This window comes from Paraburkholderia sediminicola, from assembly GCF_046027355.1.
Classification (GTDB): Bacteria; Pseudomonadota; Gammaproteobacteria; order Burkholderiales; family Burkholderiaceae; genus Paraburkholderia; species Paraburkholderia sediminicola_B.
Window position 1 is genome coordinate 1 of record NZ_JAQQEK010000040.1, and the last position, 56,756, is coordinate 56,756.

The following is a 56,756-nucleotide window of genomic DNA, read 5'->3' on the forward strand; positions in this document are numbered from 1 at the left end:
AGTGCCGCCCCGCACAGGGGCAACACTAATAGACCACAAAGAATTCAAGGAAAGGCCAACACCCCAAAGAACACAACCAAAGCGCCGCGCAGGCAAAAAGCTCATCAATCCGGCAACTCCGCCGCCCCCATCCTCCGCGCAATCACCCGCGACCGCTGCGCCAGATACGCCGACCCCCGATGCTCATCAAAATACTTAGGCTGCGGCAGCATAACGGCCAATCGAGCCGACTGCGCAGCAGTCAACTTACTCGCCGACGTCTTGTAATAATAATGGGCCGCCGCCTCAGCCCCATAAACCCCATTCCCCCACTCAACGGAGTTGAGATAAATCTCAAAGATCCGCTCCTTATCCATCAAGGTCTCAAGCATCCAGGTAATGATGAGCTCCTGTCCCTTCCGGATATAACTCTTCTCCCGCGACAAAAACAGGTTCCGCGCCAACTGCTGAGTAATAGTAGAACCGCCGCGAACAATCTTGCCCTTAGCCTTATTCCGCTCCCATGCCTGCAAAATAGCGTCGGTCTCGTAACCATTGTTGTTAACAAAATTCGCATCCTCAGAAGCAATGATCGCCCGCTTCAGATTCCGCGAAATCTGGTCATACGGCACCCACGTATGCTGCACTGAAAGATCCGGCCGATCCTGCGACAACCGCCGCGCATCCGAACGCATAAACGAGGTAGTCCGCGGATTGACGTAATTCCAAACCGCGATCTGCGCGAAGTAAAACGCCTGCGTCGCCAGCCACGCAATCGCTACCACGGCGCCCAGATAGAACAGCCACCGCGCCGGTCCTGGCCGGCTCACGCGCCGCGTTGCTGTCATCGTGCGTTGAATCCTCGTGTCAATGGGCGCGGCACAGTAATACGCCGCCTTACGTGTGCGACGGCGCCGTCAACAGCGCGCGCAATTCAGCCAGCACCGGCGCACCGTCAGGCCGCACACCGCGCCACACGTAAAACGATTCAGCCGCCTGCTCGACCAGCATGCCGAGTCCATCGGCGCCACGCGCGCCCAGCTTCCTCGCGTGCTCCATGAAGACGGTCGGATGCGCGCCGTACATCATGTCGTAGGCGAGCGTGCCGCTGCCGAACGCGCGGTCGTCGCACTCGGGGAGCGATGCGTCCAGGCTCCCCGCCGTCGCGTTGACGATCACATCGTAAGTGCCCGCTTCGATCGCCCGCGCGCTACCGCCGCTCAGACGACACGCGGCGTCGCGCGCGGCCTGCGCAAACTGGTCGACGAGCGCCTCAGCCTTCTCCGCCGTGCGATTGACGATGGTCAGCGTATGCGGCGCGCGATCAAGCATCGGCAGAACCACGCCACGCGCGGCGCCGCCGGCGCCCAACAACAAAATGCGCGCGCCCTTCAACGACACGCCGAGATTTACCTCGATGTCGCGCACCAGACCGAAGCCATCCGTGTTGTCGCCATAAATACCGTTCGCATCGATACGCAACGTGTTCACCGCGCCCGCCGCCGCCGCGCGCGGCGACAACGTGTCAGCAAACGCATGCGCGTCGAGCTTGAACGGCACGGTCACGTTCAGCCCGCGCCCGCCTGCATCGATAAACGCCCGCACGTGCGGCACGAAGGCTTCCACCGGCGCGAGCAGGTGGCCATACTCCACAGGCTCGCCGGTCTGCGCGGCAAAACGTCCATGAATGAACGGCGATTTGCTGTGGCCGACCGGGTTGCCGATGACCGCATAGCGATCGCGTGAATCCTGAGTGCTCATCGTCCCGGCTCCGCAATGTGCTGATGCGTGGCGGCATCGCCAGCGCCATCGCCGTTTTCGGCGTCGGTTTGCGCAGCCGTGTCGTTGCCGTCGAGTTCGGCTTCGGCCTGCGCCTCGGCTTCGCCTTCGGCGCTCTCGTCCGGGGCGTCGATGATTTCTTCTTCGCCCTCGTCCGCTTCTTCAGCCTCGCTGCCGCTCGTTACGGTCGGCGCGTCGAGCACGTGCAGGAGACGCACGGACGCTTCGACAGTCAACTCATCGATCGACATCACTTCCATCTGCAAACGCGTGCCGCGCGCGTGCACGCCGAGGCCCGGCACATGCAGCAGCAACGGAATCTCTTCCAGACGCACCAGATCGCCCTTCACCACCGACGCCACCACCTGCTTCCTGTTCTCCTGCTTCAGCCAGCGCAGGCACCAGAAGTACTCCATGCGACGCTGATGATCGGCATACGCAGTGTAGGTATCGTCGAAACCTTGCACGACGGCGAACAGATCGGCGTCTTTCGGCTTGAACGGCGCGGCCAGTTTCGCGGTCACGCCATGCTGCACGCAGGCGATCAACTGCCACTGGTTGACCAGGTCGACATAACGACGCAGCGGCGACGTGCTCCACGCGTACTGCGTGACACCGAGGCCTTCGTGCGGCGCGGCGTTGGTCTGCATGCGCGTGCGCTTGGGGCCGGTCGGCGCGCCGAATGCGCGCTGCGTCCGATAGATGCCCGGCACGCCATGATCGTGCAGAAACGCGCCCCACGACGAGTTCGCGAGAATCGCCAGCTCGGCGACGATCGTGTCGAGCGGCGAACCGCGCCGACGCGGCGTGATCGTGATGTGCTCGCCTTCCACATAGAAGTTGAAGTCGGTATTGCGCTGCACTTCGCGGCGCAGACCGTAACCGGCGCGCGCGGCCTGGCGCTTTTCGAACAGCGCCTGCGCGAACGGCCACAGCACGGCGATGTCTTCCTTATGCGGATAGTCGCCGGTGCCATCGGCGAGCGCCTCTTCGGTCACCAGCTCGTCGAGTGTGTTGTGGCGCAGGTTGTTCTTCACGAACACGCGCTCGGCGCGCGTTTCGCTCGCGACGATCTCCTGCGTCTCGCGATTGACGATCACATACAACGACAGCGCGGGGCGCAAGCCGCCTTCGGCCAGCGTGAACGCTTCGACGATGCTGTCCGGCAGCATCGTAATCTTGTCGCCCGGCATGTACACGGTCGACAGACGCGTGCGCGCGATCGCATCGACCTCGTCGCCACGCTGAATGCCGAGCGCCGGTGCAGCGATGTGCACGCCGATCCGCACGCGGCCGTCGGCCAGATGCTCGACGGAGAAAGCATCGTCGATTTCAGTGGTGGTGATGTCGTCGATCGAGAACGCCTGCACGTCCGCTTCCGGCAGATCTTCCGGCAAGGTGCCGACGGTGACCGGCGGAAAGCCGGTGCCGTGCGGGAAAAACTCAGAGAGGAATTTCGCCTCATGCAACGCGCGCGCCGACGGAATGGCCCCGTTTTCCAGCATCAGACGCGCCTGCGAAATACCGCGCGCCGCCGCGGCGCCTTCGAGCGCCTTGTATTCGATCGTGTTCTTGTCCGGCTTGGTCAACAGCCCCAGCGCCTTGCTGCCGGTGAAGGCTTCCGGCAGGCGGCCGGCTTTCAGCTCGTCTTCATAGCCGGCCTGCACCAGCGCCTGCTGACGCTTGCGCTCGAGCCCGGCGAGCGCCATCTTCAATTGCTCCTGCGGCGCGCGCTGATACATGCCGCGGCCCTTGCGGCGGAAGTACACCGGCGAACCGTGCATGCGCAGCACCAGCGCGGCGCGCTCGATCGAGCCGAAGCGCTCGCCGAAGTACTCGGCGCCGAGCGTCGCGAACGGGAATTCGTCGTCAGGCGCGCACTCCCACAGGAAGTCTAGGTCGATCTCCTGCGCGGCGGCGTCGGCCTGCTGCATCAACTCGGCCGCACTCGGCTTTTCGAATTCGATCAGCACATCTTTCGCGCGCACCTTGGCGCGCCGGCCGCCCGGCAACTCGACCTGAAAAGCATCGCCCTGGCGCGACAGCACGCTGCCTGCCTTGAAACTGCCCGATTCCTCGAAGAAAACGTTCACTCAATACTCTCGTTCTGACTTGCATCTGCCGGCGCGCCCGATCCTGCTTTGCGATCGGTCATTGCGTGCGCGGCACGGCAACGTGTTCGTGGTAGTGGATCCGCGGCGCGATACGCGCGCGCCGGCGGCATGAATCATGATGCGCGGCAATCGCCCCGCTGCTGGAACGCCCGGCTTTACGCGACTTTACGCGGCTTCGCGCGGCGCCGGCGGCTCGACGTCTTCCGCGTCGCAAAAGGCCAGCACGTCGTCGACGTATTGCGCGAACTCGCTGATCGCATGGTCACTCCCTTCGATCAGCGTAGTGCGTGCGCCAGGATAGTGCGCGAGCATTTCGCGGTAGTCGAGCACTTCGTCGCCGGTGGCGGCCATCAAATAATAGCGTTCGGGCCGCGTGATCGACGAGACGCCGAGCGCGCGCAGTTCATCCAGATGATGCGGCTCGACGACGATGCTCCCGCCGCCGTGCCATAACGGCTGCTCGCCGAGATAGGCGCTCAGATCGCGCTGTGGCACGACCGCCGGGTTCAGCAACACCGCCGGCCAGCCATGCTTTTCCGCCAGATGGGTCGCGAAATAGCCGCCAAGCGAACTGCCGATCAGCGTGACGTTTTCCGGCTGGGCGGCGGCCACCAGCGATTCGGCGAGCGCCACCGTCTCGAACGGCGAGACCGGCAGCATCGGACAGCACCATTCGTCGCTGCGGCCGAGCTCGACGAGCCGTGCCGCCAGCACGCGCGCCTTGAACGAATTGGGAGACGAGCGGAACCCGTGCAGATAAAGGATCACGAAGCGCCTCGCGCGGAAAGGGCGTCGAGCAGTTTCTGATGCACGCCGCCGAAGCCGCCGTTGCTCATCACCAGAATCTGATCGCCGGGGCGCGCTGCGTGGACTACCGCTTTGACCAGCGCGTCGAGATTGTCGAAAGCCTGCGCTTTGCCGCCGAGCGGCGCGAGCGCCTCGCCGAGATTCCAGCCGAGCGCATCGCGGCCGGTCGGCGCGCCGTAGCCGAACACGAGGTCGGCGTCGGCGAGACTGGCCGGCAATTGCGCTTTCATCACGCCGAGCTTCATGGTGTTCGAGCGCGGTTCCAGCACGGCGAGAATCCGCGTGTTGTCGCGGCCCACCCGGGCGCGCAGGCCGGCCACGGTCGTGTCGATGGCGGTCGGATGATGCGCGAAGTCGTCGTAAACGGTCACGCCGTCGACGCTGCCGCGCACTTCCATGCGCCGCTTGACATTGCGAAAGCTCGCCAGCGACCGGGCGGCCTGCGCCGGCGGCACGCCGACATGGCGCGCGGCGGCGATCGCGGCCAGCGCGTTCATGCGGTTGTGCTCGCCTTGCACCTGCCACTCGACCACACCGACGCGCTCGCTGTTGTGATAAACGGCAAAACGCTCGTCGACCGGCACGCCGTCTTCCGCCGGCAAGGTTTGCCAGCCGCCCTGCACGCCGAAACGCTCCACCTCGCTCCAGCAGCCGCGCGTCAGCACGCGCTCGAGCGCGTCTTCACGGCCGTTCGTCACCACGCGGCCAATACCCGGCACAGTGCGGATCAAATGATGGAACTGCGTTTCGATCGCGGCCAGATCCGGGAAAATGTCGGCGTGATCGAATTCGAGGTTGTTCAGAACCGCGGTCTTGGGCCGGTAGTGAACGAACTTCGAGCGCTTGTCGAAGAAGGCCGTGTCGTACTCGTCGGCTTCGATCACGAAGAAGCTCGAATCGGTCAGCCGCGCGGACACGCCGAAATTCAGCGGCACGCCGCCGATCAGAAAGCCCGGATTGAGTCCGGCGTCTTCGAGCAGCCAGGTCAGCATCGAGCTGGTGGTCGTCTTGCCGTGCGTGCCGGCCACCGCCAGCACCCATTTGCCGTTCAGCACATGCTCGCCGAGCCATTGCGGGCCGGAGGTGTACGGCAGGCCGCGGTCGAGAATGGCTTCCATCAGCGGGTTGCCGCGCGAGACCACGTTGCCGATCACGAACAGGTCCGCGTTCAGGCCGTTCAACTGGTCCGCGTCGTAACCTTCTATCAGGCCAATGCCTTGCGCCTCGAGCTGGGTGCTCATGGGCGGATAGACGCCGGCGTCGCAACCCGTCACGGTGTGGCCCGCGCCGCGCGCGAGGACCGCGAGACCGCCCATGAACGTGCCGCAGATACCGAGGATGTGGATGTGCATAAGCCTGTCGTGCCGCGCGGGCGTTTTTCCTGGAAGGGCCCCCTAACCTGCCGCTTCGCGCCAGGCCCCCTGAGGGGGCAAGAAAACCGGGCGCGGCCCGGCGTTTTCCTGTGAGGGATGGGAGCGCAGAAGAGCGCCGAAACGACCGTCTGCAAAGGTCGCTATTGTAACCGACGCCTTTCGATCGCCCTATGCGCGCTCGCCCCCGCCGCCTCGCCCGGCGCGCGGCGCGACCCGCCAGGAAAGGCCGTCATCAATCTCTAGTATGATCGAGGGATGGTCCGCAAATCTCATTTCGATCCGCAGCGCGTGCGCGAGGAAATCGCCATCGCGGCTGCCCGCATGATCGCCGAAGACGGTCTGGATTACGCCACGGCGAAGCGCAAAGCCGCCCGGCAAGTGGTCGGCGAGAGCCGTGTTGCCGGCGAATGGCTGCCGGATAATGACCAGATCGAAGAAGAAATCCGCGAATATCAATCGCTGTTCCAGGGCGACAGCCAGCCCGTGCTGCTGCGGCGGCTGCGCCGTATCGCGGTCGAATGGATGGAGCGGCTCGCGCCGTTCAATCCGTATCTGACGGGCGCGGTGCTCGGTGGCACCGCCGGCGAACACTCGGATATTCACCTTCAGGCGTTCTGCGACAACCCGAAAGAAGTCGCGATCTACTTTCTGAACGCGAATATCCAGTACGACGTCTCGGAAACGCGGCATTTCGCCGGCCGCGGCTATGTCGAGACGCTCAGTTTCCTGTGGCGTCCCACGAACGAAGGGCGCGACGCTGAACCGGTCGGCGTGCACGTGGCGCTCTACGAAACGGATGACCTGCGCGGCGCAGTACGCGCCGATGCGCGCGGGCGCACGGCGCGCGCGAATCTGCAGGCCGTTCAGACGCTGCTCGACGGCAGCGACGTCGCTCCTTCAACCAACTAGACTGACCAAGATGAATACGAGACGGATTCTGGCGGGCGCGCTTGTCGCCGTTGTAGCTGCGGGCGGCGGTGTGTTGGCGAACCACTGGCTAAATGGCGGCGCTGAAGAAGTCGCCCACGCCTCGCAGCCAGCCTCACACGAAAGCGCGGTCGCGCAACTCTGGACCGCTCCGGTCACGACGGTCGACGGCAAGCCGCAAACGCTAAGTTTGCTTAAGGGACACCCGATCGTCGTCAACTTCTGGGCCTCGTGGTGCGGGCCTTGCGTCGAGGAAATGCCGGCTTTGTCGCAGCTTCAGCGCGATTACGCGAAAAAAGGCATCCAGTTCGTCGGACTTGGCGTGGATTCGGAGAAGAACGTTCAGGCGTTCCTGCAGAAGGTGAAAGTGGCGTACCCGGTGTACGTGACCGGCTTCGGCGGCGCTGACCTCGCGCGCGCCTTCGGCAATACTGCGGGCGGACTGCCGTTTACTGTCGTAATCGACGCAAAAGGCAACATTCGCTCGACAAAATTAGGCCAAATCGACCCGCAGGCGCTGAAACAGACGCTCGACGCGCTCTAAATTTCACATTCTTCTGACACCCAATTACCTGCCGAACGCGGAAAAATACGAGCAAATCGCACGGATTTGAGAGAAGATGGGCGCCCGGCGCGGCGGCGAAACGCCGCCGCCATCAATCAGTACGCGCGCGAAACTAGACAAGTTTCTCTAATCAGCGCTAAAGTGCGCCCAATTCCACGGAAAAAGAAGCGACCATGACGCGACTGCTGGTACTGCACGGACCCAACCTCAACCTTCTCGGCACCCGGGAACCCGAGGTCTACGGTCGCGTGACCTTGCCGCAGATCGATCAGGCGCTGGCGGACCGCGCAGCGGACGCAGGCGTCGAACTCGCGTCGTTCCAGAGCAATCACGAAGGCGCTCTGGTAGACCGCATCCAATCCGCGCGGACTGAAAAAACCGATTTCATACTGATCAATCCCGCCGCGTACACGCACACCAGCGTGGCCATTCGGGACGCACTGGCGGGGGTCGGCATCCCGTTCGTCGAGATTCATCTGTCGAACGTGCATCGTCGCGAACCGTTCCGGCATCACTCGTATTTCTCCGACCAGGCTGAGGGCGTGATTTGCGGCCTCGGCTGGAAGGGATATCTGTACGCGCTCGAATTCGCGCTCGACCGGCTGTCCGCCGGCTCGTCGCGCGGCTGATTCCAAACACGTCTAATTTGCGCCGGCTGCGTACGCGCCGGCACTTTACGCATTAAAGGGGCTTCCTGATGGATCTACGTAAACTGAAAACTCTGATCGACCTCGTCTCGGAGTCCGGTATTTCCGAACTCGAAGTGACCGAGGGCGAAGGCAAGGTCCGCATCGTCAAGAATGCGCCGCCGGTTTACGTGCAACCGTCCGCCTCGTACGCGCCGCAATACGCGCAGCCGGCACCGGCAATTGGTAGCGAAGCGCCGGCCGCTGCGGCAGCCACACCGGCGACGCCCGCCGCCGTCGCGCCGCAAGGCCATGTGGTGACCTCGCCGATGGTCGGCACCTTCTACCGCGCGCCGTCCCCGGGCGCCGATCCGTTCGTCCAGGTGGGCGACACGGTCAAGGAAGGCCAGACGATCTGCATCATCGAAGCGATGAAGCTGCTCAACGAAATCGAGTCGGACAAGTCCGGCGTGGTGAAGGAAATCCTCGTCGAAAACGGTCAGGCGGTCGAGTACGGCCAACCGCTGTTCGTGGTCGGCTGACGCGGCACGTTTTACGCATGCCGCCCGCGCGCCGTTGTTCCCGGGCGCGCGACCGATCCTCTGAGGCAGCCGGCGTTGTGATCAACCCGGCGCCCATTGATGAGTCGAAAACCCGCTATGTTTGAAAAAATCCTCATTGCCAATCGTGGCGAGATCGCGCTTCGTATCCAGCGCGCCTGCCGCGAACTCGGCGTCAAGACGGTCGTCGTTTATTCCGAAGCCGACAAGGAAGCCAAGTACGTGAAGCTCGCCGACGAGGCCGTCTGTATCGGCCCGGCGCCTTCGAACCTGAGCTATCTGAACATGCCCGCGCTGATCAGCGCGGCGGAAGTCACCGACGCCGAAGCGATTCACCCCGGCTACGGCTTCCTCTCGGAAAACGCCGACTTCGCCGAACGTGTCGAACAGTCCGGCTTCACCTTCATCGGCCCGCGCCCGGAAACGATCCGGATGATGGGCGACAAGGTCACGGCCAAGCAGACCATGATCAAAACCGGCGTGCCTTGCGTGCCGGGTTCGGAAGGCGCGTTGCCGGAAGATCCGAAAGAGATCGTGAAGATTGCCCGTCAGGTCGGCTATCCGGTCATCATCAAGGCCGCCGGCGGCGGCGGTGGCCGTGGCATGCGCGTGGTGCACACGGAAGCGGCGCTGGTCAACGCGGTCAACATGACGCGCGAAGAAGCCGGCCGTGCGTTCGGCAACCCGCAGGTCTACATGGAGAAATTCCTGGAGAACCCGCGGCACATCGAAATTCAGATACTGGCCGATTCGTTCAAGAACGCGGTCTGGCTGGGCGAGCGTGATTGCTCGATGCAGCGCCGTCACCAGAAAGTGATCGAAGAAGCGCCGGCGCCGGGTATCGCGCGCCGTCTGATCGACCGCATCGGCGATCGTTGCGCGGACGCCTGCAAGAAGATGGGCTATCTGGGCGCGGGCACGTTCGAGTTCCTGTACGAAAACGGCGAGTTCTACTTCATCGAAATGAACACGCGCGTGCAGGTCGAACATCCGGTGACGGAGCTGATCACGGGCGTCGACATCGTGCAGGAACAGATTCGCATTGCGGCCGGCGAAAAGCTCGCCTTCCGTCAACGCGACATCGTGTTCAAGGGTCACGCGATCGAATGCCGGATCAACGCTGAAGATCCGTTCAAGTTCATTCCGTCGCCGGGACGTTTGACGTCGTGGCACATGCCGGGCGGCCCCGGCATCCGCGTCGACTCGCACGCCTACAATGGCTATTTCGTGCCGCCGAACTATGATTCGATGATCGGCAAGCTGATCGCTTACGGCGCCACGCGCGAACAGGCGATCAAGCGCATGCGCATCGCGTTGTCGGAGATGGTGGTGGAAGGCATTCAGACCAACATCCCGTTGCACCGCGAACTGATGCTGGACGCGAAATTCGTCGAAGGCGGCACCAGCATTCATTACCTCGAAAACCGGTTGGCCGCGAAGCTGCAGGCCGCGCCGGAAGAAGCGTAACTCATGAGCTACCGGGAACTGATCGCCGAGCTGGCACGCGAGCACGCGGAGGAATTTTCCGACGCGCTGCTCGAGTTGGGTGCGTTGTCCGTGTCGGTCGAAGATGCGGACGCCGACACGCCCGACGAGCAGCCGCTGTTCGGCGAGCCCGGTCTCACGCCGGATCGCACGGCGTGGCAGCGTTCGCGCGTGATCGCGCTGCTCGCGCCGGAACACGAGCCGGCGGTACTGCTTACCGCCGCGGCCAATGAAATCGGGTTGGAGGCGGCGCCGTCGTTCACCGTGCGTGAAGTCGAGGATCAGGATTGGGTGCGGCTCACGCAGTCGCAGTTCGATCCGATCAAGATCGGCGAGCGCATCTGGGTCGTGCCGTCATGGCACGATGCGCCGGACCCCGAAGCACTGGTGCTGGAACTGGATCCGGGACTCGCCTTCGGCACCGGCAGCCATCCCACCACGCGGCTTTGCATGGAATGGCTGGAGCAGTCGGTGCAGCCCGAGCAATCGGTTCTCGACTACGGCTGCGGCTCCGGCATTCTCGCGATCCTCGCGAAAAAGTGCGGTGCGAATCCGGTGTACGGCATCGACATCGATCCGCAAGCGGTCGAATCGGCACGTCACAACAGCGAGCGCAATCGCGCGGAAGTCACCTACGATTTGCCCGACGAATGCCCCACCGGCGAGTTCGATATCGTGGTCGCCAATATCCTGTCCAACCCGCTCAAGCTGATGGCCTCGATGCTCTCCTCGAAGGTCAAACCGGGTGGCAAGATCGCGCTGTCCGGCATTCTGGCGCGGCAAGCGGACGAAGTCGCGCAGGTCTACTCACGGTGGATCGACATCAGCGTATGGCGCGAACACGAGGGTTGGGTATGTCTGTCGGGAACGCGTCGCGAAAGCCATTAGAATAAGGCGTATTGTCCAACCAACGGCCTTCCGGCTTATCGGCTCAATATGCTCCTGGCAACACGTTGCCCCTTCTGCGAAACCGTCTTCCGCCTGCAAACGGAACAACTTGCGCTGCGCCGCGGCCTGGTGCGCTGCGGGCATTGCCACGAAGTATTCGACGCGTCGAGCAGCCTGTTCGACATCAGTGAAGGCGGTGACTTTTCCACCGCCAAACCGGTCGCCGCTGCCGCCGCGATCGAGGCGCTCTCGGGCGTGCGCCCCAAGGGCCCCGACTTCAGCGCCGAAGCATGGGATCCGTGGGCGGCGGCACCCGACGCCGCCATCGACAACCGTCTGCGCCATAACGCCAGCAATGTGCCGCTCGCACCGGTCGCCACCGGCGCAGGCGTCGCGGTCACACCGCGCCACGCTACCGAGCCCGAACTGCCGCCCGGCGCATCCACCGCACCGCGTCCGCCCGACGACGAACCACTGCTGGCGGACGCGCCGCTCGATCCGTTCGCCTATCACCTCGATCCGCCCGAGGAAGAAGCGCCACGTGTGTGGCACAAGACCGAGCGCGCTTCCGACGCGCCGATGGACGACGCGCCGCTCGAAGAGCCGGTTCTGGACGAACCGGCTACCTTGTATGGCATTCCTGACAATGAGCCGCGTTTCGGCGCGGCCGGCGTAGGCGCGGCTGTGGGCGCAGGCGCGGCCGGCTTTGCTGCTGCCGGCCCGGCCGCCACCACTGGCCCGGTCTCCGCCAGCGGCGAGCCCTTCTCCGTGCAGCCAGTCAACGACGGCGCCGATCCCTTCCCCGTGGTGCGCGAAACCCGCCCGGCCGAACCGCGGCGCATGGGCTGGATCATCGCCGGTTCGGTGGTGGCGGCGCTATTGATCATCGCGCTGCTCGCGCAACTCGCCTGGTGGCAACGCGAAACGGTGATGGTGTATTTCCCGCGCTCGCAGACGCTCTACGCGAAGGCCTGCCTGACGCTCGGCTGCCAGGTCACGCCGCCGCACGACATCGACGGGTTGCAGGTCGAACCGTCCGATCTGCGGCAGATCGACGGCCCGCACAAGCTCGAACTGAAGATGCCGCTGCGCAACCGCTTCAATATCGCGCTCGCCTATCCGGCCATCGAACTCACGCTGCTCGACGATCAGAACAACGTCGCGGTACGCCGCGTGCTGTGGCCGCAAGACTACGTCCCGCCCGGCACACAGATCGCGGCCGGCCTGCCGGCGCATACGACCCAGACCATGATCGTGCATCTCGACACGGGCAATGCGGTCGCTTCAAATTTCCGCGTACAGATTTTTTATCCGTAGCGCATCCTCGCGCGCCTGGCGCTGGCCGGGCGCGTTCACCGTCAATCCTGACGAATTTTCGGAGCACGACAACATGAGTCAAGTCACGCTGGGTGGCAACCCGATCGAAGTAGCCGGCACGTTCCCGTCGATGGGCCAGGCCGCTCCCGCTTTCTCGCTGGTCGGCAAGGATCTGAAGCCGGTGTCGCTCGCCGATTTCGCCGGCAAGCGCAAAGTGCTGAACATTGTCCCGAGCCTCGACACGCCGACCTGCGCCACCTCGACCCGCAAGTTCAACGAAGCCGCGGCCAAGCTGACCAACACGGCCGTGATCGTCGTGTCGGGCGACCTGCCGTTCGCCGCGTCGCGCTTCTGCACGACCGAAGGCATCGAGAACGTCGTCACGGCGTCCACGTTCCGCGGCCACGAGTTCGCGCAGGCCTACGGCGTCGACGTGACGAGCGGCCCGCTGACCGGCCTGACGGCACGCGCCGTGGTAGTCGTCGACGAGAACGACAAGGTCGTTCACGCTGAACTGGTCGGCGAAATCAAGAACGAACCGAACTACGACGCAGCCCTCGCCGCGCTGAAGTAACACCTTCGCGCACGAACCCGGCGCCGCGCTTCATGCGCGGCGCTGTCACGTCGTCGCGCTCATTCTCCTTATCGTTTTTACAGGAACGCTCGCCTTGGCTACGCTGATTTGCGGCTCGCTCGCCTACGACAACATCATGACCTTCGAAGGCCGGTTCCGGGAGCACATCCTGCCGGAGCAGGTCCACATCCTGAACGTCAGCTTTCTCGTGCCGACCATGCGCCGCGAGTTCGGCGGCTGCGCGGGCAACATCGCCTACTCGCTGCATCTGCTGGGCGGCGACGCGCGCATCATGGGCACGCTCGGCTCGGTCGACGCGCAGCTCTACATGGACCGGTTCAAGCAACTCGGCCTGTCGACGCAGAGCGTGCTGGTCGTGCCGGACGCCTATACGGCGCAGGCGATGATCACGACGGATCTGGAAAACAATCAGATCACCGCGTTCCACCCGGGCGCGATGATGCAGTCGCATCTGAATCGCGCCGACGAGGCCAAGGGCATCACGCTCGGCATCGTCGGGCCGGACGGTTACGACGGCATGATCCAGCACGCCGAGCATCTGGCGGCCGCGGGCGTGCCGTTCATCTTCGATCCGGGCCAAGGCTTGCCGCTCTTCGACGGCGCGTCGCTGCGGCGCATGATTGAACTCGCCACTTATGTAGCGGTCAATGATTACGAAGCCAAACTGGTGAGCAATAAAACGGGTTGGTCGATCGAAGAGATCGCCGGCAAGGTCGAGGCGCTGATCGTCACGCTCGGCGAGCAAGGCGCGCAGATCCATCATGCGGGCGGCATCGAAGAGATTCCGGCGGTCAAGGCACAGCAAGTGCTCGATCCCACAGGGTGCGGCGACGCGTTCCGCGGCGGCTTGCTGTACGGCATCGAGCACAAGCTCGGCTGGGGCACCACCGGGCGTCTGGCGAGCCTGATGGGCGCGCTGAAGATCGAACACCAGGGCCCGCAAAACTATGCGCCCAGCCGGGCCGAGATCAACGAGCGGTTCAAGCAGGCGTTCGGATACGACCTGCCGTAATACCGAGAGCTATTGGAGTTTAGGGAATGAGAACAACGAGTCGCCTGGTGGTGGCCGCCTTGATTGCCGGTTCGCTGGCCATGTCAGGGTGTGCGTACAACAGCAGTTCCGCGGACGTGTACACGGCGTCGCAGGCACAGCGTGAAGAAACGGTTCGCCTGGGCACGGTCGACAGCGTGCGCGCAGTGAAGATCAGTTCGAACAACGGCCAGCCGAGCGGAATCGGCGCGATCGGCGGCGGCGCCTTGGGCGCGGTAGCCGGCAGCACGATCGGCGGTGGCACCGGCTCGATCATCACCGGCATTATCGGCGGTCTGGCGGGCGCGGTGGCCGGCAACTCGATCGAAAACGGCGTCGCCGTGCGCGACGGTCTCGAGATCACCGTGCGGCTCGATAACGGCGACATGCGCGCCATCACGCAAAGCGCCACCGGCGAGATCTTCCGCGCCGGCGAGCGCGTGCGGCTGCTCTCCAGCGGCGGCGTCACGCGCGTCACGCACTAAGTTTCCCCTCTCGCGCGGCGAGGCTTTCTGCCGCCGCGACGACCTCACACGCATGCCCTCCCCTGTGCATGCGTTTTTTTTCGCCTGCAAGTTTCTCGCCGGGCGAAAAAAATCCCGTCGCCGGAAACCGGCAACGGGACCCTGACCGAGTAGCGCTCAGCAAACGACCTAAGCGCTACTCGATCATCGGACACATCATGCGACGTGTCGAAGTGCTTCTACTGCTTGTCGTCCAACTTACGGACGGCTGCCCGTCGGGAACGGCCATGCCGCTGCCGGGTTCAGCGCGGTCTTCACCGTCGCCGCCGGTGCGCTCGAGACAGAAGTCGCAGCGGGTGCGGGAGCCGCCTTCTTGGCGACAGCCTTCTTCGCAGGGGCAGCCTTCTTGGCAGGAGCAGCGGCCTTCTTCGCGGCAGCCTTCTTGGCAGGCGCAGCCTTTTTAGCGGCAGCCTTTTTCGCGGGCGCAGCCTTTTTCGCAGCAGCCTTTTTCGCAGGCGCAGCCTTCTTGGCAGCAGCCTTCTTAGCCGGTGCAGCCTTCTTCGCTGCAGCCTTCTTGGCCGGTGCTGCCTTCTTTGCTGCAACCTTCTTCACAGCGGCTTTCTTAGCCGGTGCAGCCTTCTTCGCCGCAACCTTCTTCACTGCGACTTTCTTGGCTGCAGCCTTCTTGGCCGGCGCAGCTTTCTTCGCTGCAACCTTCTTAGCCGGTGCTGCCTTCTTCGCTGCAACCTTCTTCACTGCCACTTTCTTGGCAGCGACTTTCTTTGCCGGAGCAGCCTTCTTGGCCGGAGCAGCCTTCTTTGCTGCGACCTTCTTGGCTGCGGGTTTCTTAGCGGCGGCTTTTTTTGCAGTTGCCATCATTTTCTCCTTCAGGTTTTCAGATGAGAGTCAGTTCAAACTACACCCTTCGTCAAAACCCGCTTCCCGCGGACGCTTCTCAGGGCGCGCGCTACGAAGCGGGCTATTCATCGGCGTACGCAGGTGCTGCGCGCTTACGCTAATGAATGCGGTAAGGCGCGCCGTGCCAAAAGGCACCGCGCGCCAGATCTGTTCGGCGTGAAAGCTCAACGCCGGCAATTGCTTGATCGAGCCGCCGGCAATGACGCCAGCGGCTTTTTCCGGGGGGAAGTTTGCCCATCCCAATGAAGGGTTCGCAAAGTGCCTGTCATAGTTGTGGGCCGCGAAGGCACGCGGCGCACCGGGCATGCTTTGCATCAGGCGGTTCTGCTCCTAGCCAAAATTGCCGCGGCCCAAGCCGACGGCATCCCCATCGATGAATGCATCTGCAGCACGAACCCGGATCACTCCCAGGTCAGCGCGCCGCCAGTCTGATATTCGATCACTCGCGTCTCGAAGAAGTTGCGTTCCTTCTTCAGGTCGATCATCTCGCTCATCCACGGGAACGGGTTTTCCTCGTTCGGGTACAGCGGATCGAGACCGATCTGCTGGCAACGGCGGTTGCAGATGAAGCGCAGATAGCTCTTGAACATCGACGCGTTGAGGCCGAGCACCCCGCGCGGCATCGTGTCTTCTGCGTAACGATATTCAAGTTCGACCGCTTGCTGGAAGATCTCGCGGATTTCCGCGCGGAACTCAGCCGTCCAGAGTTGCGGGTTTTCGAGTTTGATCTGGTTGATCAGGTCGATGCCGAAGTTGCAGTGCATCGACTCGTCGCGCAGGATGTACTGGTACTGTTCCGCCGCGCCGGTCATCTTGTTCTGGCGACCCAGCGCCAGGATTTGGGTAAAGCCGACGTAGAAGAACAGCCCCTCCATCACACAGGCGAACACGATCAGCGAGCGCAGCAGCGTCTGGTCTGCCTCGAGCGTGCCGGTCTTGAAGGCCGGATCGGTCAGCACGTGGATGTACGGAATCAGGAATTCGTCTTTCGCGCGGATCGAGGAAACCTCGTGATACGCGTTGAAGATTTCGCCTTCGTCGAGGCCCAGGGACTCGACGATGTACTGGTAGGCGTGCGTGTGGATCGCCTCTTCGAACGCCTGGCGCAGCAGGAACTGACGGCATTCGGGCGCCGTGATGTGGCGGTAGGTGCCCAGCACGATGTTGTTGGCGGCGAGGGAATCGGCCGTCACGAAGAAGCCCAGGTTGCGCTTGACGATGCGGCGCTCGTCTTCGGTCAGACCGTTCGGGTCTTTCCAGAGGGCGATGTCACGCGACATGTTCACTTCTTGCGGCATCCAGTGGTTGGCGCAACCAGCCAGATACTTTTCCCAAGCCCACTTGTATTTGAACGGCACCAACTGATTGACGTCGGTCTGGCCGTTGATGATGCGCTTGTCGGCGACGTTGACCCGCGCTTCCGAAACGGCAGCCGTTTCAGCAGCAGCGTTGGTCACATGAGCGACGGGAGCGACAGCAATGTCGTTCGCGAAGACGTCTTGAGCCGAGGGAGCATGAGGAGCGGAACGCGTTCCGACTTGCGAACCGACAGCCGATCCCGCAGCGTTGCGCAACACATTCTGTTGCGTAGCGCTCGAGGGAGTTACGGCAGTGATCTCGTCATCCCAGTTGAGCATAAATGTCACCATCAATTTAGAACGGTTTGTACCATCTTTTCACGAGCGATAAAAGAGTTCGCTGATGAAAAATCCTGTTTTCGATTCGCGTTGCTACGTTCATACAACACTTTGTTCAACAGAGTGTGTGCGTCACCTCATGTGAAGCGTGTTGAACGTGTGTCGTCGAGGTGCTTCGCGAGCTCGAAGAGCAACGTGTCGATGCGACGTTTCGCTGCTCTATCTATCTGTATTGCGGAGCGTGCTTGTAGCGTCTTGCGACTGCTGACTGCTGCCTCGCGTTGCTCGTCGCGGTGGTCCGCGCTTGCCTCGCATTTGCCTCGCATTTGCCTGTTCGTCAGTGCTGGCGAGGTGAAGTTCAATGCAATGTCGAGCGATGCATCGGGCCGGCTGCGTTGATCGACCCATCGATCGAAGCGTTTGCTGCGCGCACTGTGTCGCGCGCTTCGTCTGGTGCTGCCGACTGCTGACTGCTGATTGACCGGGTCACGATGACCGCTTCAAGACTTCAGTGACCTGCCCTGCTTCGCTGCGTTGCGATGAACGGCGCGCTTCGTATTTCACTCGCCGCGCCGCTCATCGACTTCACTTCTACTTCACTTGCCTCAGCTTCGCTGCTCGCTGCATGCGGGTCATTACCTACGACTCGTCAGCAAGCAGCGATCCTGCTGCTTGCCGACTACTTACTGGCAAGCCTCGCATTCGTCGAAGCCAGGGTCGCCCGGACGCATCATGCACACCGGACCATCCGCTTCCGGCGCTGCTTCAACCGCGACTGCCGGCGCTGCCGCTGCCGCCTGAATGCCACCCGAAGCCGTGTTGCCGCTCGCGCCGAAGCCGCCAGCCGCGCCACCCGCAGCGCCGCCCGAACCTTCGCCGCCGCCCGAGCTCACCGCATTCAGCGCGCCGTGCGCCACCGTCGACTTCTCGACGTGGGTCGCCGCCATCGTGCGGAGGTAGTAGGTCGTCTTCAGACCGCGCACCCAGGCGAGCTTGTAGATCTCGTCGAGCTTCTTACCCGACGCGCCGCCCATGTAAATGTTCAGCGACTGCGCCTGGTCGATCCACTTCTGACGACGCGATGCCGCTTCGACCAGCCACTTCGGATCGACTTCGAACGCCGTGGCGTAGATCGCGCGCAGGTCGGCCGGGATGCGGTCGATGCGCGAGAGCGTGCCGTCGAAGTACTTCAGGTCGGCGACCATCACTTCGTCCCACAGGCCGCGCGCCTTCAGGTCGCGCACCAGGTAGTCGTTGACCACCGTGAATTCGCCCGACAGATTCGACTTCACATACAGATTCTGGAAGGTCGGTTCGATGCAAGCCGACACGCCGATGATGTTCGAGATCGTCGCCGTCGGCGCGATCGCGACGCAGTTCGAGTTGCGCATGCCGTAGGTGGCGATGCGCGAACGCAGTTCGGTCCAGTCCATCGACTCGCTCGAATCGACTTCCACGTAACCGCCGCGCGCTTCCGCCAGCAGCTTCACCGAGTCTTGCGGCAGGATGCCGCGATCCCACAGCGAGCCGCGGTAGCTGGAGTAACGGCCGCGTTCTTGCGCCAGTTCCGTCGACGCGTAGTAAGCGTAGTAGCAGACCGCTTCCATCGACGTGTCGGCGAACTTGACTGCCTCTTCCGACGCGTACGGCGTGCGCAGCAGGTGCAGGCAGTCCTGGAAGCCCATGATGCCCATGCCCACCGGACGGTGCTTCAGGTTCGAGTTACGCGCCTTGGCGACCGCGTAGTAGTTGATGTCGATCACGTTGTCGAGCATGCGCATGGCCACGCTGACGGTGCGCTTCAACTTGTCGTGGTCGAGCACCAGGGTGCCGTCGGCCTGTTCCTTCAGGTGAGCGACGAGGTTCACCGAGCCCAGATTGCAGACGGCGATTTCGGCGTCGCTGGTGTTCAGCGTGATTTCCGTGCACAGGTTCGACGAGTGGACGACGCCGACGTGCTGTTGCGGCGAGCGCACATTGCACGGATCCTTGAACGTGATCCACGGGTGGCCGGTTTCGAACAGCATGCCCAGCATCTTGCGCCACAGTTGCGCCGCCGGGATCTTCTTGAACAGCTTGATCTCGCCGCGCGCGACTTTGTCTTCGTAAGCCGTGTAAGCCGTTTCGAACTCGGCGCCGAACTTGTCGTGCAGGTCCGGGCAGGTGGACGGCGAGAACAGCGTCCAGTCGCCGCCTTCCATCACGCGCTTCATGAACAGGTCGGGAATCCAGTTCGCCGTGTTCATGTCGTGGGTACGACGGCGGTCGTCGCCGGTGTTCTTACGCAGTTCGAGGAATTCCTCGATGTCCAGGTGCCACGATTCCAGGTACGCGCACACCGCGCCCTTGCGCTTGCCGCCCTGGTTCACGGCGACCGCCGTGTCGTTGACGACCTTCAGGAACGGCACCACCCCTTGCGACTTGCCATTGGTGCCCTTGATGTGCGAACCGAGCGCGCGCACGCGCGTCCAGTCGTTGCCCAGACCGCCGGCGAACTTCGACAGCAGCGCGTTTTCCTTCAGCGCTTCGTAGATACCATCGAGGTCGTCGTCGACCGTCGTCAGGTAGCACGACGACAGTTGCGAGCGGCGCGTGCCCGAGTTGAACAGCGTGGGCGTGGACGACATGAAGTCGAAGCTCGACAGCACCTTGTAAAACTCGATCGCGCGCGCTTCACGGTCGATCTCGTTCAGCGACAGACCCATCGCGACACGCATAAAGAATGCCTGCGGCATTTCGATGCGCACGCCGTCGTGATGCAGGAAGTAACGGTCATACAGAGTCTGCAGACCGAGGTAGCCGAATTGCAGGTCGCGGTTGTTGTCGAGCGCGGCGCCGAGGCGCTTCAGGTCGAACTGCAGCAGCTTGTCGTCGAGCAGCTCGGCTTGCACGCCGCGCTTGATGAACTGCGGGAAATACTCGGCGTAACGCTCGCCCATTTCCGTTTGCGTGACTTCCTCTTCGAGGATCTCGCGGCGGATGGTGTGCAGCAGGATGCGCGCGGTGACCTGGCTATAAGCCGGGTCCTTTTCGATCATCGTGCGGGCAGCCAGGATCGCCGAGTCGTAGACCTGGCTCATCGGCACGCCGTCGTACAGATTCTTGACCGTCTCCGCGATGATCGGATCAGCGCTCACGGCGTCGCCCAGGTTCGAGCAAGCCAGTTCGATGATGCCGCGCAGCGCAGCCATGTCCAGCGGACGCGTGACGCCGTTGTCGGTCACGTTCAGACCCGGCGTGTTCGCCACGATCTGGTCGTCATGACCGCGCGCCTGCGTGCGCTTCTCGCGATACAGCACGTACGCACGCGCGACGTTGTGTTCGCCGCCGCGCATCAGCGCGAGTTCGACCTGATCCTGAATGTCTTCGATATGGAACGTGCCGCCGTTCGGGCGGCTGCGCACGAGTGCGCGCACCACGTTCTGCGTGAGTTGCTCGACCAGTTCGCGCACACGCGCCGAGGCGGCGCCTTGACCACCGTTCACGGCCAGAAATGCCTTCGTCACGGCGATGGCGATTTTCGACGGTTCGAACGACACGACGCTGCCATTACGACGGATCACCTTGTAGTCGGCGTAGGTCGCTTGCGGCGCGAGCGCTTGTGCGCCTTGTGCCTGGCCGAAGGCCTGGCCAGTCGGTGAGCCCTCATACCGGGTCGTCACGTTGTCGGTGGTTTGCATGTGCAAAGCTCCTGGTCCTGGAAATGTTGCGGGAAAATCCGCGGATTAAAACGAACGCTGCGCCGCCGCGTGCGCATGCGATGGGGTGCAGGAAGGGGACCGGCTGAGCCGGTTGGCGGGCTGCGACTGCGATGAAGCCTGGTTCGAATTGATAACGGTCTTCATCGTGTGTGTCGCGATCACTTGCCAAACCCCTTTCCTGAATGCTTCTGAATGCCGCCGGTGGTCTCTCCGGCCGCGCCACAGGAATATTTTTTTCGCTGCCTGAAATGCTTGCGGCGCCATGCTCGGAGAGCGGACGCCGCTGACTTATTCACCCAGTTGTGCACTTGGTTATTCACATGGTTATGCACAGCACAACACAAGATATAGTGCAAAACTGGATTTGTGGCACCAAGTATAGTGGAGAATCGAGACAGGTCAAATCGTTTTATTTGCTTTCGAAGTCTTGACTTTTGCTTAGCGCGGCGCGCAGCCGACTCCCCGGAGAACAAGGCAGCGCCTTGTTCTCCTCGCATCACGCGAAGTTGCGCGAAGGGCCGTTACGGCGTTTTGGAAAACTTGAGATAGGGGAAATACTGAGCGTCGAGCGACGTGTCGCGCTGCAGACGCGACCACTCGAAATGCGGCCCTGGATCGGTCTTGCGACCGGGGGCGATGTCCGAGTGACCAGCGAGCGCTTTGACCGGATAGCGAGCCTTGAGCGCGCTCACCAAGGTACTGAGCGTGCGGTATTGAGCCGCTTCGAAGGGCGTGGTGTCGCTGCCCTCCAACTCGATGCCGATCGAGAAATCATTGCAGCGCTCGCGGCCGAAAAAATCCGACGGCCCGGCGTGCCACGCGCGTTCGTTGCACGACACGAATTGCTCGAGCGCGCCGTCGCGATGGATCACGAAATGCGCCGACACCCGCACGCCGCGCAGGTGCGAATCGTAGTACGGGTGGGCGTCGCAATCGAGCGTGTTGAGGAACAGGTCGGCGATCGCGGTGCCACCGAATTCGTTGGGCGGCAAGCTGATGTTGTGAACCACGATCAGCGTCGGCACAGCCCCTTCGGGCCGCGCTTCGAAATTCGGCGATGGCAGTTTGCGTGCGGCGGCGACCCAACCGTCGGCATCGACGGTGAACTCGACGCTCATCGAGCGTCGCGGCCCGTGGGTCGCGCGCCATGACGCTGCGCGTGCGCGGCGCTGCAGAACGGCTGCCCGGCCACCACCACGGAATCGCTCTTCGGCGCGTGCACGCCGCATTCGACGCAACGAATCATCGGCTCGGGGAGTTGCGCCGGCGCGGAAGCGCGCGCGCCGCCGTTCGGGCCGTTCGCATCTTTGGCGCCCGCGGCACCGTTCGCGCCACTGCGTTGGGACGCCTGCGCGTCATGACGACGCAGCGCCTTCACCAGCCACTGGCCGACGATGAACAACAGGATCAGCAGAAATATTTGTCGCATGGGACACGCTCACACTACAGCTCGGTGCAACAGCACCTCGAAAACAAAACGGCTGCCGACGTACGCCAGCAACAGCGCGACGAACGACGCCAGCACCCAGCGCAATGCCGCACGGCCGCGCCAGCCGGAAACCTTGCGCGCGGTCAGCAGCGCGCCGAACATCACCCAGGAAAGAATCGCGAACACGGTTTTGTGATCGAGCCGCAACGCGCGGTCGACCAGTTGCTCGCTGAACAGAATGCCCGACACCAGCGTTAACGTCAGCAAGACGAAACCCGCGCCAATCAACCGAAATAGCAACTTCTCCAGCGTGAGGAGCGGCGGCAGCGTATCGAGCCAGCTCGACAGCCAGCCGTTGCCCGCCGCGGCCGCGTGTCGCTGCGCCATGCCGCCGCGCATGGCATGCAGACGCCGCTCGACCAGCAGCATCAGAATGGCGTGCAGCGCCGCGATCGCGAACAGACCGTATGCGATGTTGGCGATCAGGAAGTGCAGCTTGAACATCGGCGCGGCCGAGTACGGCAGCACCCGCACGCCGTTGAACGCCAGCGGCAACAACGAGGCGACGCAGGCGAGCGGCAAGACCAGCAGACGCAAACCGTCGAGCGGAAAGAAAAAGCTCTCGATCCAGTAGATGCCGGCGCCCAGCCAGAACATGGCCGACAGCGCGAACGCGAAACCGAACACCATCGCGTTCTGCGGGAAGATGGTGGTATGCAGCAGCACGCCGTGGGCGAGCAGCGCCACGAACAGCAGCGCGCGGCCCGAGCTGCTCATGCCCGAAGCGGCCGATGGTGCCGACACGGGCGTCGCCGCGGCGGGCACCGGCGGCACGCTTTCGAGCATGGGACGCATGGCGGCGTGCCGGTGCGAGCGCCAGCCGGCCACGGCTAAACCGCCGTAGAGGAGCGCAGTGAGGGCATACAGTACAATATCCATATTCGAAGTTTACACTAGGCCCCTGCTCCGCGACGTCTCCTGCATCGCGCCCCGCTCTGGCCGCACTGTTCATCGCTCCCCATGCTCGACAATCTGACTCAACGGATGGCGCGCGTCGTCAAGACGCTGCGCGGCGAAGCCCGGCTCACCGAGGCGAACACCCAGGAAATGCTGCGCGAGGTGCGCCTGGCGCTGCTCGAGGCCGACGTGGCGCTGCCCGTCGTGCGCGAGTTCATCGCCAAGGTGAAGGAAAAGGCGCTCGGCGAGGAAGTCATCAGCAGCCTCTCGCCGGGTCAGGCGCTGGTCGGCGTGGTGCAGCGCGAGCTGACCGCGATCATCGGCGGCGACTACGAAGGCAAGGCGGTCGAGCTCAACCTCGCCGTCACGCCGCCGGCCGTCATCCTGATGGCGGGTCTGCAGGGTGCCGGTAAGACGACCACGGTCGGCAAGCTCGCCAAGCTGCTGCGCGAGAAGTACAAGAAAAAAGTACTGACCGTGTCGTGCGACGTTTACCGCCCTGCCGCTATCGCGCAGTTGAAGACGGTGACCGAGCAGGTCGGCGCGGACTTCTTCCCGTCGGAACCGGATCAGAAGCCGGTCGACATCGCGCGCGCCGCCGTGGATTGGGCCAAGCGCCACTATCACGACGTGCTGCTGGTCGACACGGCCGGCCGTCTCGGTATCGACGAAGTGATGATGCAGGAAATCGCCGCGCTGCACAGCACGCTGAAGCCGGCGGAAACGCTGTTCGTCGTCGACGCGATGCTCGGCCAGGACGCGGTGAACACCGCCAAGGCCTTTAGCGACGCGCTGCCGCTCACCGGCGTGGTCCTCACCAAGCTCGACGGTGACTCGCGGGGTGGCGCGGCGCTCTCTGTGCGCCATGTCACGGGCAAGCCGATCAAGTTCGTCGGCGTCGCGGAAAAGCTCGACGGCCTCGAAGTCTTCTACCCGGATCGCATGGCGAACCGGATTCTCGGCATGGGTGACATTCTCGCCCTCGTCGAAGAAGCGCAACGCGGCGTGGACGTGCAGGCCGCGCAGAAGCTCGCCGACAAGGTCAAGAAGGGCGGCGACTTCGATCTGAACGATTTCCGCGCGCAACTCACTCAAATGAAGGGCATGGGCGGCTTGTCGTCGCTGATGGACAAACTGCCCGCGCAATTCCAGCAGGCCGCCGCCGGCGCCGACATGAGCCAGGCCGAAAAGCAGATGCGCCGCATGGAAGGCATCATCAATTCCATGACGCCGCTGGAGCGCGCCAAGCCCGACCTCATCAAGGCCACGCGCAAGCGCCGCATTGCCGCGGGCGCGGGCGTGCAGGTGCAGGAAGTCAACCGCATGCTGAATCAGTACGACCAGATGCGCACCATGATGAAAAAGCTCAAGGGCGGCAATCTGCAAAAGATGATGCGCGGCATGAAGGGCATGATGCCCGGTATGCGCTAAGCTTTAGCAAGACGGCGGCGCGCGCGTTCCGCGCATGGACCACGGAACGCGACCTGACTCCGCGCGGCTGACTTCAGCTTGTGCGGGTTTATTCTGTACCGCGCGCCGCCGTCCTCACCCACACTATGTATACAGTCACCGCCCGTCAGACGTCATGAACCGCGAAGAAGCTCTCCACATTTTTAGCCACTCCGAAGAAATCGTTTCGGCCGAGGACGTCAACGCGTCGATCAGCGGCATGGCGGCCGCCATCCGCGACGAGATGAGCGAGGACTTCCCGCTCGTGCTGTCGGTCATGGGCGGCGCGGCGGTGTTCACTGGCATGCTGTTGCCGCACCTCGATTTCCCGCTCGAGTTCGACTACATCCACCTGACGCGCTACCGCAACACCACCAAGGGCGGCAACGAGATGCAGTGGCGCGTGGCGCCGGCGGAGTCGGTGAAGGATCGCGTCGTGCTGGTGCTCGACGACATTCTCGACGAAGGCGAGACGATGGCCGCGATTCGCGACCGCATTCTCGCGATGGGCGCGAAGCGCTTCCTGAGCGCGGTGCTGTGCGAGAAGATCATTCCGAAGGCCAAACCGCTGCGTCCGGACTATTGCGGCTTCGAAGTGCCGGACCGCTATGTGTTCGGCTGCGGCATGGATGCGAAGGGTTACTGGCGTAACCTGCCCACGATTCGCGCGCTGACTGAAGGGGCTTGATGCTTCCTTGAGGCGGCCGCGTTCGCGCGGTGAATCGGTATAAAAAAGCGGCCTGTTGGCCGCTTTTTTATACCGCACCCGCTCCGCCGTCACAGTTGATGCACGAACGACCGAATACCACCGAGCATCATCTCCACCGAAATCGCCACCAGCACGAGACCCATCAGCCGCTCGAAGGCCATCATGGCGCGCTCGCCGAGCCACGCCTGAATGCGCTCCGCCAGCATCAGCACGATCGCGCAGACGATCATCGTGACAGTCAGCGCACCGATCCACTCGAGCATCTTGCCGGGCGCCTGCGACGTCAGCAGCATCACCGTGGCCAGCGCCGACGGACCCGCCAGCGCCGGAATGGCGAGCGGCACGATCAGCGGTTCGCCGCCGCGCGTGTCGCCGCCGAGCGGACCGTCCGGATGCGGAAACACCATTCTGAGCGCGATGAGGAACAGCACGATCCCGCCGCCGATGCGCAACGACTGGTCGGTCAGGCTCATCATGCGCAGAAAGCCGTCGCCGACGACCATGAAGATCAGCAGGATCGCGAAGGCGATCGCCACCTCACGGAGAATGACGATCGTGCGCCGCTTCGGCGACACGCCGCGCAGACAACTGATGAAGAGCGGAATGTTGCCGAGCGGATCGGTGATCAGAATCAGCAGGACAGTCGCGGACACGAAGGTGTATTCCACCGTCCGCTCCGCTTAGCGCGCCAAGGCTGCGCGAACTTTCCCGATCACCGTTTTCGCGGCGTCTTCGACCGGCAGCAGCGTCGCCTCGGCGTCGCGGCGGCCCTGGTATTCGAGCTTGCCTTCCTTGAGGCCACGGTCGCCGATCACCAGGCGATGCGGCACGCCGATCAGCTCCCAGTCGGCGAACATCACGCCGGGGCGCTCGCCACGGTCGTCGAGGATCACGTCGATGCCCGCTTCGACCAGTGCCGCGTACAGCTTGTCGGCTTCTGCGCGTACGGCTTCGCTGCGGTCATAGCCCATCGGGCACAGCACGACTTCGAACGGCGCAATCGATTCCGGCCAGATGATGCCCTTGTCGTCGAAATTCTGTTCGATCGCGGCGCCCAGGATACGCGTGACGCCGATACCGTAGCAGCCCATTTCCATCGGCCGCGGCTTGCCGGTTTCGTCGAGGCAGGTTGCGTTCATCGCTTCGGAATACTTGGTGCCGAGCTGGAACACGTGGCCCACTTCAATACCGCGGCAGATGTCGATCACACCCTTGCCATCCGGCGACGGATCGCCTTTCTTGACGTTGCGAATGTCGGCGACGACCGGTTCCGGCAGATCGCGGCCCCAGTTCACGCCGGTGGTGTGGTAATCCACCTCGTTCGAGCCGACCACGAAGTCGCTCATGTTCGCGACCGTGCGATCCGCCACGACCTTGATCGGCTTCTTCGTGTCGATCGGGCCGAGGTAACCCGGCGGCGTCCCGAACGTTTCGATGATTTCAGCCTCGGTCGCCATGCGGAAGTCGGCCAGACCCGGCAGCTTGCTCGCCTTGATCTCGTTCAGATCGTGGTCGCCGCGCAGCATCAGCAGCCAAATGGTCGGCTCGGCGCCTTCGTTTTCGGTCGCGAGGATGATCGACTTGATCGTGCGCTCGAGCGGAATGTTCAGCAGCTCGGCCACGGCTTCGCACTTCGCCTTGCCCGGCGTGGCGGTCTTCTTCATCTCTTCGGCCGGCGCCGCGCGTTCCGCGTAGAGCGGCAGCGCTTCGGCCGCTTCTACGTTCGCGGCGAAGTCGGAGGTCGGGCAATAGGCGATCGCGTCTTCACCCGTCTCGGCGATCACGTGGAACTCGTGCGAGCCGCTGCCGCCGATCGAACCGTTGTCCGCCGCCACCGCGCGGAAGTCCAGACCGAGGCGCGTGAAGATGCGCACGTAAGCGTCGTACATCTTGCGATAAGACTCGCGCAGGCCATCCATGTCCTTGTCGAACGAGTACGCGTCTTTCATGATGAACTCGCGGCCGCGCATCACGCCGAAACGCGGACGGATCTCGTCGCGGAACTTGGTCTGGATCTGGTAGAAGTTCACCGGCAACTGGCGATAGCTCTTGATCTGATTGCGCGCAATGTCCGTCACCACTTCTTCGTGGGGCGGTCCGATCACGAAATCGGACTGCTTGCGATCCTTGAAGCGCAGCAACTCGGGACCGTACTTCTCCCAGCGGCCCGATTCCTGCCACAACTCGGCCGGCTGCACCGCCGGCATCAGCAACTCAATCCCGCCTGCCCGGTTCATTTCTTCGCGCACGATGGCTTCCACCTTGCGAATCGAACGCAGGCCGACCGGCAGGTAGTTATAGATACCGCCGGCGACGCGCCGGATCATGCCGGCGCGCACCATGAGCTTGTGGCTGACGATCTCTGCGTCGGCGGGAGCTTCTTTGAGGGTACCGATAAAGAAACGGGAAGCTTTCATTCAGATTATCCAAAAGCGGCGGCTCCGGAGGGACCGCCCGAAAGGTGAAAACGGTGGGGAAATCGACACAGATCCGGCTCTGAGCCGGCACGGCTCACCTGACAATGACGCTGACACCGGCACAACGCAGCCCGACCGCGGCGCCGAAGCCGCCGCGCAAAGCCTTTGCACAAGGGATAAGGCACGGAAAGACTGACAGGCTACCGCAAACGCGGGCCTTTTGCGGCGAATCGTTCCAATCTGGTGCGAATCGGTGCGTCAGGTCCGTTATCTGTTTATAATCAAAGCAATTTTAAAGGATTCGAAGGTGGTTGTATGCTGGATCGTGAAGGCTTTCGCCCGAACGTCGGCATCATCCTCTTGAACGCGCACAACGAGGTGTTTTGGGGCAAACGGCTCCGTGAACATTCCTGGCAGTTTCCGCAAGGGGGCATCAAGTACGGAGAGACCCCCGTGCAAGCGATGTATCGGGAGTTACACGAAGAAACCGGGCTGCTTCCTGAGCACGTCAAGGTGATTGGTCGCACGCGCGACTGGTTGCGTTACGAGGTGCCTGACAAGTTCATAAAGCGCGAAGTACGCGGTCATTACCGCGGCCAGAAACAAATCTGGTTTTTGCTCCGGATGGTTGGACGCGACTGCGACATCTGCTTGCGCGCCACCGACCACCCTGAGTTCGATGCGTGGCGCTGGAACGAGTACTGGGTGCCGCTCGACTGTGTGATCGAGTTCAAGCGGGATGTATATCAGTTGGCGCTGACGGAGCTGTCCCGTTTCATGCGCCGGGCTGCGCCGCGTGCGGAAAAACCTGGCGGGCACCATGGGCCGCGCTATCCCCGGATAGCGTCGTCAATGGAAAGTCCGCCGGATTCCACGGTAATGACGGTGACCACCGTAACTTCGGTGACATCTGTCAGCATCGAAACATCGGTTCACGCAACGATCGCGTCCGATTGCGGTCCGGGCTCCGGTTCAACGGCCGAGGTAGGCGCCGCGCCGGAGCACGAAGACGAATCGGCAGGCGAAACGGCCGGCTCGCTGTTCCGCCCGGGCGTGCGCAATTAACAACTCTGTGCGGCTGTCCACGCCGCCTCTCTCTGACGCGGCTCGACGAGCCGCGTCAGTGTTTCGAGGAAATCATATTGAAAGCACTTGCTCTCGTCGTGGCGTGCGTCGCCACCGGCGCCCTGCTGGCTGGCTGTTCGAGCGCCGGCAAACCTACCAATAAAGACGACAGCGCGTTTACCTATTTGCTGGACCGGCAGAGCAACTGGGTTGAGAACAAGGTGGACACTTTGCCGCCGCTGCCGCAAGACTCGAATCTGCTGCCTTTCGAAGTGTCCGGCAATACGCCGCTGCAGTTCGCGGTCGACCGGAACTCCCTAACCGTCGGTACCGACGGAGTGGTTCGCCTTACCGTCGTCGTGGCAAGCCCGAGCGGCGCTCGTAACGTGATCTACGAAGGAATTCGCTGCGATACGTATGAATGGCGCCAGTATGCGGGCCTGAATTCGGATCACGACGGCTGGGACACGACGGTCGCGAACAGCTTCACGCGCATCGAGAATGGCGCGCTGAACGCCTATCAGGCGGCGCTGTATCAGGATTATCTGTGCGCGAACAAGATGCCCATGGGGAACGCGAGCTCGATTCTGGAGAACATCCGCTATAAGCGCACAGCGAGTTCGTCGATTCACTGAGCTTTGGATCCAGGCGGGTTGCGGGCGTGAAAAAAGCCGTTCCAGCTTTCGCTGGAACGGCTTTTTGCTTGCCGTATTCGTGTCCCCGCGCTTGCGACGATCAGTGACTTAAACCAGCACCAGGTTGTCGCGGTGAATCAACTCCGGCTCCAGCATATAGCCGAGCACCGATTCGATTTCGCCACTCGGGCGCCGTTGAATCAGCTTGGTTTCGGCGCTGCTGTAGTTCGTCAGGCCGCGCGCTACTTCACGCCCCGCAGCACTCAGACACGCAATCACTTCACCGCGGGCAAATGCGCCCTGAACGCCGATGATACCGATAGGCAACAGGCTCTTGCCGCCTTCGGTCAGTTTTTCGACTGCGCCGTCGTCGATCACCACATGGCCGCGCACTTGCAGATGATCCGCCATCCATTGCTTGCGCGCCGCCATGCGCGCCGTGCGCGCGATCAACTGCGTGCCGATCGCCTCGCCCGAGGCCAACCGCGACAACACATCCGCTTCGCGTCCGCTTGCGATCACCGTATTGGCACCGCTGTGCGCCGCGCGCTTAGCGGCGAGAATCTTGGTCAGCATGCCGCCGCGACCGAGACTCGAACCCGCGCCGCCCGCCATTGCTTCGAGCTCCGGCGCGCCCGCATCGGCCTGCTGAACGAGCGTGGCAGCAGGATTCTTGCGTGGGTCGGCGGTGAAAAGTCCTTGCTGATCGGTGAGAATGACGAGCGCATCGCCCTCGATCAGGTTTGCGACGAGCGCGCCCAGCGTGTCGTTGTCGCCGAATTTGATTTCATCGGTGACGACCGTGTCGTTCTCGTTGATGATCGGCACCACGCCCAAGCGCAGAAGCGTGAGCAGCGTGGAGCGCGCGTTCAGATAGCGTTCGCGGTCGGCCAGGTCGGCGTGGGTCAGCAGAATCTGCGCGGTCTGGATGGAATGCTCGGCAAAGCGGCTTTCGTAGACCTGCGCGAGACCCATCTGGCCGACGGCCGCGGCCGCTTGCAGTTCGTCGATCTCGCGTGGCCGTTTGGTCCAGCCGAGCCGTTGCATTCCTTCTGCAATGGCACCCGAACTAACGAGCACCACTTCCTTGCCTTGCGCGCGCAGGGCGGCAATCTGTGCGGCCCAGCGGCCGATAGCAGCATGATCGAGGCCGCGCCCGTCATTCGTGACGAGGCTCGAACCGACTTTCACTACCAATCGCCGTGAATCTGCGATGACGGAACGCATTGTGCGCAGTCTCCAAGATGACGCGTGATGCATACCGGCAGCCCGTTCGGGCGCCGGAGCTCGAGCTTTTTATGCCTGCGGGTCGATGCCGGCGTCGTCCGCGGCGGCCGGGGCTTCCGGCTTCTCGCGAAAGCGCACGTCCGCGGCGAGATCTTCAGCTTCGGCCGCGCGCTGCGCGTCCGAATGCGCGGCGATGTGGTCGAACACCGCGTAGCAGAGGCTTTCACAGCCTTGGCCAGTCAGCGCCGAGATTTCGAACACCGGACCGTCCCAGCCGAAGCCTTCGAGGAATGCCGAGACGCGAGCTTCGCGCTGGTCTTCAGGGACCATGTCCAGCTTGTTCAGCACCAGCCAGCGCGGCTTTTCATACAGCAGTTCGTCATACTTGCGCAATTCGTTGACGATCGCCTTGGCTTCCGCGACCGGATCGATCGCGTCGTCGAACGGTGCAAGGTCGACGATGTGCAGCAACAAGCCCGTGCGCTGCAAATGCCGCAGGAACTGGTGACCAAGGCCCGCGCCTTCCGCCGCGCCTTCGATCAGACCAGGAATGTCCGCGATCACGAAGCTGCGGCTCGGCCCGACGCGCACCACGCCGAGATTCGGCGCGAGCGTCGTGAACGGGTAGTCGGCGATCTTCGGCTTCGCGTTCGACACCGACGCGATGAAGGTCGACTTGCCGGCGTTCGGCATGCCGAGCAGACCGACGTCCGCCAGCACCTTCAATTCGAGGCGCACCATGCGGCGCTCGCCCGGCTTGCCGTCGGTCTTCTGACGCGGCGCGCGATTCGTACTGGACTTGAAATGCAGGTTACCGAGACCGCCCGCACCACCCTGAGCGATCTGCACGCTCTGGTTGTGCTCGGTCAGATCGGCGATCAACTCGCCGGTCTCCATGTCGGTGATGGTAGTGCCGACCGGCATGCGCAACGTGATGTCGTCGCCGCCCTTGCCGTAGCAGTCCGCGCCACGGCCGTTTTCGCCGTTGCGCGCGAGGTGTTTCTTCGCGTAGCGGTAATCGATCAGCGTGTTGATGTTGCGGTCCGCGACCGCGATCACGCTGCCGCCCCGGCCGCCGTCGCCGCCATCCGGGCCGCCGAACGGAACGAATTTCTCGCGGCGCATCGACGCGCTGCCATCCCCTCCGTCGCCGGCGATGACTTCAATCCTCGCTTCGTCAATGAACTTCATGCGTAACTCCGTCCCGTGGTGTGCTGCCAGATGGTGCTGCTAGATTTAATGCTACTGGATGATGCTATTTTGCCGCGCCCGCCGCGCGCTGATCAATCGACCAAACGGCATAGGCGTGCCGGCACGAGCGCAGCATTCACGCCCATTCATCCGACGAAAACCGCCGGAATAAAAAAAGCCCCGCTAACTTCGCGGGGCCTTTTTCCGGTCCTGAAGCCCGTGCCTGAGTAAACTCAGACTGCTGCCGGGACGACGTTGACCATGTGCTTCTTCGCTGCGCCCTTCGTCGAGAAATTGACGTGGCCGTCCGTCAGCGCGAACAAGGTGTGATCCTTGCCGATACCGACGTTTTCGCCCGGGTGCATACGCGTGCCACGTTGACGAACGATGATGCCGCCAGCGTTGATGGCTTGACCGCCGTAAACCTTGACGCCGAGACGCTTCGATTCAGAGTCGCGGCCATTGCGGGATGATCCGCCTGCCTTTTTGTGTGCCATTTGATTTGCTCCTTAACCGTTGCGCTTACGCGTTGATCGCGTCAATGCGCAGTTCGGTATAGTTCTGGCGGTGGCCGCCATGCTTCTGGTAGTGCTTCCGGCGACGCATCTTGAAGATGGTCACTTTTGCGTGACGACCTTGCGACACGACGGTAGCCTTGACGGAAGCCCCACTGACCAGCGGCGTACCGAACTTAATCGATTCGCCTTCGCCCACTGCGAGAACCTGGTCGAGCGTGATTTCAGCGTCAATGTCTGCCGGTATCTGTTCTACTTTAAGTTTTTCGCCGACGGCAACTTTATACTGCTTGCCACCGGTTTTTATGACCGCGTACATTGAGAACCTCACTCTGTGTTCATTTTTCCCACGCACCGCGCGCGGAAACCCGTGATTATACATAGAGTTAGCTGCTCGGTCAAAACTCATTGAGAGGCGTCGCGCGCAGCGCCCGGCGCCTTGCAGCACAGCCCCGGCGCGCGGTTCTGCCGCCGCCCGGAACGCGCCGCTCCGCAGCCTGCGACCCGGAACTGTCGCGATTCGCCTTATAATTCGCGGCACTACCCAATTCAGCCATCATGTCGTCGACTGCCACCCCCTCCTCCAACGCCGCCAGCCTGCTCGCTCCGATCGCCGAAGACATGCAGCAGGTCAATCGCGTCATACGGCACCGTCTTGCGTCCGACGTGATGCTGATCAACCAGATTTCCGAGTACATCATCAGCGCCGGCGGCAAGCGGCTGCGGCCCGCGCTGCTGCTGCTGGTGGCCGGCGCGCTGGGCGAAACCACGGGGCACCGGCATGAACTGGCGGCGGTCGTCGAATTCATCCACACGGCCACGCTGCTGCACGACGACGTGGTCGATGAATCCGACCTGCGGCGCGGCCGTCAGACGGCCAACGCGCTGTTCGGCAACGCCGCGAGCGTGCTGGTGGGCGATTTCCTGTACTCGCGCTCGTTCCAGATGATGGTCGGCGTGGGCAAGATGCGCGTGATGGAGATTCTGTCGGAGGCGACCAACATCATCTCCGAAGGCGAAGTGCTGCAGCTCCTGAACATGCACGACGCCGACGTGGACGAAGCCCGCTACATGCAGGTGATCCGCTACAAGACCGCCAAATTGTTCGAAGCAGCCGCCCAACTCGGCGCGGTGCTGGCCGGCTCGGACGCGAAAACGGAAGCCGCCGCGGCGGAATTCGGCAGGCGCATCGGCACCGCGTTCCAGATCATGGACGACTGGCTCGACTACACGGGCACCGCCGAATCGATGGGCAAGAACGCCGGCGACGATCTTCGCGAAGGCAAACCCACGCTCCCGCTAATCTATCTGATCGAACGCGGAACGCCGGAGCAATCGGCGCTTGCGCGAGAGGCGATCGAACAGGGCGGCACGGCCCGTTTCGACACCATTTTCGAAGCGATCACGCGTTCCGGCGCGCTGGATCACACGCTCGAATGCGCGAAGCAGGAAGCGCAGGCCGCAGCAGCAGCAATTTCTTCATTTCCCGATTCCATTTTTAAAGAGAGCCTGCTAGAATTATGTTCTTACTCGACGGCGAGACAGTCTTAAACGGGACTGAAACGCTGAGTTAGTCTGAATCGAGTCTGCAGTACAAATCGGGGTGTAGCTTAGCCTGGTAGAGCGCTACGTTCGGGACGTAGAGGCCGGAGGTTCGAATCCTCTCACCCCGACCAGATTTGCCTTGTTAGTTCAAGGCTCGAAAAACCGCCCAGCTTGCTCGGCGGTTTTTTGTTTTTGGGCCGCGTACGGCGTGTGCGCCGAGTGTCGTCCTCACACGCGCCCTGCGCCGCAGCTGCCGCCCGCGCTGCCTTTTGCCGCCAAGCCGAACGGCGCGCGCAATCCCCTCTGCTATATTCTCTTCATCCTTTCCCCTATCCTTCACGACGCGTGGAACAACTTCCCTTATGGGCGCAGATTGGCGCCGTCTTTCTGCTGCTTGTATGCTCGAGCTTTTTTTCGATTTCCGAAACGGCGATGATGGCGATCAACCGCCATCGCCTGAAACATCTTGCCAACCAGAACGCGCTCGGCGCTAAGACCACGCAGGGTCTGCTGGCGCACACCGATCAACTGCTGAGCGTCGTGCTGATCGGCAACAATCTGTTCAACACGATCATTCCGGTGCTCACCACCTCGATCGCGCTGCACACGTTCGGCCGTAACAACCTGGTGCTGTCGATCGCGACCGGTATCGTCGCGTTTCTGATCATCGTGTTCGCGGAAATCACGCCGAAGATCGTCGGCGCGACGTTCCCGGAAAAAATCGCGCTGCCCGCCAGCCTGCTGATCGCGCCGATGATGCGCGTCGCCAAACCGCTCGTCTGGTTCGTCAATCTGTTCGCGAACGGCATCTTGCGCGTGCTGCACATCAATACGAAAGGCGCGCACGATCAGCGCCTGTCGACCGAAGAGCTGCGCACCATCGTCCTCGAGTCCGGCAGCTTCATGCCGACCAAACACCGCAGCATTCTGCTGAACCTGTTCGACCTCGAGAACATTTCCGTCGACGACGTGATGATCCCGCGCCGCCGCATCGAGGCACTCGATTTCGACGCACCGTTCGAACAGATCCTGCATCAACTGGAAACCTGCTATCACAACAAGCTGATCGTCTATCAAGGCGACATCGACCGGGTGCTCGGCGTGCTGCACGTACGCAAGACGCTGGCGGCGCTGCACAACCAGGAACTCGAGCGCGAGACGCTGCGCGAGTTGCTGGCCGAGCCGTACTTTGTCCCGAGCGGTACGCCGGTGTTCCAGCAGTTGCAATTCTTCCAGGAGAGCCGTCACCGCACGGCGCTGGTCGTCAACGAATACGGCGAGTTGCAGGGCCTCGTCACTCCCGAAGACATCATCGAGGAACTGATCGGCGAATTCACCACGTCGATTCCGCGCGGCGCCAATTCGCGCGGCGGCTGGAACGAGAAGGGCGAATGCATCGTTGCCGGCAGCATGCCCCTGCGCGAACTGAACCGCTGGCTGCATCTCACGCTGCCCACCGACGGGCCGAAAACGCTCAACGGCCTGATCCTCGAAATTCTCGAAGACATTCCCGACGGCGACGTGTGCGTGCAGATCGGCGAAGTCAAACTCGAAGTGATGCGAAGCGATGATCAGGCGATTCGCACGGTCAAGCTGTTCAGACCGCCCACGCGCGCGAAAGCCAGCAAGGTATTGCGCGGCTAAGCTAGACGACGCAACTGCGGGACGTGGCGCGCGCCGCAGCGAGGCACGACACGCAGCAGCATCGCACACAGGCGCAGCGCGCGCCATTAGCCGAATGGCTGAGTAGCGGCGCCCGCCGCCTTACCGGAAGATGAAGCCGTCGTGTTCTACAGGCGGCTCATCACCGGTCTCTCATGCAAGCTTCTTTTCAACCCGCGGCGGCATCGCCGCGTCCCATCGCTAACGCCCAAGAAAGCGCAGTCAAGGCGAAGCCGACGGTATTCTCCCGCGACGTTAGCGCAGCAAATCTCGCTGACCACGACAACGCTCCCGCCGTCCGTCTGTTAACCGACACATTGCAGGAAGCGACCCGCCGCAACGCGTCGGACCTTCACATCGAACCAGCGGAACATGGCTGGCGCATACGCTTACGAATCGACGGCGTGCTGCACGAAATCCCGCCGCCGCCCGCGCATCTGCGTGATGCATTCATCACTCGTGTGAAGGTGCTCGCTCGCATGGATATCGCCGAGCGTCGCGTGCCGCAAGACGGCCGGCTTCGTATTTCCACTTCGCCCGGACGCGTTGAAGACTATCGCGTCAACTCGCTGCCTACGTTGTTCGGCGAAAAGCTCGTGCTGCGCAGGCTCGACGCGCTGCCCGCCGATCTCTCACTCGACTCGCTCGGCCTCGACCCGCGTCAACGCGAAACAGTGGACGCAGCGATTCGCGCGCCGCACGGCCTCATGCTCGTCACCGGTCCCACTGGAAGCGGCAAGACGTTGTCGCTGTATTGTTTCCTGAATCTGCTCAACGGCGAAACGCGCAATCTCTGTTCAGTGGAAGATCCCGCGGAGATCCAGTTGGCCGGCATCAATCAGGTCAGCGTGCGCGAAAAAGCCGGACTCACTTTCGCGGTCGCGTTGCGCGCATTTCTCCGCCAGGACCCGGACGTGATCATGGTCGGCGAAATCCGCGACGAAGAGACCGCGGACGTCGCCGTGAAAGCCGCGCAAACCGGCCACCTCGTCCTGTCGACCTTGCATACGAACGACGCGCCGGCAGCGATCGCGCGCCTGATCGACATCGGCGTCGAGCCGTATAACCTCGCGGCCGCGTTGAGGATTGTGACCGCACAACGGTTGGTGCGGCGCCTGTGCGTCGCGTGCCGCGTGGCAGCGCCGCAATCGGTCGCGGCGCTTCGAGCGGCGGGTTTCAGCGAGCATCAACTCGACGGCTGGCAGCCTTACGCCGCGGCCGGCTGCACTGCGTGTCACGGCATCGGTTATCGGGGCCGCGTCGGCGTTCATCAGGTGATGCCCGTGTCCGATGCGATGCGCGAGCTGATCGTCGCGAGCGCCGGCACGCATGAACTCGCGCGGCTCGCGCAAACCGAACAGGTAGGCACCTTGCGCGACGCGGCATTGGCTCGCGTGCGCGATGGCACCACCAGTCTCGCCGAAGCGCTCGCCGCCACTGAGGTCGCATGAACGCGGCCACGACCCAACGGCCTCTGGCCTCCGACATGCGTTTCAAATGGCGCGGCGTCGATGCCGACGGCGTGCGGAAAAACGGCGCGCTCATCGCACCGGATGCGGCCGTCGCGCGCTCAGTGCTCAAGCGCGACAATCTGTTCGTCGTCGAACTCACGGCGCACGGACCGGCACCGCGTCCGACCGCACGCGCCGCGGACATCACGCTATTCACCCGGCAACTCGCCAGTCTGCTGCGCGCGGGCCTGCCGCTCGCGCCCGCACTGGACTTGCTCGCGCAAGCGCAGGCTTCACGCCGCCAGGGCATGCCGCGGATCGTCGGCGCCCTCGCGCGCGACATCACCGGCGGCCTGCGGTTCTCGGCAGCATTGCAGCGACATCCCGCGCAATTCAACGCGCTGTACTGTCAACTCGTTGAAGTCGGCGAAGCGGCCGGCGCACTCTCAGCCGTCCTCGCCCGCATCGCCGATGATCGCGAGCGCGCCGCCGCGCAGCGCGCCAAAGTGCGCGCGGCACTGACCTATCCCGTCGCGATCCTCGTGCTGGCAATGGCTATCACCGCGGCATTGCTCGTGTGGGTCGTGCCGACCTTCAAACAGATATTCGACGGCTTCGGCGCCAGGCTGCCCGCACCGACGCAGTTCGTGCTGGCCTTGTCGTCCGGTGTGGCGCGATGGAGCATACCGGCGTTCGCCACGATCTTCGCAGCCGGTTCTGCAGCGACGTTTCTACTGCGACGTTCCGAAGCCGCGCGCATCCGTTTTGCGCGCATATCGCTGACAATACCGGTCGCCGGTCCGCTGCTGCGCACGTTGTGCGCGGCGCGCTGGAGCCGCGCGCTCGGCACCTTGTTATCAGCCGGCACACCGCTCGCCGACGCGTTCGATTCGCTGACTCACGCCACCGGCAACGCCTTCTTCGACCGCGCCACCGTGGATATCGCCACGCGGCTGCGGCGCGGCGAGCGGCTCGCCGCCGCGATGCGCGCGGCGCACTGTTTTCCGCCCGAGGTCGTCCAGCCGATTGCGGTTGCCGAGGAGTCCGGAGCACTCGACACCATGCTGATCGACGTGGCATCGCTCGCCGATCGTCAGGTAGACGAAAAGATCGGCACGCTGTCGAGCCTGTGCGAGCCGCTCGTCATCATCGTGCTCGGCGCGCTGGTCGGCGGCCTCGTGATCGCGATGTATCTTCCCATTATTCAACTCGGCAACGTGGTGTAGGATCGCAGCCGAATCCATCCTTAATCTATACGGGCCACTCTTCCACTCGTGCCAGACACTTCTTCCAGCCTGCTGTCGGGCTTGCTGCCCGGCCATTTCGCGACCGGCCTCGGCGATGCGTTCGGCAGCTTGCCCGCCGCGCTGCAAATGACGTTCGCCATTGTGTTCGGCCTCGTGATCGGCAGCTTCCTGAACGTGGTCGTGCATCGGCTGCCGATCATGCTCGAGCGCGCATGGCGCGCGGAGGTCAGCGAGACCACCGACGAACCGCTGGAAGAAGACGGCCTGCCGGCGCGCTACAACCTGTGGGTGCCGCGCAGCGCGTGTCCTCACTGCGGCCATACGTTGAGCGCGTGGGAGAATCTCCCGGTGCTGAGCTACGTGCTACTGCGCGGCCACTGCTCCGCCTGCAAGGCGCGCGTGAGCCTGCGCTATCCGCTGCTCGAAATCGCCAGCGCCGCATTCGCGGCCGGCGCACTCGCGCTGTTCGGCCCGACCTTCACGGCGCTCGCCGCCTTCGGACTGTGCGCCGCACTGCTCGCCATGAGCGCGATCGACATCGACACCCATCTGCTGCCCGACTCGATGACCCTGCCGTTGCTGTGGGCGGGCATCATCGTCAACTTCAACGGCATGTTCACGAACCTGCACGACGCGGTGCTCGGCGCGATCTTCGGCTATCTGGTGCTGTGGGTCGTGCATTGGGTATTTCTCCTCGTACGCGGCGTCGAAGGCATGGGTTATGGCGATTTCAAACTGCTGGCGGCGCTCGGCGCGTGGCTTGGCTGGGCGGCGCTGCCGCAGATCGTGCTGATCGCAGCGGTCGCCGGCGCGGTCGTCGGCCTGCTGGCAACATGGCGTGGCCGCATGCGCTTTGAAGAGCCGCTGCCGTTCGGGCCGTTTCTCGCGGCAGGCGGCGCATTGACGTTGTTTCTCGGCACACCGCTTTATCTGGCTCTGGGAGGCTGAAGCATGTTTGCTGTGGGATTGACCGGCGGAATCGGCAGCGGCAAATCGACTGTCGCCGACCTGTTTGCCGCGCACGGCGTGCCGCTCGTCGACACCGACCTGATCGCGCATCGCATCACCGCTCCGCATGGCATCGCCATGCCGCAGATCGCCGTCGAGTTCGGCGCGGCGTTCGTCGCCCCTGACGGCTCACTCGACCGCGCGCGCATGCGCTCGCTCGTATTCAGCGACGACGGCGCGCGCAAACGCCTCGAAGGCATCACGCATCCGTTGATTCGCGCGGAAACCGAACGCGAGCAACGCGAGGCTCAGGGGCCGTACGTGATCGTGGTGGTGCCGCTGCTAGTTGAATCCGGCAAGTGGAAGACCCGTGTGAATCGCGTGCTGACGGTGGACTGCAGCGTCGAAACGCAGATCTCGCGCGTGATGAGCCGCAACAATTTCAGTCGCGAACAGGTGCTGGCGATCATCGCCCGTCAGGCCACGCGCGAAGCGCGCCTCGCCGCGGCCGACGACGTGATCGACAACGACAAGGCGCCACTCGACGCGCTAAAAGCGGAAGTCGACGCGCAGCATCGCATGTATCTGGCGCTCGCCGGCGCATGACGGCGACGTGACACCTCGGGAAATCCCGGTTGAACTTCGCGGCGATGTGCATGCCAAAAGCGCGTTGAAAACCGCCCGAAACACGTGTAAAAAGTTGCGAATGCGCGCCGAAAAAGTGCGTGATTGCTAGGGTAGTCCCACGGCATTAGAATGTTCTGCATTCCCGTCACCGACCACGCCCGAGGCGAGCCCGCTTGATCCTTTACGAGTATCCCTTCAACGAGCGAATCCGGACGCTATTGCGCCTCGAAGATCTGTTCGAGCGCTTCACGTTCTTTCTGACTCAGGAAGACGCCAGGGAACATCACGTCGCACTGACAACGTTGTTCGAAATCTCAGAGGTTGCGGGCCGCGCGGATCTGAAGTCGGATCTGATGAAAGAACTCGAACGTCAGCGGCAAACGCTGGCGCCGTTTCGCGGCAATCCGGGAATCGAACAGAATGCGCTTGAGGCCGTACTCGGCGAGATCGAGCAAACTCTCGCGGGGCTTTCGCAGATGCAAGGCAAGACCGGCCAGCATCTTGCAGACAACGAGTGGCTCGCCAGCATCCGCAGCCGCGCGATCATTCCAGGCGGCACCTGCAAGTTCGATTTGCCGTCCTACTACGCGTGGCAGCAGATTCATCCCGATCAGCGCCGTCAGGACATCGCCAAGTGGGTGACGCCGCTGCTGCCGCTGCGCGACGCGGCCATCATCGTCCTGCGGCTCGCGCGCGAATCCGGCCAGGCGTCCAAAGTCATGGCCATGCAGGGCAGCTATCAGCAAATGCTGTCCGGCCGTTCGTATCAATTGATGCAGGTACGGGTGGCACCGGAATTGCGCGTGATCCCCGAAGCCAGTGCGAACAAGTACATGCTGTGGGTGCGCTTCACGGTGCAGGACGGCGATCTGCGTCCGCGTGCGGTCGATGTCGACGTACCTTTCCAGCTCACGCTTTGCAGCCTGTAAAACACGCTCGCAAGCCTGTCACGTTCACCCGGTAAATCTGGATCGAAGGGGCGCGCCTTTAAAGCGGCGAGAAATGCCCCTATATTCGTTACTTGTTCCGTTTGCGATTGATTGCCTGACCGTATGCCTACTGTCGTCAAATGCCCCACTTGCGGAAAGGACGTCCGCTGGACACCTGAAAACCGCTTCCGCCCCTTCTGTTCCGATCGCTGCAAGCAGATCGACCTCGGCGCCTGGGCCGCTGAGAAGTACAAGATCGGCGGGTCCGAGCAGGAAGCGTCGTCGGACGAGACGCCCGGCGGGGATTACACCCCGCATTGAGCGCGGCCCGCTGTCCGGGTCACGCGGACCGGCGCTGCTAGCGCAGCGCTCGCTACCGCGCGCCCTGCAGTTTTCCGATCAGTTCTTTTCGGCTGCGAGCCATTCCAGCACGGGAATGGTCGCCGGCAACAGCGGCTCGACGTCCGCGGGCAGCGTCTGCCAGACAAAAGCCTGGCCTTCGCGGCCGTGCGGCTCGCCGGACCACTGCGTCACCTTGCAGAAAAAGAGCCGCACGTAGGCGTGCGGGTAATCGTGTTCGAGCGTATGCCAGAGATGGCTTGCCTCGACGTCGATACCCAACTCCTCGTGCAACTCACGGGCGAGCGCGGCCTCGACCGACTCGCCCTCTTCCAGCTTGCCGCCCGGAAACTCCCAATACCCCTCGTACGGCTTGCCTGCCGGGCGCTGCGCCAGCAAATAGCGGCCATCGGGCTGGACCAGCACGCCGACGGCAACTTCCGTCACCTTGCGCCCGGCGGGGTTCTTCTCGACGTCGTCACTCATGCCGAGGCTCATGCTGAGGTCTTGCGGCCGGACCAGTCGCGTGCGAACTGCCACGCAACACGTCCCGAACGCGAGCCGCGCTCCAGCGCCCACACCAGCGCATCGCCGCGCGCCGCTTCGACTTCGGCGTCGTCGCAGCCAAAATGCCGCAGCCAGTGGCCGATGATCGACAGGTAGTCGTCCTGCTTGAACGGATAGAAGCTGACCCACAACCCGAAACGCTCGGACAGCGAGATCTTTTCTTCGACCAGTTCGCCGGGATGAATCTCGCCGTCGGACGTGTGCTTGTACGTCTCGTTGTCGCTCATGTACTCGGGCAACAGATGGCGGCGGTTCGACGTCGCGTAGATCAGCACGTTGTCCGATTGCGCGGCGATCGAGCCGTCGAGCGCGACCTTCAGCGCCTTGTAACCCGATTCGCCGTCTTCGAACGACAGGTCGTCGCAGAACACCACGAAGCGCTCCGGCCGCTGCGCGATCAGGTCGACGATATCGCCGAGGTCGTGCAGATCGTCCTTATCCACTTCGATCAGACGCAGGCCATCTTTCGCGTACGCGTTCAGGCACGCCTTGATCAGCGACGATTTGCCGGTGCCGCGCGCGCCCGTCAGCAGCACGTTGTTGGCCGGTTGCTTGTGCACGAATTGACGCGTGTTCTGCTCGATCAAGCCTTTCTGGCGTTCGATGTTTTGCAGATCGTCGAGCGTGATCGCCGAGATGGCCGGCACCGGCTGCAGGTAGCCGCGCCCCTGGCGCTTGCGCCAGCGGAAGGCGACCGCCGCCGACCAGTCGATATCCGGCGTGGCGGGCGGAAGCATCGCTTCGAGGCGGACGAGCACGGCTTCGGCCCGGGTCAGAAACTGTTCGAGTTTGTCCATGGCTGGGAAATAAGCGGCCTTCAGGCCGCGTGATGAACCTGGTTACGAACGATAGTCGGCGTTGATGCTCACGTAGTCGTGCGACAGATCGCAAGTCCAGATCGTGGCTTGCGCATCGCCGCGGCCGAGTACGACACGAATGCCGATCTCGCTCTTTTTCATGACGCGTTGGCCGTCTTCCTCACGGTAGGCCGGATTGCGGCCACCGGCAGTCGCAACCAGCACGTCGTCCAGATACAGATCGATCTTGCCGACGTCGAGATCGTCCACGCCGGCATAGCCGATGGCCGCCAGAATGCGGCCGAGATTCGGGTCCGATGCATAGAAGGCCGTCTTCACGAGCGGCGAGTGGCCGATCGCATAGGCGATCTGGCGGCATTCGCCGACGCTCGAGCCGCCTTCGACTTGCACGGTCATGAATTTGGTCGCGCCTTCGCCGTCGCGCACGATCAGCTGCGCGAGGGTCTGAGCGACTTCGGTCACCGCGTCGCGCAGCGCTGCATAAGCGGGCGAATCGGTGGACGTGATTGCCGGCAGGCTCGATTTGCCCGACGCGATCAGGATGAACGAATCGTTGGTCGACGTATCGCCATCGATCGTGATGCAGTTGAACGAGCGGTCCGCCACGTGCTTGACCAGCGCGTCGAGCACCGGCTGGGCGACGGTGGCGTCGAACGCGAGGAAGCCGAGCATGGTCGCCATGTTCGGCTTGATCATGCCCGCGCCCTTGCTGATGCCGGTCAGCGTGACCGTATGGCCGTCGATCGTGACCTGGCGCGACGTGGCCTTGGGCAGCGTGTCCGTGGTCATGATCGCTTGCGCGGCGTCGTACCAGTTCGCTTCCTTGCGGTTCGCCAACGCAGCCGGCAAACCCGCCTTCAGGCGATCGACCGGCAGTGGCTCGAGGATCACGCCCGTCGAAAACGGCAGCACCTGGTCCGGCGTGATATCCGCGAGACGCGCGAGTTCGGCGCAGGTTTCGCGCGCCGCCACGAGGCCCGGCTCGCCGGTGCCCGCATTCGCGTTGCCGGTGTTGATCACCAGCGCGCGAATCGGCTTGCCGCCGGCACGCACGCGCTCCAGATTCTCACGGCACACCGTAACGGGCGCCGCGCAAAAGCGGTTCTGCGTGAACACACCGCCCACCGTGGCGCCTTCGCCCACGGAAATGACGAGCACGTCCTTGCGGTTCGGCTTGCGGATATTCGCCTCCGCCCAGCCGAGCGAAACGCCGGCGACGGGATGGAGTTGAGCGGGATCGATCGAGGGGAAATTGACAGCCATGGTCGCGACCTGTCGAAGAAAATGCCGGCAGGCGCCGGCATCGAGGGAAACGGAAACTGATGGCCCGGGCGTGCTGCCGGACCACCGCGAAATCAAGGCAAGGTACCGCGTAAAACGACGCGGCGCGCCTCACAGCGCGCCGCCTTCGGCATTACACGATCTTGCCGTGGCACTGCTTGTACTTCTTGCCGCTGCCGCACGGGCACGGGTCGTTACGGCCGACCTTCGGCACGTTGTCCGCGCTCATGTTCGCTGCAGCCGTATGCGACGAGCCGTGGCTCATTGCATCGCCGATCATGGCGGCGGTGGCCGCTTCCGCGGCAACCGGCGCTGCTGCGGCGGCTTCGGCGAATTCGGCGTGGCGGAACTCGACGTTTTCGAGGTGGCCGCCCTGCTCTTCGAGCTGTTCGGCGGCTTGTTCCAACTGTTCCGGCGACTGGATCTGCACGTTCATCACCACGCGGGTGACTTCGAGCTTCACGGCGTCGAGCATGGCGGCGAACAGTTCGAACGCCTCGCGCTTGTATTCCTGCTTCGGATTCTTCTGCGCATAGCCGCGCAGATGGATGCCCTGGCGCAGGTGATCGAGCGCGGCCAGATGTTCGCGCCAGCTACGGTCCAGCGTTTGCAGCATGATCGAGCGCTCGAACGCGCTGAACGATTCGCGGCCGACCAGTTCGACCTTCGCTTCGTAGGCTTCGTCCGCGGCGGCTTCAACCGCTTCGAGAATCTCGTCGGCGCTGATCGAGTTCGACTCGTTGATCATTTCCTGGATCGCGAGGTCGAGCTGCCATTCGTTGCGCAGCACTTCCTCCAGCTCGGGCACGTCCCACTGCTCTTCAATGCTGCCTGCCGGCACGAACTGGTGAACGATATCGGCGATCACGCTCTGGCGCATCGCGCCGATCGTTTCCGTGATGTCGTTCGCTTCGAGCAATTCATTGCGCTGCTGGTAGATCACCTTGCGCTGATCGTTCGACACATCGTCGTATTCGAGCAATTGCTTGCGAACGTCGAAGTTGCGCGCTTCCACCTTGCGCTGCGCCGATTCGATGGAGCGCGAGACGATGCCCGCCTCGATCGCTTCGCCTTCGGGCATCTTCAGGCGATCCATGATCGCGCGCACGCGATCGCCGGCGAAAATGCGCAGCAGCGGGTCTTCCAGTGACAGATAGAAGCGCGACGAACCCGGGTCGCCCTGACGGCCGGCACGGCCGCGCAACTGGTTGTCGATCCGGCGCGATTCGTGACGCTCGGTGCCGATGATGTGCAGACCGCCCGCGGCCTTCACCTGATCGTGCAGGGCTTGCCATTCGTCGTGCAGCTTCTGGATACGGCGTTGCTTGTCGTCGTCGGAGACCGTTTCGTCCAGTTCGATGAACGACGCCTGTTTTTCCGCGTTGCCGCCGAGCACGATGTCGGTACCGCGACCGGCCATGTTGGTGGCGATCGTGATGCGCTTCGGACGGCCGGCTTCGGCGACGATCTCGGCTTCACGCGCGTGCTGCTTCGCGTTCAGCACTTCGTGCGGCAAACCGGCCTGCTTCAGCAGATGCGACAGCAACTCGGAGTTTTCGATCGACGTCGTGCCGACCAGCACCGGCTGACTGCGTTCGTAGCAATCGCGGATGTCGCGGATCACCGCGTCGTAGCGTTCCTTGGCGGTCTTGTAGATCTGATCCTGCTTGTCGATCCGCTTGGGCGGACGGTTGGTCGGGATCACGACCGTTTCGAGACCGTAGATCTCGTTGAATTCGTACGCTTCCGTATCCGCCGTGCCGGTCATGCCGGACAGCTTCGCGTACATGCGGAAGTAGTTCTGGAACGTGATCGACGCGAGCGTCTGGTTCTCGCTCTGGATCTTGACGTGTTCCTTCGCCTCGACGGCCTGGTGCAGGCCGTCCGACCAGCGGCGGCCCGACATCAGACGGCCGGTGAATTCGTCGACGATCACCACTTCGCCGTTCTGCACGACGTAGTGCTGATCCTTGAAGAACAGCGTGTGCGCGCGCAGCGCGGCGTACACGTGGTGCATCAGCGTGATGTTTTGCGGCGCATACAGGCTTTCGCCCTCGCCGATCAGGCCCCACTCGGCGAGCAGGCGCTCGGCCTTTTCGTGGCCCGATTCCGTCAGGAACACCTGGCGGCCTTTTTCGTCCAGCGTGTAGTCGCCCGGCTTTTCGACGCCGGTGCCGTCCGCTTTCTCTTCGCCGATCTGGCGCTCGAGCAGCGGCGGCAGCGCATTCATGCGCACGTAGAGTTCGGTGTGATCCTCGGCCTGGCCGGAGATGATCAGCGGCGTACGGGCTTCGTCGATCAGGATCGAGTCGACCTCGTCGACCACCGCGAAATTCAGGGCCCGCTGCACGCGCGCATCGGTCTCATAGACCATGTTATCGCGCAGGTAGTCAAAGCCGAATTCGTTGTTGGTGCCGTACGTGATGTCAGCCGCGTAGGCTTCCTGCTTCGCGCCATGATCCATCTGCGACAGATTGATGCCGACCGACAGACCGAGGAAGTTGTACAGGCGCGCCATCCATTCGGCGTCGCGCTGAGCGAGGTAGTCGTTGACCGTGACCACGTGCACGCCGCGGCCCGACAGCGCGTTCAGGTACACCGGCAGCGTGGCGACGAGCGTCTTGCCCTCGCCCGTGCGCATTTCGCCGATCTTGCCGTAGTGCAGAACCATGCCGCCGATCAGCTGCACGTCGAAGTGGCGCATTTTCAGCGTCCGCTTGCTGGCCTCGCGGCACACCGCGAAGGCTTCCGGCAGGAGCTTGTCGAGCGATTCGCCGCTCGCGACGCGCTGGCGGAATTCACCCGTTTTGGCGCGCAGTTGATCGTCCGTCAATTGCTCGATCTGCGGCTCGAGCGCATTGATCGCCGTGACGGTCTTTTGATATTGCTTGACTAGCCGCTGGTTGCGGCTGCCAAAAATCTTCTGTAGAAAACCGGTGGTCATCGGATCGGTGTCTGCGTCGCGGCTTCGGCTGGGTCGCGGCGTGCAGTTCGTGCACGTGCGCTCCGGGGTCGGAAGGGCCTCGGCGGCTTAGTCCAAGAGTGAATTCGAATCGCGCATTTTAGCACGCGCCCCCGCCCACGCTTATGTCGGTAGCGAGACGGCGGCGGGGCATCCGAAGCCCGCCGCAGCGAGCTCTGACAGTCCGCATTGAGGCGAGCCCACGTGCATCCTGCGCGGTACAATCGCGGCGTGAACGCGCATAGGGTGCGAACACGCCGCTACCATCGAACATGAGCCGTTCTCCTTCTTTTTCAAGGCCGCCGCCCCAGCAGTTCAAGGCGCGCCGCCCGCAGCCGGTCGCCGAGGTGCTCAATCGCACGGACGCGTTCGCGGCCCTGCGCGCGGGCGTCGAGCAGATTGCGGCGCTGGAGAAGGATCTGCGGGCGCTGCTGCCGGACTATCTGGCAACGAGCGTCGAGCCCAGCTTTATCAAGGAAGGCGTGTTGGCCCTGTTTGCCGGCCATAACGCGCTGGCGGCACGGTTGCGGCATCTGGAGCCACGTCTGCTGTCGGATCTGCAGCAACGCGGCTGGCCGGTCAATTCCCTGCGGATTCGCGTGCGGCCGCAGGCGGTCAAGGAACCGCCGCCGGTCAAACAGGCGCGCATGACGCCGGCTGGCGCCGATGCGCTCCACGCGCTGAGCGAATCGCTGGCGCCGTCGCCGTTACAGGAAGCGCTGGCGAAAATGGCGGCCCGGCATCGGAGAAATCGCTAGGCAAAAGAAAAGCGGCCCGACTGGGCCGCTTACTTTTCATGCGCTTGCTTCGGAAATTTCACCCGAAGAGACGGCCTCAGGCAAAAGCCGTCTGCGTCTCGTAGGCAAAGCCGCGCGGCGCCTTCTGCGTGTCGTCGAAGGTGACGATTTCGTACGAATCCTCGTGCGCCAGCAGTTCGCGTAGCAGCGCGTTGTTCAGGCCGTGGCCCGACTTGTACGCGTTGTACGACGCCAGCAACGGATGGCCGACCACATAGAGATCGCCGATCGCGTCGAGCATCTTGTGCTTCACGAACTCGTCGTCGTAGCGCAGGCCGTCGTTGTTCAGAATGCGGTACTCGTCGAGCACGATCGCGTTGTCCATACTGCCACCGCGCGCCAGACCCAGTTCGCGCATCATTTCCACTTCGTGCGCAAAACCGAAGGTGCGTGCACGCGCGATTTCGCGCACGTACGACGTATTGGCAAAATCCACTTCCAGCGCCTGACCGGTTTTATCTACAGCCGGGTGACGGAAATCGATCGTGAATTTGAGCTTGAAACCGAAGTAAGGGTCCAGACGCGCGAATTTGTCGCCGTCACGAATTTCAACCGGCTTGGTGACCTTGATGAATTTCTTCGCCGCGTTCTGCTCTTCAATACCAGCCGATTGAATCAGAAACACGAACGAACCGGCGCTGCCGTCCATGATCGGGATTTCTTCGGCGGTGACGTCGACATACAGGTTGTCGATGCCGAGACCGGCGCAAGCGGACATCAGATGCTCGATGGTCGAGACGCGCGCGCCGTCCTTCTGCAACACGGAAGCCAGACGCGTATCGCCAATCGCCATCGCCGACGCAGGAATGTCCACCGGCGTGGCCAGATCCACGCGCGAAAACACGATGCCCGTGTCCGGCCCGGCCGGACGGAGCGTCAGTTCGACTTTACGGCCGGAGTGCAGGCCAATGCCGACTGTCTTGACGATTTGCTTGATAGTGCGCTGCTTCAGCATGGTGATCTTCTATTCGATTGAAAATCCCAATCGGGACTTTTTATTCCATAGGACGAATTATACTCCAATACCCTAAGGAGCGTCTTTCCGCGGAACGTATCAATCTGTTTCGCTGCATTACCCCTGGGCGCCCGTCAGGGAAAGCGTGACGGGCCGATGCCCCGGAACGGAGGCGTTTCCGGTCATCGGCCCGCGTAACGGCCTGTCACAAAAGCGTCTTATCGACCGTTGCCCCGGCACAACGCGCCAACCGCGCGTGCCTGTGGCGAAGGCCACGACGCCAGCGTGCCTAGCTCAACGTAGCGAGAATACTCCCTGCATCGCTAACTTCGAATTTGCCGGCAGCCTCGACGTTCAACGTCTTGACCACGCCGTCGTCGACAACCATCGCGTAGCGCTGGGAACGGATTCCCATGCCGCGCGCCGACAAATCCTGCTCGAGACCGAGCGCTCGCGTGAAAGCCGCACTGCCGTCCGCCATCATGCGCACCTTGCCCGAGGCGTGCTGATCGCGTCCCCACGCGCCCATTACGAACGCGTCGTTGACGGACACGCACCAGATCTCGTCGATGCCAAGAGCGCGCAACTGCTCGGCGTGCTCGACATAACCCGGTACATGTTTGGCCGAACAGGTGGGCGTGAACGCGCCCGGCAATCCGAAGATCACCACGCGCTTGCCCGCCGTCTGTTCGCGCACGTCGAAGCTGTTAGGCCCGATCGTGCAGCCCGCCCGCTCGTCTTCGATCAACTCGAAGAGCGTTGCGTCGGGCAGCTTGTCACCTGTTTGAATCATGCTCAGTCCTTTGCATCGATGCGAAGCACGCTCGCACGTCGTCGTGTCGCAGTGAAAAATCCGGCGTGAGCCCCACTCCATGCTCCGCCGCCCGGCGACAGTCGCCCACTCCGCTTCGCGAATCCGAAGAGGGCAGTCGTCCTTGCCGCGGATCTGACGATACGCGACTTGTTTGCCGTTCACCCGCCACGCTCGTGCATTCGTCCGCCAGCGCCGGAATCAGCGCGGTAACGAAAGCCTGCCCGTGCGCTCAGTCCGCCTGCTTGCGCAGGAATGCCGGAATGTCGTACGTGTCGACGCCCTTTTCCTGCAGCGCCTGCACATGCGATGCGGCCGTATCGCGCGACGTGCGCCACACTGCCGGCGTGTCCAGCGCGCCGTAGTCGGCGGTGCTGGCGTGCGACGGCGTGTAGGCAGCGTGTTGCATCGTGCTGATCGGCTGGTTGTCGGTGCCGGTGCGCAGCAGCGTCATCGGTGCCGATTGCTGCTTCTTCGCCGCACGACCCAGACCCGTTGCCACGACCGTCACGCGCAGCGCGTCGCCCATCGCATCGTCGTACACCGCGCCGAAGATCACGGTCGCGTCTTCCGCAGCATAGCTCTTGATGGTGTTCATCACTTCGCGCGTTTCCGACAGACGCAGCGAACGGCTCGACGTGATGTTGACCAGCACGCCACGCGCACCCGACAGATCCACACCTTCCAGCAGCGGGCTGGCGACAGCCTGCTCAGCGGCCAGACGCGCGCGATCGACACCGGCAACCGTCGCCGTGCCCATCATCGCCTTGCCCTGCTCACCCATCACCGTCTTCACGTCTTCGAAGTCGACGTTCACCAGACCGTCGACGTTGATGATTTCCGCGATGCCGGCAACTGCGTTGTTCAGAACGTCGTCTGCGCACTGGAAGCACTTGTCCATCTCGGCGTCATCGCCCATCACCTCGAACAGCTTGTCGTTCAGGACGACGATCAGCGAGTCGACGTGATCCTCCAGTTGCTGCGAACCGGCTTCTGCCACGCGCATCCGCTTGCCGCCTTCGAATTCGAACGGCTTGCTGACGACGCCAACGGTCAGAATACCCATTTCCTTGGCGATCTGCGCGACCACGGGCGCTGCGCCCGTACCCGTGCCGCCGCCCATGCCGGCCGTGATGAAGACCATGTGCGCGCCGCGCAGTGCGTCGGCGATGCGCTCACGGGCTTCTTCCGCTGCGGCGCGGCCCATTTCCGGCTTGGCGCCGGCGCCCAGACCCGTGTTGCCGAGCTGGATCACCGCGGTGGCGCGCGAACGCGACAAAGCCTGCGCGTCCGTGTTCATCACGATGAAGTCGACGCCTTGCACGCCTTTGTTGATCATGTGCTGGACAGCATTGCCGCCAGCGCCACCTACTCCGACCACCTTGATGATGGTGCCGTTCGTTTCGGTTTCCAGCATTTGGAAATCCATGATGCCTCCGTCAAGATAAAAAATTTACAGCCACTCGGCCGTTATTCGGCAGGAGATCGGGCAACCCCCTGTCGCGCGCCGGCCGCCGGCACCGGCGCGTATTTTTGAAAACCGTTCTGTACAGCGAATGCGTTAGAAGTTGCCGAGGAACCAGTCCTTCATGCGCGTGAACACCTGTCCCATCGACCCCGACTGCACCGCCACCTTGCGGCCGCGCATGCGTTGCGAGCGTCCTTCGACGAGCAGGCCCATCGCCGTCGAATAACGCGGATTGCGCACGACGTCAGCGAGACCGCCCGCGTATTCCGGTACGCCGATACGCACGGGCTTCAGGAAAATGTCCTCACCCAGTTCGACCATGCCGAGCATCATCGACGCGCCGCCGGTCAGCACCACGCCGGAGCTCAGCAGTTCCTCGTAACCCGACTCGCGCACCACCTGCTGCACGAGCGAAAACAGTTCCTCGACACGCGGCTCGACCACCGCCGCCAGCGCCTGGCGCGACAGCGTGCGCGGACCGCGCTCGCCGAGACCCGGCACTTCGATCATCTCGTCCGGATCGGCCAGCGCCTGCTTGGCGATGCCGTAATCCACCTTGATGTCTTCCGCGTCCGGCGTCGGCGTGCGCAGCGCCATCGCGATGTCGCTCGTGATCTGGTCGCCGGCGATCGGAATCACCGCCGTATGACGGATCGCGCCTTCGCTGAAAATCGCAATGTCCGTCGTGCCGCCGCCGATATCGACCAGCACCACGCCGAGTTCTTTTTCATCTTCCGTCAGCACCGCCAGCGACGATGCCAGCGGTTGCAAAATCAGATCGTTCACTTCGAGCCCGCAGCGACGCACGCACTTCACGATGTTCTGCGCCGCGCTCACCGCGCCGGTGACGATATGCACCTTCACTTCGAGACGAATACCGCTCATGCCGATCGGCTCGCGCACATCTTCCTGACCGTCGATGATGAATTCCTGCGTCAGGATGTGCAGCACCTGCTGATCGGTCGGAATGTTGATCGCCTTCGCCGTTTCGATCACGCGCGCCACATCCGTCTGCGTGACTTCTTTCTCCTTGATCGCCACCATGCCGCTCGAGTTGAAGCTGCGGATATGGCTGCCGGCAATCCCGGTAAATACGTTCGTGATCTTGCAGTCGGCCATCAGTTCGGCTTCTTCGAGCGCGCGCTGAATGGACTGCACGGTGGCTTCGATATTCACCACCACGCCTTTCTTGAGCCCCTTTGATTCGCTCTGGCCGAGGCCGATCACCTCGTAGTGACCCTCGCCCTTCAACTCGGCGACGATGGCCACGACCTTCGACGTCCCAATGTCGAGGGCGACCAGCAGATCTTTATAGTCTTTACTCATAGCGTGCTCATTGCGTGTGATGTCCGTTTACTTCTTGCCCTTGTCGGGTTCGGTGATAAAGCGCATCCCTGCCGCGCGAATCGCGAAACCGTTCGGATAGCGCAAGTCCGCATACTCGATATCCTTTCCCCAACGTTGCGTCACCGCGCTCCACGCCGCGCTCAGACGTTTGCTCCGATCGAGCAGCGTGTCCTGATTGCGTTCGCGCCCAAGTTCCACCTGCGTGCCGTTCGAGAGTTTCACCGTCCACGCGTAGCGCGGCGACAGCGTCACTTCTTCAGGCGTCGCGCCCAATGGCGCAAACCATTTCTGGAAGTCGTGATAACGCGCGACCACCTCTTTTGCCGTACCGTCCGGACCGTCGAACGCGGGCAGGTCTTCTTCGAGCTCGCCCTGGTTCGCGGTGAACAACTCGCCGTCGACGCTCACCAACTGATCGCTGCCCCACGTTCCCAGCGGTTTGTACTCCTCGAGCGTGACAGCCAGTGCATTCGGCCAGACGCGCCGCACGCTCGCATGACGCACCCACGGCATCTGCTCGAACGCCTGACGCGCCACGTCGAGATCCACCGTGAAAAAGTTGCCCTTCAAGCGCCCCACGACACCCGCGCGCACCGTCGGCGAATTGATGTGCTCGGTATCGCCGTCGATCTGGATTTCGCGCAGCGCGAAATTCGGGCGCTGGATCAGCCAGTAACCGCCCGCCGCCAGCAGCACGAGCACCAGCAACGCATGCAATGCGTTGGCGGCGAAATTGAGCTGGCGAACGTTGTTCCACATGGTGTTGCTTTCGGGTCGCCCCGGTTAGTCCTGCAGCGTCAGCGCCAACACGCCGACAACCAGTTCCTGATAGCTGATGCCCACCGCGCGCGCCGCTTTCGGCGGCAGCGAGTGATCGGTCATGCCAGGCGCGGTGTTCACTTCGAGGAAGTACGGGTTGCCGTCTGCGTCGAGCATGAAATCCGCGCGGCCCCAGTCGGTGCAGCCGAGTACGTCGAAAGCACGGCGCGCCAGCACTTTCAGGCGCGCTTCCTCGTCCGCCGCCAAACCGCACGGGATCAGGTACTGCGTGTCGTTCGCGATGTACTTCGCGTGATAGTCGTAAAACTCGCCGGCCGGCACGATGCGAATCACCGGCAAGTCGAGATTGCCGGCGATGCACGCGGTGTATTCGCCGCCGCCTTCAATGCTCTTTTCGACCACCACGATCTTGTCGTACTTGACCGCTTCGATCAGCGCGGCAGGCAGTGCGTCGGCGCTCTTCACCTTGATCACCGCGACGCTCGAACCTTCGCTCGCCGGCTTCACGAAGAGCGGTAAGCCGAGCTTCGCGACAATCTCTTTCGCCCGCGCTGCGTAGTCGTCGCCACGCAGCACGGCTTCGAACGGCGGCGTCGGAATGCCGAGTTGCTGCCACACGAGCTTGGTGCGGAATTTGTCCAGACCGAGCGCCGAGCCGAGCACGCCGCTACCCGTGTAACGGATGCCGTAAAAGTCGAGCGCGCCCTGGATCTGGCCGTTCTCGCCGTAGCCGCCATGCAGCGCGTTGAACGCGCGCACGAAGCCTTCTTCCTTCAATGCGGCGAGCGGACGCTCGGCCGGATCGAACGGATGCGCGTCCACGCCGGCGTCGCGCAGACCTTGCAGCACCAGGCGGCCGGAATTGAGCGATACCTCGCGCTCGGCGGAGTCCCCACCGAGCAGTACTGCCACTTTGCCGAATTGTTTCGGGTCGATACTGCTCATTTCGCTCACACCTTCGTTTCCTGCGCGAGGCGACCCGGCACACCGCCGATCGAACCCGCGCCCATCGTGATCACCACATCGCCGTCGCGCACCACTGCTGAGAGCGCGTCCGGCACTTCATCCACCGTATCGACAAACACCGGCTCGACCTTGCCCGCCACACGCAGCGCGCGCGCCAAGGCGCGTCCGTCTGCTGCGACGATCGGCGACTCGCCGGCCGAATAGACTTCGGTCAGCACGAGCGCGTCGACGGTCGACAGCACTTTCACAAAATCCTCGAAGCAATCACGCGTACGCGTGAAGCGGTGCGGCTGGAATGCCAGCACCAGACGCCGCCCCGGAAATGCGCCGCGCGCCGCCGCCACCGTGGCCGCCATCTCGACTGGGTGATGACCGTAGTCATCCACCAACGTGTACGCGCCCCCGGCTTTGCCTTCGGTGACGACCGGCACTTCGCCATAGCGCTGGAAGCGTCGGCCCACGCCGTTGAAATCCGCCAGCGCTCGCTGGATATCGGCATCTTTCACTTCAAGTTCAGTCGCAATTGCAATTGCGGCCAAAGCGTTCTGCACGTTGTGCTCGCCCGGCAGGTTCAAGACGATGTCGATCGGCGCCGCGTCTTCGCGCATCGCCGTGAAATGCATCTTGCCGTCGCGCGCCTGCACGTTGACCGCGCGCACCTGCGCATCCGGCGCGAAGCCGTAGCGGATGATCGGCTTCGACACGAACGGCAGAATTTCCTTCACGTTCGGATCGTCCACGCACAACACCGCGATACCGTAAAACGGCAGACGGTGCGTGAATTCGATGAACGCCTGCTTGAGCCGCGCGAAATCGTGGCCGTAGGTGTCCATGTGATCGGCGTCGATGTTCGTGATGACTTCGATCACCGGGAACAGATTCAGGAACGACGCATCCGACTCGTCGGCTTCCGCGACGATAAAGTCGCCCGTGCCGAGCCGCGCATTCGCGCCCGCGCTGATCAGCCGGCCGCCGATCACGAAAGTCGGATCCAGCCCGCCCGCCGCCAGCACGCTCGCCACCAGCGAAGTGGTCGTGGTCTTGCCGTGCGTGCCGGCAATTGCGATGCCTTGCTTCAGGCGCATCAGTTCCGCGAGCATCACTGCGCGCGGCACGATCGGAATGCGGCGATGACGCGCGGCCAGCACCTCCGGATTGTCGCTACGCACCGCCGTGGAAACGACCACCGCGTTCGCGCCTTCGATGTTCTCCGCCGCGTGACCGATGGCGATCCGCGCGCCGAGTGCGGCGAGGCGATCGGTGACCGCGTTGCTCGTGAGATCCGAGCCGCTCACCTGATAGCCGAGATTGACCAGCACCTCCGCGATGCCGCTCATGCCGACACCACCGATGCCGACAAAGTGAATGTGTTTAACGATGTGTTTCATTGCTTTCCTTCTGGGCTCGCGCCCGAAATCGAACCCGCCACGGTCGCGCAAATCTGCGCGACCTGTTCCGTGGCGTCGGGTTTCGCGAGCGAGCGCGAACGCTCCGCCATCTCCGCAAGGGTTGCTCGCGTCTGGCTGCGCAACCAGTCAGCGAGGGTTTCCGCCGACAGATCGCGTTGCTGCACGACCAGCGCCGCGCCGTTGTCGGCGAGGAACGCTGCATTAGTGGTTTGGTGATCGTCTACTGCATACGGGAACGGCACGAAGAACGCCGCCACCCCCACTGCTGAAATCTCGGACACCGTCATCGCGCCGGACCGGCAAATCACCAGGTCCGCGTTCGCGTAGGCGCTCGTCATATCGTCGATGAACGGCACGAGTTCGACGTCGGCGCCCGTTTGCAAACCGGCTGCCGCGTAGTTCTCGCGCAGCGCATCGATATGCTTCGCGCCCGCCTGATGCACGACGCGCGGCCGCTCATTCGGCGCGAGCAAGGCCACCGCGCGCGGCACGACTTCATTCAATGCCGTCGCGCCCAGACTGCCGCCCACGACCAGCACATTCAACGGACCGCTGCGTTGCGCGTAGCGTGCTTTGGGTGCAATTGCGCGCGCAAGTTCCTCACGAATCGGATTTCCCGTCCATTCGCCGTGCGGCAGTGCATTCGGAAACGCAACCAGCACGCGTTTGGCGACTTTCGCGAGCACCTTGTTCGCGAGACCGGCAATCGAATTCTGTTCATGCAACACCAGCGGACGGCCGCTCAATGCGGTCATCAAGCCGGCCGGAAACGTGATGTAGCCGCCCATGCCGAGCACGACGTCGGGCTTCACGCGACGCAGTACGCTCAGGCTCTGCGTGCAGGCGCGCAGCAGATTCAACGGCAGCATCAGCTTGGTCTTCATGCCCTTGCCGCGCAGTCCGCCAAAGCGCACGTATTCCATCGGGATGCCGTGCTTCGGCACCAGCGTCGCTTCCATGCCCGCGGGATTGCCGAGCCATACGACCTTCCAGCCCCACGCCTGCATCAGATGAGCGACCGCGAGCCCCGGGAACACGTGTCCCCCGGTGCCACCGGCCATCACCATCAGCGTGCGTTGCGGCAGAGCGGTCATACTTTCCCTCCGCGCATGAGCACCCGGTTCTCGTAATCGACACGCATCAACACCGCAACAGCAACGCAATTCAGCACAATGCCCGAGCCGCCATAACTGACGAGCGGCAACGTGAGCCCCTTGGTCGGCAGCAAGCCGAGGTTCACGCCCATGTTGATGAAGGTCTGCGCGCCGAACCAGATACCGACGCCCTTCGCGACCAGGCCCGCGAACGTGCGGTCGAGTGCGAGCGCCTGGCGGCCGATCTCGAACGAGCGGCGCACGATCCAGTAGAACATCAGGATCACCACCAGCACGCCGATAAAACCCAGTTCCTCGCCAATCACCGCGAGGATGAAGTCGGTATGCGCTTCCGGCAGATAGTTGAGCTTCTCGACGCTGCCGCCGAGGCCCA

General features: G+C 63.0%; 54 protein-coding genes and 1 tRNA gene (1 of these 55 running past the window's edge). 24 read left to right on the forward strand and 31 right to left on the reverse strand.

What is annotated here, in order from left to right; translation table 11 throughout:
- Nucleotides 1–104: 104 nt before the first annotated feature.
- The 5 genes from mtgA to mpl form a co-directional block, all read right to left on the reverse strand.
- Nucleotides 105–827, reverse strand: a complete 723-nt coding sequence (mtgA, locus tag PQR42_RS39145; RefSeq protein WP_408391299.1) for a monofunctional biosynthetic peptidoglycan transglycosylase — start codon at nt 825–827, stop codon at nt 105–107.
- A 49-nt stretch (nt 828–876) separates the two neighbouring features.
- On the reverse strand, nt 877–1,740 hold the full coding sequence (gene aroE, locus PQR42_RS39150) for a shikimate dehydrogenase (RefSeq protein WP_408391297.1): 864 nt from the start codon (nt 1,738–1,740) through the stop codon (nt 877–879).
- Nucleotides 1,737–3,851, reverse strand: coding sequence for a ribonuclease catalytic domain-containing protein (locus tag PQR42_RS39155; RefSeq protein ID WP_408391294.1), 2,115 nt, complete (start codon nt 3,849–3,851; stop codon nt 1,737–1,739). Before PQR42_RS39155 ends, aroE begins: the two co-directional genes overlap by 4 nt.
- A 186-nt stretch (nt 3,852–4,037) precedes the next feature.
- Nucleotides 4,038–4,640: a YqiA/YcfP family alpha/beta fold hydrolase gene (locus PQR42_RS39160; protein ID WP_408391291.1), complete on the reverse strand. Its 603-nt coding sequence runs from the start codon at nt 4,638–4,640 to the stop codon at nt 4,038–4,040.
- Nucleotides 4,637–6,031, reverse strand: a complete 1,395-nt coding sequence (gene mpl, locus PQR42_RS39165) for a UDP-N-acetylmuramate:L-alanyl-gamma-D-glutamyl-meso-diaminopimelate ligase (RefSeq protein ID WP_408233034.1) — start codon at nt 6,029–6,031, stop codon at nt 4,637–4,639. Before mpl ends, PQR42_RS39160 begins: the two co-directional genes overlap by 4 nt.
- Nucleotides 6,032–6,307: 276 nt before the next feature.
- On the opposite strand from mpl, the gene PQR42_RS39170 reads away from it, so the two are divergent.
- From PQR42_RS39170 to PQR42_RS39215, 10 genes are all read left to right on the forward strand, one after another.
- Nucleotides 6,308–6,961, forward strand: a complete 654-nt coding sequence (locus tag PQR42_RS39170) for a UDP-N-acetylmuramate--alanine ligase (RefSeq protein WP_408391288.1) — start codon at nt 6,308–6,310, stop codon at nt 6,959–6,961.
- Nucleotides 6,962–6,971: 10 nt separating this feature from the next.
- The gene (locus PQR42_RS39175) at nt 6,972–7,523 is read left to right on the forward strand and encodes a TlpA family protein disulfide reductase (protein WP_408391286.1); all 552 of its coding nucleotides are present in this window, start codon (nt 6,972–6,974) and stop codon (nt 7,521–7,523) included.
- 194 nt (nt 7,524–7,717) lie between these two features.
- Complete coding sequence (gene aroQ / locus PQR42_RS39180) at nt 7,718–8,173, forward strand: type II 3-dehydroquinate dehydratase (protein WP_063497372.1); 456 nt, start codon at nt 7,718–7,720, stop codon at nt 8,171–8,173.
- A 68-nt stretch (nt 8,174–8,241) separates the two neighbouring features.
- Nucleotides 8,242–8,712, forward strand: a complete 471-nt coding sequence (accB, locus tag PQR42_RS39185) for an acetyl-CoA carboxylase biotin carboxyl carrier protein (protein WP_408216353.1) — start codon at nt 8,242–8,244, stop codon at nt 8,710–8,712.
- Nucleotides 8,713–8,829: 117 nt separating this feature from the next.
- Nucleotides 8,830–10,197: an acetyl-CoA carboxylase biotin carboxylase subunit gene (gene accC, locus PQR42_RS39190; protein ID WP_408216356.1), complete on the forward strand. Its 1,368-nt coding sequence runs from the start codon at nt 8,830–8,832 to the stop codon at nt 10,195–10,197.
- A gap of 3 nt (nt 10,198–10,200) precedes the next feature.
- Nucleotides 10,201–11,103 (forward strand): 50S ribosomal protein L11 methyltransferase, encoded by a 903-nt coding sequence (prmA, locus tag PQR42_RS39195; protein ID WP_408216359.1) that lies wholly within the window; start codon nt 10,201–10,203, stop codon nt 11,101–11,103.
- 48 nt (nt 11,104–11,151) lie between these two features.
- Nucleotides 11,152–12,420 carry a zinc-ribbon and DUF3426 domain-containing protein gene (locus PQR42_RS39200; protein ID WP_408391284.1) on the forward strand — a complete coding sequence of 423 codons (1,269 nt, stop codon included), beginning with the start codon at nt 11,152–11,154 and terminating at the stop codon, nt 12,418–12,420.
- 73 nt (nt 12,421–12,493) lie between these two features.
- Nucleotides 12,494–12,994 carry a thiol peroxidase gene (gene tpx, locus PQR42_RS39205; RefSeq protein WP_408391282.1) on the forward strand — a complete coding sequence of 167 codons (501 nt, stop codon included), beginning with the start codon at nt 12,494–12,496 and terminating at the stop codon, nt 12,992–12,994.
- Between the two features lie 94 nt (nt 12,995–13,088).
- Nucleotides 13,089–14,027, forward strand: a complete 939-nt coding sequence (locus PQR42_RS39210) for a carbohydrate kinase family protein (RefSeq protein WP_408216364.1) — start codon at nt 13,089–13,091, stop codon at nt 14,025–14,027.
- Between the two features lie 26 nt (nt 14,028–14,053).
- Nucleotides 14,054–14,530, forward strand: coding sequence for an outer membrane lipoprotein (locus PQR42_RS39215; RefSeq protein ID WP_408216367.1), 477 nt, complete (start codon nt 14,054–14,056; stop codon nt 14,528–14,530).
- Between the two features lie 237 nt (nt 14,531–14,767).
- Here the strand turns inward: PQR42_RS39215 and PQR42_RS39220 are convergent, their stop codons facing one another.
- The 7 genes from PQR42_RS39220 to PQR42_RS39250 all read right to left on the reverse strand — a co-directional run bounded on the left by PQR42_RS39220 (nt 14,768) and on the right by PQR42_RS39250 (nt 23,133).
- The gene (locus PQR42_RS39220; RefSeq protein ID WP_012434386.1) at nt 14,768–15,385 is read right to left on the reverse strand and encodes a histone H1-like DNA-binding protein; all 618 of its coding nucleotides are present in this window, start codon (nt 15,383–15,385) and stop codon (nt 14,768–14,770) included.
- Nucleotides 15,386–15,415: 30 nt separating this feature from the next.
- Nucleotides 15,416–15,742, reverse strand: coding sequence for a hypothetical protein (locus PQR42_RS39225; RefSeq protein WP_408216369.1), 327 nt, complete (start codon nt 15,740–15,742; stop codon nt 15,416–15,418).
- Nucleotides 15,743–15,828: 86 nt separating this feature from the next.
- Nucleotides 15,829–17,064 (reverse strand): ribonucleotide-diphosphate reductase subunit beta, encoded by a 1,236-nt coding sequence (locus PQR42_RS39230; protein ID WP_310813870.1) that lies wholly within the window; start codon nt 17,062–17,064, stop codon nt 15,829–15,831.
- Nucleotides 17,065–17,747: 683 nt separating this feature from the next.
- On the reverse strand, nt 17,748–20,744 hold the full coding sequence (locus PQR42_RS39235) for a ribonucleoside-diphosphate reductase subunit alpha (protein WP_408391279.1): 2,997 nt from the start codon (nt 20,742–20,744) through the stop codon (nt 17,748–17,750).
- 542 nt (nt 20,745–21,286) lie between these two features.
- Nucleotides 21,287–21,883 carry a 1,6-anhydro-N-acetylmuramyl-L-alanine amidase AmpD gene (ampD, locus tag PQR42_RS39240; RefSeq protein ID WP_408391276.1) on the reverse strand — a complete coding sequence of 199 codons (597 nt, stop codon included), beginning with the start codon at nt 21,881–21,883 and terminating at the stop codon, nt 21,287–21,289.
- Complete coding sequence (locus PQR42_RS39245; protein WP_408391273.1) at nt 21,880–22,194, reverse strand: PP0621 family protein; 315 nt, start codon at nt 22,192–22,194, stop codon at nt 21,880–21,882. The genes ampD and PQR42_RS39245 overlap by 4 nt, the downstream gene beginning before the upstream one ends.
- Before the next feature lie 9 nt (nt 22,195–22,203).
- Nucleotides 22,204–23,133, reverse strand: coding sequence for a cytochrome C assembly family protein (locus tag PQR42_RS39250; RefSeq protein ID WP_408391271.1), 930 nt, complete (start codon nt 23,131–23,133; stop codon nt 22,204–22,206).
- An 81-nt stretch (nt 23,134–23,214) separates the two neighbouring features.
- Between PQR42_RS39250 and ffh the strand changes: the two genes are divergently transcribed.
- Complete coding sequence (gene ffh / locus PQR42_RS39255; protein ID WP_408216383.1) at nt 23,215–24,582, forward strand: signal recognition particle protein; 1,368 nt, start codon at nt 23,215–23,217, stop codon at nt 24,580–24,582.
- Nucleotides 24,583–24,736: 154 nt separating this feature from the next.
- Entirely contained in the window at nt 24,737–25,288 is a 552-nt protein-coding gene (locus PQR42_RS39260; RefSeq protein ID WP_091798973.1) for a hypoxanthine-guanine phosphoribosyltransferase, read from the forward strand.
- Between the two features lie 89 nt (nt 25,289–25,377).
- Here the strand turns inward: PQR42_RS39260 and PQR42_RS39265 are convergent, their stop codons facing one another.
- Both PQR42_RS39265 and PQR42_RS39270 read right to left on the reverse strand, forming a co-directional pair.
- Entirely contained in the window at nt 25,378–25,977 is a 600-nt protein-coding gene (locus tag PQR42_RS39265) for a MarC family protein (protein ID WP_323046458.1), read from the reverse strand.
- Nucleotides 25,978–25,989: 12 nt separating this feature from the next.
- A complete protein-coding gene (locus tag PQR42_RS39270; RefSeq protein ID WP_408495219.1) occupies nt 25,990–27,726 on the reverse strand; it encodes a proline--tRNA ligase in 1,737 nt (578 codons plus the stop codon).
- Between the two features lie 315 nt (nt 27,727–28,041).
- Between PQR42_RS39270 and PQR42_RS39275 the strand changes: the two genes are divergently transcribed.
- The gene (locus PQR42_RS39275) at nt 28,042–28,791 is read left to right on the forward strand and encodes an RNA pyrophosphohydrolase (protein ID WP_408391266.1); all 750 of its coding nucleotides are present in this window, start codon (nt 28,042–28,044) and stop codon (nt 28,789–28,791) included.
- 77 nt (nt 28,792–28,868) lie between these two features.
- Entirely contained in the window at nt 28,869–29,426 is a 558-nt protein-coding gene (locus tag PQR42_RS39280; protein ID WP_408216391.1) for a CNP1-like family protein, read from the forward strand.
- Nucleotides 29,427–29,534: 108 nt separating this feature from the next.
- Here PQR42_RS39280 and proB read toward each other — a convergent pair whose 3' ends face one another.
- The 4 genes from proB to rplU all read right to left on the reverse strand — a co-directional run bounded on the left by proB (nt 29,535) and on the right by rplU (nt 32,678).
- Nucleotides 29,535–30,653 (reverse strand): glutamate 5-kinase, encoded by a 1,119-nt coding sequence (proB, locus tag PQR42_RS39285; RefSeq protein WP_408216393.1) that lies wholly within the window; start codon nt 30,651–30,653, stop codon nt 29,535–29,537.
- A 69-nt stretch (nt 30,654–30,722) separates the two neighbouring features.
- On the reverse strand, nt 30,723–31,844 hold the full coding sequence (gene cgtA, locus PQR42_RS39290; RefSeq protein WP_408391264.1) for an Obg family GTPase CgtA: 1,122 nt from the start codon (nt 31,842–31,844) through the stop codon (nt 30,723–30,725).
- 233 nt (nt 31,845–32,077) lie between these two features.
- Nucleotides 32,078–32,341 (reverse strand): 50S ribosomal protein L27, encoded by a 264-nt coding sequence (rpmA, locus tag PQR42_RS39295; RefSeq protein ID WP_007180330.1) that lies wholly within the window; start codon nt 32,339–32,341, stop codon nt 32,078–32,080.
- Nucleotides 32,342–32,366: 25 nt separating this feature from the next.
- A complete protein-coding gene (rplU, locus tag PQR42_RS39300; protein ID WP_007180329.1) occupies nt 32,367–32,678 on the reverse strand; it encodes a 50S ribosomal protein L21 in 312 nt (103 codons plus the stop codon).
- Between the two features lie 239 nt (nt 32,679–32,917).
- Between rplU and PQR42_RS39305 the strand changes: the two genes are divergently transcribed.
- The 9 genes from PQR42_RS39305 to yacG all read left to right on the forward strand — a co-directional run bounded on the left by PQR42_RS39305 (nt 32,918) and on the right by yacG (nt 41,089).
- On the forward strand, nt 32,918–33,910 hold the full coding sequence (locus tag PQR42_RS39305) for a polyprenyl synthetase family protein (RefSeq protein WP_310813857.1): 993 nt from the start codon (nt 32,918–32,920) through the stop codon (nt 33,908–33,910).
- A 48-nt stretch (nt 33,911–33,958) separates the two neighbouring features.
- Nucleotides 33,959–34,035: transfer RNA gene (locus PQR42_RS39310), tRNA-Pro, on the forward strand.
- Between the two features lie 214 nt (nt 34,036–34,249).
- Nucleotides 34,250–35,548, forward strand: coding sequence for an HlyC/CorC family transporter (locus tag PQR42_RS39315; RefSeq protein WP_408216399.1), 1,299 nt, complete (start codon nt 34,250–34,252; stop codon nt 35,546–35,548).
- Between the two features lie 173 nt (nt 35,549–35,721).
- Entirely contained in the window at nt 35,722–37,017 is a 1,296-nt protein-coding gene (locus PQR42_RS39320; RefSeq protein ID WP_408391261.1) for a GspE/PulE family protein, read from the forward strand.
- Entirely contained in the window at nt 37,014–38,243 is a 1,230-nt protein-coding gene (locus PQR42_RS39325) for a type II secretion system F family protein (protein ID WP_408391259.1), read from the forward strand. Before PQR42_RS39320 ends, PQR42_RS39325 begins: the two co-directional genes overlap by 4 nt.
- A 27-nt stretch (nt 38,244–38,270) precedes the next feature.
- The gene (locus PQR42_RS39330; protein ID WP_408391304.1) at nt 38,271–39,212 is read left to right on the forward strand and encodes a prepilin peptidase; all 942 of its coding nucleotides are present in this window, start codon (nt 38,271–38,273) and stop codon (nt 39,210–39,212) included.
- Between the two features lie 3 nt (nt 39,213–39,215).
- Nucleotides 39,216–39,818, forward strand: coding sequence for a dephospho-CoA kinase (gene coaE / locus PQR42_RS39335; RefSeq protein WP_408216409.1), 603 nt, complete (start codon nt 39,216–39,218; stop codon nt 39,816–39,818).
- Nucleotides 39,819–40,012: 194 nt separating this feature from the next.
- Nucleotides 40,013–40,768, forward strand: coding sequence for a cell division protein ZapD (gene zapD, locus PQR42_RS39340; RefSeq protein WP_106285174.1), 756 nt, complete (start codon nt 40,013–40,015; stop codon nt 40,766–40,768).
- A gap of 123 nt (nt 40,769–40,891) precedes the next feature.
- On the forward strand, nt 40,892–41,089 hold the full coding sequence (yacG, locus tag PQR42_RS39345; protein ID WP_106310901.1) for a DNA gyrase inhibitor YacG: 198 nt from the start codon (nt 40,892–40,894) through the stop codon (nt 41,087–41,089).
- Nucleotides 41,090–41,167: 78 nt separating this feature from the next.
- On the opposite strand, the gene PQR42_RS39350 is transcribed toward yacG, so the two are convergent.
- The 4 genes from PQR42_RS39350 to secA all read right to left on the reverse strand — a co-directional run bounded on the left by PQR42_RS39350 (nt 41,168) and on the right by secA (nt 46,717).
- Nucleotides 41,168–41,593, reverse strand: coding sequence for an NUDIX domain-containing protein (locus PQR42_RS39350; protein ID WP_408391256.1), 426 nt, complete (start codon nt 41,591–41,593; stop codon nt 41,168–41,170).
- Nucleotides 41,594–41,601: 8 nt separating this feature from the next.
- Complete coding sequence (locus tag PQR42_RS39355) at nt 41,602–42,471, reverse strand: ATP-binding protein (protein ID WP_408216415.1); 870 nt, start codon at nt 42,469–42,471, stop codon at nt 41,602–41,604.
- A 42-nt stretch (nt 42,472–42,513) separates the two neighbouring features.
- Entirely contained in the window at nt 42,514–43,755 is a 1,242-nt protein-coding gene (argJ, locus tag PQR42_RS39360) for a bifunctional glutamate N-acetyltransferase/amino-acid acetyltransferase ArgJ (RefSeq protein ID WP_408391253.1), read from the reverse strand.
- A 151-nt stretch (nt 43,756–43,906) separates the two neighbouring features.
- Nucleotides 43,907–46,717, reverse strand: a complete 2,811-nt coding sequence (secA, locus tag PQR42_RS39365) for a preprotein translocase subunit SecA (RefSeq protein WP_408216420.1) — start codon at nt 46,715–46,717, stop codon at nt 43,907–43,909.
- A gap of 290 nt (nt 46,718–47,007) precedes the next feature.
- On the opposite strand from secA, the gene PQR42_RS39370 reads away from it, so the two are divergent.
- A complete protein-coding gene (locus PQR42_RS39370; protein WP_408216422.1) occupies nt 47,008–47,493 on the forward strand; it encodes a DciA family protein in 486 nt (161 codons plus the stop codon).
- Nucleotides 47,494–47,569: 76 nt separating this feature from the next.
- On the opposite strand, the gene lpxC is transcribed toward PQR42_RS39370, so the two are convergent.
- The 9 genes from lpxC to ftsW form a co-directional block, all read right to left on the reverse strand.
- Nucleotides 47,570–48,487 carry a UDP-3-O-acyl-N-acetylglucosamine deacetylase gene (lpxC, locus tag PQR42_RS39375; protein WP_408216424.1) on the reverse strand — a complete coding sequence of 306 codons (918 nt, stop codon included), beginning with the start codon at nt 48,485–48,487 and terminating at the stop codon, nt 47,570–47,572.
- Between the two features lie 289 nt (nt 48,488–48,776).
- A complete protein-coding gene (locus PQR42_RS39380) occupies nt 48,777–49,280 on the reverse strand; it encodes a peroxiredoxin (RefSeq protein ID WP_408391251.1) in 504 nt (167 codons plus the stop codon).
- A gap of 250 nt (nt 49,281–49,530) precedes the next feature.
- Nucleotides 49,531–50,727: a cell division protein FtsZ gene (gene ftsZ, locus PQR42_RS39385; protein ID WP_408216427.1), complete on the reverse strand. Its 1,197-nt coding sequence runs from the start codon at nt 50,725–50,727 to the stop codon at nt 49,531–49,533.
- Between the two features lie 132 nt (nt 50,728–50,859).
- Nucleotides 50,860–52,092: a cell division protein FtsA gene (gene ftsA, locus PQR42_RS39390; RefSeq protein WP_007180311.1), complete on the reverse strand. Its 1,233-nt coding sequence runs from the start codon at nt 52,090–52,092 to the stop codon at nt 50,860–50,862.
- Nucleotides 52,093–52,119: 27 nt separating this feature from the next.
- On the reverse strand, nt 52,120–52,872 hold the full coding sequence (locus PQR42_RS39395; RefSeq protein WP_408216430.1) for a cell division protein FtsQ/DivIB: 753 nt from the start codon (nt 52,870–52,872) through the stop codon (nt 52,120–52,122).
- 24 nt (nt 52,873–52,896) lie between these two features.
- Nucleotides 52,897–53,838 (reverse strand): D-alanine--D-alanine ligase, encoded by a 942-nt coding sequence (locus tag PQR42_RS39400; RefSeq protein WP_408391249.1) that lies wholly within the window; start codon nt 53,836–53,838, stop codon nt 52,897–52,899.
- A 5-nt stretch (nt 53,839–53,843) separates the two neighbouring features.
- On the reverse strand, nt 53,844–55,247 hold the full coding sequence (gene murC / locus PQR42_RS39405) for a UDP-N-acetylmuramate--L-alanine ligase (protein WP_408495224.1): 1,404 nt from the start codon (nt 55,245–55,247) through the stop codon (nt 53,844–53,846).
- Entirely contained in the window at nt 55,244–56,362 is a 1,119-nt protein-coding gene (murG, locus tag PQR42_RS39410) for an undecaprenyldiphospho-muramoylpentapeptide beta-N-acetylglucosaminyltransferase (protein ID WP_408391245.1), read from the reverse strand. The genes murC and murG overlap by 4 nt, the downstream gene beginning before the upstream one ends.
- Nucleotides 56,359–56,756, reverse strand: partial view of a putative lipid II flippase FtsW gene (ftsW, locus tag PQR42_RS39415; protein WP_408391243.1) — the 3' portion only. Its footprint extends 880 nt past the window's final position; the window shows 398 of its 1,278 coding nt (coding positions 881–1,278); the start codon falls outside the window, past its right edge — the gene reads right to left on this strand; the stop codon is at nt 56,359–56,361. Before ftsW ends, murG begins: the two co-directional genes overlap by 4 nt.

Excerpts from the sequence above, each read along its gene's own strand:
- murC (WP_408495224.1), bottom strand. The coding sequence starts at position 55,247 with ATGAAACACATCGTTAAACACATTCACTTTGTCGGCATCGGTGGTGTC.
- PQR42_RS39305 (WP_310813857.1), top strand. The coding sequence starts at position 32,918 with ATGTCGTCGACTGCCACCCCCTCCTCCAACGCCGCCAGCCTGCTCGCT.
- PQR42_RS39225 (WP_408216369.1), bottom strand. The coding sequence starts at position 15,742 with ATGCAAAGCATGCCCGGTGCGCCGCGTGCCTTCGCGGCCCACAACTAT.
- PQR42_RS39275 (WP_408391266.1), top strand. The coding sequence starts at position 28,042 with ATGCTGGATCGTGAAGGCTTTCGCCCGAACGTCGGCATCATCCTCTTG.
- PQR42_RS39230 (WP_310813870.1), bottom strand. The coding sequence starts at position 17,064 with ATGCTCAACTGGGATGACGAGATCACTGCCGTAACTCCCTCGAGCGCT.
- accB (WP_408216353.1), top strand. The coding sequence starts at position 8,242 with ATGGATCTACGTAAACTGAAAACTCTGATCGACCTCGTCTCGGAGTCC.
- PQR42_RS39170 (WP_408391288.1), top strand. The coding sequence starts at position 6,308 with ATGGTCCGCAAATCTCATTTCGATCCGCAGCGCGTGCGCGAGGAAATC.
- PQR42_RS39260 (WP_091798973.1), top strand. The coding sequence starts at position 24,737 with ATGAACCGCGAAGAAGCTCTCCACATTTTTAGCCACTCCGAAGAAATC.
- PQR42_RS39370 (WP_408216422.1), top strand. The coding sequence starts at position 47,008 with ATGAGCCGTTCTCCTTCTTTTTCAAGGCCGCCGCCCCAGCAGTTCAAG.
- tpx (WP_408391282.1), top strand. The coding sequence starts at position 12,494 with ATGAGTCAAGTCACGCTGGGTGGCAACCCGATCGAAGTAGCCGGCACG.
- ampD (WP_408391276.1), bottom strand. The coding sequence starts at position 21,883 with ATGAGCGTCGAGTTCACCGTCGATGCCGACGGTTGGGTCGCCGCCGCA.
- PQR42_RS39270 (WP_408495219.1), bottom strand. The coding sequence starts at position 27,726 with ATGAAAGCTTCCCGTTTCTTTATCGGTACCCTCAAAGAAGCTCCCGCC.
- PQR42_RS39245 (WP_408391273.1), bottom strand. The coding sequence starts at position 22,194 with ATGCGACAAATATTTCTGCTGATCCTGTTGTTCATCGTCGGCCAGTGG.
- rpmA (WP_007180330.1), bottom strand. The coding sequence starts at position 32,341 with ATGGCACACAAAAAGGCAGGCGGATCATCCCGCAATGGCCGCGACTCT.
- argJ (WP_408391253.1), bottom strand. The coding sequence starts at position 43,755 with ATGGCTGTCAATTTCCCCTCGATCGATCCCGCTCAACTCCATCCCGTC.
- aroE (WP_408391297.1), bottom strand. The coding sequence starts at position 1,740 with ATGAGCACTCAGGATTCACGCGATCGCTATGCGGTCATCGGCAACCCG.
- PQR42_RS39235 (WP_408391279.1), bottom strand. The coding sequence starts at position 20,744 with ATGCAAACCACCGACAACGTGACGACCCGGTATGAGGGCTCACCGACT.
- PQR42_RS39380 (WP_408391251.1), bottom strand. The coding sequence starts at position 49,280 with ATGATTCAAACAGGTGACAAGCTGCCCGACGCAACGCTCTTCGAGTTG.
- mpl (WP_408233034.1), bottom strand. The coding sequence starts at position 6,031 with ATGCACATCCACATCCTCGGTATCTGCGGCACGTTCATGGGCGGTCTC.
- PQR42_RS39320 (WP_408391261.1), top strand. The coding sequence starts at position 35,722 with ATGCAAGCTTCTTTTCAACCCGCGGCGGCATCGCCGCGTCCCATCGCT.
- aroQ (WP_063497372.1), top strand. The coding sequence starts at position 7,718 with ATGACGCGACTGCTGGTACTGCACGGACCCAACCTCAACCTTCTCGGC.
- PQR42_RS39325 (WP_408391259.1), top strand. The coding sequence starts at position 37,014 with ATGAACGCGGCCACGACCCAACGGCCTCTGGCCTCCGACATGCGTTTC.
- coaE (WP_408216409.1), top strand. The coding sequence starts at position 39,216 with ATGTTTGCTGTGGGATTGACCGGCGGAATCGGCAGCGGCAAATCGACT.
- PQR42_RS39200 (WP_408391284.1), top strand. The coding sequence starts at position 11,152 with ATGCTCCTGGCAACACGTTGCCCCTTCTGCGAAACCGTCTTCCGCCTG.
- PQR42_RS39355 (WP_408216415.1), bottom strand. The coding sequence starts at position 42,471 with ATGGACAAACTCGAACAGTTTCTGACCCGGGCCGAAGCCGTGCTCGTC.
- PQR42_RS39395 (WP_408216430.1), bottom strand. The coding sequence starts at position 52,872 with ATGTGGAACAACGTTCGCCAGCTCAATTTCGCCGCCAACGCATTGCAT.
- PQR42_RS39250 (WP_408391271.1), bottom strand. The coding sequence starts at position 23,133 with ATGGATATTGTACTGTATGCCCTCACTGCGCTCCTCTACGGCGGTTTA.
- lpxC (WP_408216424.1), bottom strand. The coding sequence starts at position 48,487 with ATGCTGAAGCAGCGCACTATCAAGCAAATCGTCAAGACAGTCGGCATT.
- PQR42_RS39175 (WP_408391286.1), top strand. The coding sequence starts at position 6,972 with ATGAATACGAGACGGATTCTGGCGGGCGCGCTTGTCGCCGTTGTAGCT.
- PQR42_RS39215 (WP_408216367.1), top strand. The coding sequence starts at position 14,054 with ATGAGAACAACGAGTCGCCTGGTGGTGGCCGCCTTGATTGCCGGTTCG.
- cgtA (WP_408391264.1), bottom strand. The coding sequence starts at position 31,844 with ATGAAGTTCATTGACGAAGCGAGGATTGAAGTCATCGCCGGCGACGGA.
- proB (WP_408216393.1), bottom strand. The coding sequence starts at position 30,653 with ATGCGTTCCGTCATCGCAGATTCACGGCGATTGGTAGTGAAAGTCGGT.
- ftsA (WP_007180311.1), bottom strand. The coding sequence starts at position 52,092 with ATGAGTAAAGACTATAAAGATCTGCTGGTCGCCCTCGACATTGGGACG.
- ffh (WP_408216383.1), top strand. The coding sequence starts at position 23,215 with ATGCTCGACAATCTGACTCAACGGATGGCGCGCGTCGTCAAGACGCTG.
- PQR42_RS39350 (WP_408391256.1), bottom strand. The coding sequence starts at position 41,593 with ATGAGTGACGACGTCGAGAAGAACCCCGCCGGGCGCAAGGTGACGGAA.
- murG (WP_408391245.1), bottom strand. The coding sequence starts at position 56,362 with ATGACCGCTCTGCCGCAACGCACGCTGATGGTGATGGCCGGTGGCACC.
- PQR42_RS39220 (WP_012434386.1), bottom strand. The coding sequence starts at position 15,385 with ATGGCAACTGCAAAAAAAGCCGCCGCTAAGAAACCCGCAGCCAAGAAG.
- ftsZ (WP_408216427.1), bottom strand. The coding sequence starts at position 50,727 with ATGGATTTCCAAATGCTGGAAACCGAAACGAACGGCACCATCATCAAG.
- prmA (WP_408216359.1), top strand. The coding sequence starts at position 10,201 with ATGAGCTACCGGGAACTGATCGCCGAGCTGGCACGCGAGCACGCGGAG.
- PQR42_RS39400 (WP_408391249.1), bottom strand. The coding sequence starts at position 53,838 with ATGAGCAGTATCGACCCGAAACAATTCGGCAAAGTGGCAGTACTGCTC.
- yacG (WP_106310901.1), top strand. The coding sequence starts at position 40,892 with ATGCCTACTGTCGTCAAATGCCCCACTTGCGGAAAGGACGTCCGCTGG.
- secA (WP_408216420.1), bottom strand. The coding sequence starts at position 46,717 with ATGACCACCGGTTTTCTACAGAAGATTTTTGGCAGCCGCAACCAGCGG.
- accC (WP_408216356.1), top strand. The coding sequence starts at position 8,830 with ATGTTTGAAAAAATCCTCATTGCCAATCGTGGCGAGATCGCGCTTCGT.
- rplU (WP_007180329.1), bottom strand. The coding sequence starts at position 32,678 with ATGTACGCGGTCATAAAAACCGGTGGCAAGCAGTATAAAGTTGCCGTC.
- mtgA (WP_408391299.1), bottom strand. The coding sequence starts at position 827 with ATGACAGCAACGCGGCGCGTGAGCCGGCCAGGACCGGCGCGGTGGCTG.